We start from the raw sequence: 57671 nt of genomic DNA, 5'->3' as shown, positions 1-57671 counted from the left end.
ATGGGGCCCACAAACACGTTCTTTCCCACCAGATTTTATTGGTGGACTTATCGATTTTGGTATGTTCAAAATCTCTATGGTTCAAATCATTGGTCTTGGCGTATCTATTGTGTTAATGTTGATTTTAAATGTACTCATTAAAAAAACTAAAATCGGTAAAGCCATTCGTGCTGTATCCTTGAGTACGGAAACTGCATCTCTATTGGGTATTAACCCTACTTTGGTTATTTCTGTAACAGTGATGCTCGCTTCTGCGTTAGGTTCTGCAGCTGGTGTATTAGTTGGCTTATCTTTCGATGCCGTAGAGCCTATGATGGGTGTTGTCATCGGATTTAAAGGATTAGCTGTATTAATCTTGGGTGGTCTTGGAAATATTACCGGTGCCATGGTAGGTGGATTCATCTTAGGTGTATCTGAAGTATTCTCTGTTGCTTATGGAGCATCTTCTTACCGTGATGCTGTAGCCTTTGGGTTAATCATTCTCTTATTGTTCTGGAGACCACAAGGTTTATTCGGATCCAAAGATAAGGGGGGACGACCATGAGTGAAATTTTAAATCCATATTATCTACAAATTGTAATGTTCTTCATTATCAATGCCATTATGGGTATTTCCATTTTCTTCACCCTTTCTACAGGGCAGTTGACATTGGGTGCGGCTGGTTTCATGAGCGTAGGTGCCTACGTGGGCGCTTTGCTTACTCTGAAAGCTGAGCTACCGATTCCGATTGCCATCTTCATTGGTGGTATCGTAGCGGCCTTAGTAGCTATTGTGATTGGTTTACCTACGACACGTTTGAAAGGCTTATACTTGGCGATTGCAACGTTAGGCTTTGGTGAAGTAGTGCGTGTTATCTTCTTGAACTTAGAAGTGACACATGGTGCACTAGGACTTTCGGGGATTCCAGCTATTGCGCAAGAATTGACAAATTATGTGTATGAATTTGATATGGACGGTTTGTTAGATATCGATGCATTAACATGGGGTAACTTGTTGACCATCATCATTTTGCTAGTTATTTTAGCATTGATTATTCTGTTCTGCTTACGCATCCACAATAGTCGTGTAGGTCGTGCATTCCAAGCGATTAAAGCAGATGACCATGCAGCAGAATTAATGGGAATCAATGTAGTGTATTACAAAATGTTAGCCTTTGTCATCGGTGCTTTTATTGCCGGTGTTGGCGGTGGTTTGTATGCGCATATTACAAACTTTATTAACCCTACAGATTTTAGCTATCACAAAGTAGTACAAATTTTATTGTTCCCAGTCTTTGGTGGTTCCAATGTAGTATGGGGATCTGTACTAGGCTCTTTTATTTTGACATTGCTACCAGAAGTATTACGTTTCTTAGCAGACTATCGTGATATTATTTATGGTGCTTTGTTGGTGATCTTGATGGCTGTTCGCCCAGATGGTATTTTGACAGAAGAATTAATGGACAAAATCTATCGTAAATTAGGTGTAAACAAGAAACCATACATTCCAGAATCACAAGTATTAACAGAACGCTTTGAAGCTTATAAAACACAGAGCAAGTCTGGTCAAGAATAGGAGGTAACCATGCTATTACAATTAGATGATGTAAGTAAAAGCTTTGGCGGTGTGGCTGCCTTGACAGGGGTTACCTTCCAAGTGAATCAAGGGGAAGTCTTTGGTGTTATTGGACCTAATGGTGCTGGTAAAACTACGTTATTCAACTTAATTACTGGAGTATTCCCTGTAAGTACTGGTAATATTGTCTTTGATGGTATGAATGTAGTTGGCATAAAACCACATCGTACAGTGGAAATGGGGATTGCTAGGACGTTCCAAAATATTCGTCTCTTTGGTAATATGACGGCGTTGGAGACTGTATTGACAGGCATGCATTGTCGCACAGGTTCTGGAGTGTTGTCTAGTTTCTTCCATACAAAACGCCAACGCATTGAAGAAGAGCGTTGCCGTGGTATTGCCTATGAGTTTTTAAAATTGGTTGGGTTAGAGGAAGATGCTGAAGAAGTGGCTACATCCTTACCATATGGTAAGCAACGTCGTTTGGAAATTGCTCGTGCCTTGGCAACGCATCCACAATTGATTTTATTGGATGAGCCTGCGGCAGGTATGAACGATAGTGAGACAGAGGTGTTGCGCCAATTGATCGGAAAAATCCGTGATTTAGGTATTACCGTGGTAGTCATCGAGCATGATATGGCGTTGATGATGAATATTTGTGACCGCTTAGCAGTGTTGAACTTCGGCAAAAAGATTGCAGAAGGAACTCCACAAGAAATTCAAAACAATCCAGATGTAATCGAAGCGTACTTAGGAAAGGAGGAATAACATGTTAAAAATTGAAAATGTAGTAGCTGGTTATGGTCATATAACAGCCTTAAAGTCTATTAACTTAGAAGTTCCTCAAGGTTCTATTGTATCTTTGATTGGTGCCAATGGTGCCGGTAAATCGACAACCATGCGTTCTATCATGGGTTTAGTAAAACCTACAGAAGGTCGCATTACCTTTGAAGGTAAAGATATTACATCTATGAAAACTCATGATATTGTGAAATCTGGTATTTCCCTCGTTCCAGAAGGTCGCCAAATATTACAAGATATGAGTGTTTACGAAAATCTAGAAATGGGAGCCTATATTCGTAAGGATGCTGAAATCAACGATGATATTAAAAAAGTGTTCAAACGATTCCCTATTCTTGACGAACGTAGTTACCAATTAGGTGGTACTTTATCTGGTGGACAACAGCAGATGCTTGCCATTGGTCGTGCTTTAATGGCTCGTCCGAAACTGTTGTTACTAGATGAACCATCCATGGGTTTGGCGCCTTTGGTAGTGAATGAAATCTTTGAAGTTATCAAAGAGATTAGCGCCGAAGGAACGACAGTATTGTTAGTAGAGCAAAATGTACGTCAAGCTTTGAAAATCGCTGACTATGCATATGTATTAGAAACAGGTAAAATCGTTCTTTCAGGACCAGCCGAAGAAATTCGTCACGACCCTAGAGTGATGGAAGCATACTTAGGCGGTAAAGTAGAATAGAATACTCTAAAATAATTAGCAGATATACAATCCATTATGGTTGTGTATCTGCTTTTTAGTGTAAGTATTTTGAATTTGTGGTTGTTGCCGATAGAAATGGAGTATATGTATACTATCATAAGAGTGTGCAGAATCTATTCTTTACAATATAAAGAAAATTGAATGGTGATAAAAACTATTGTGTATACATGAGCTACATGTCTTGTAGGAGAATGATTTTTCTTGTAAACTAGTATTATAAATATAAAATATATAACTAATATAGGAAGGTGTTTACTATGAGTATGGCAGCAAAACAAGCGCGTGGGAAAAAAGCAAATGATGTTATCTTTGCGACAAATTCACAAGCTCAAGAGGCAGCGAAACAATATGGCAAAGAAAATGTATTAATTGGAACTGTCGGATCTATCCTAGATGAAAATGGCGATATTGTTTTCTTGAAGGTGGTAGAAGATGAGTTTCGTAATTTGCCACGTAATGAATATGTTGCATATGCACCGATTGAAGGGTTAAAAGAGTTTGTGGAAGCATGTAAACAAGAATGTTTTGGACAATCTCGGCCAGATGCCTATATTGAAGGGATAGCCACAGCGGGTGGTACAGGTGGTATTCATCACTTGGTTCACAATTATACAGAACTAGGTGATAAGGTAATTACCGCTGATTGGTACTGGGGGGCATACAAGCAAATATGCCAAGATAATGGACGAGAATTAGTTACATACCCATTATTTGATGAGAACTATAAGTTCAATTTTGAAGCTTTGCAATCTTTAGTGCTAGATATTGCTGAGAAACAAGAAAATGTGGTAGTTATTTTTAACACACCTGGCAATAATCCAACAGGGTTTTCCTTGTGCGACAGCGATTGGGATAATGTATTAGACTTAGTGAAAGGTATAGTGAATACAGGTAAAAATAAAGTTATTATTGGTGTAGATGCTGCGTATATTGATTTCTCCGGACCTAAAGAAGATGTACGTCGATTCTTTAAAAAGTTTGAGCATTTGTCAAAAGATATTTTAACAGTTGTATGCTATAGTATTTCAAAAGGATTCACCATGTATGGTCAACGTGTTGGTTGTATGTTAGGTATTACTTCTGATAAAGAAGTGGCACAGGAGTTTTTTGATGTTAACCAAATGACATCTCGTGGTACTTGGTCTAACATTAATAGACCTGCTATGCGTACGGTTGCTAATATCGTGCTTGATCCTGAAAAATTAAAACGTTATGAAGAGGAACGTAATTGCTACTCTCGTCTCGTAGAAGAACGGGCAGGTATCTTGGAATGTGAAGGAAAAGCGATTGGCTTACCAATGTTGCCATACATGGGTGGTTTCTTTGCAACAATTCCAAGCGATAATCCAAAGGCCTTGGCAGATGAATTGAAAAAAGAAAATATATTTTTAATTCCTGTAGCTGGTGGTGTTCGCATTGCTGTATGTTCCATTCCTAAAAGACAAATTACTGGATTGGCACAACGAATTTATGATGCTATGAAACGAGTGGGGCAATTATAAACTAAGAGAAAAAATAGAGACAATAGAATAGTTACTATAGAAGTGATAAAAAGATAGTTGAATCAATGATTCGGCTATCTTTTTTGTTTTAAAATTAGTAAGTATAAGGATTAGGGATGCACTGTTTAATTGGATATCATTTTATATAAATATCGGCAAAATATGTAAAATTACTCCCACTTTTTACCACCTTTTTTAAATAATAAAATGTTCGATATTAAAGTGAAATATACGAACATATTAATAAATATTAGCAATAATGTTCGGTAGTAATGAGTATGAGAAAATAATATGTATAAATATCTATTAAATTAGTATTTGTTTGTTGTTAAAAGTGGGGAATTGTGGTAAAATTTACCATATAGTGGTAATAAGGGCGAGAAGGTGTAGGAAAAGGAGGTGTCCTTGCTATGTTTAAAGGTGAATTTTCACATACAATTGATAGTAAAGGACGTATGATAGTTCCTGCCAAAATGCGTGAACAACTAGGTGATACCTGTGTTGTTACTAGATATTTTGATAACACCTTAGCCATTTACACACAAGAAAAGTTTGATGAAATTGCAAAAAAATTAAGTTCTCAAAGCTCTAATAAAGCCAACCAACGTGGATTAGTGCGTTTTTTTGTAGGTGGGGCTGCTGACCTTGAGTTTGATAAACAAGGTCGTGTACTAATACCTAGCAATCTTCGTGCTCATGGGGAGTTAAAAAAAGATGTAGTTGTAGTTGGTAATGGCGAACGCATCGAGATTTGGAGTAAAACTCGTTGGGAAGCTTATAACAACGAAATTTATGGTAATATTGAGGCGATGGCAGAAGAACTTGATTTGGATGATATTGGATTTTAAGTGAGGCATTATGGACTTTCATCATGTGAGTGTATTACTCAGTGAAACGCTAGACGGATTGGCAATTAAACCAGATGGAACCTATGTGGATTGTACATTAGGTGGTGGGGGACATTCCCATGCCATTGGAGAACGGTTATCCTCAAAAGGTATGATTGTTGGTTTAGATCAAGACGTAGCGGCATTAGAGGCAGCCTCTCAGAGATTATCTGATTTGTCTTGTCAGGTGAAAGTGATTCAAACAAACTTTTCTAACTTAAAACAAGCTTTACAAGAGTCAGGCATTTATAAAGTAGATGGATTTGTATTTGATTTAGGGGTTTCTAGCCATCAATTAGATACAGCGGATCGAGGGTTTTCTTATATGCAAGATGGACCTTTGGATATGCGTATGAATCAAAGTGGATCCTTAACGGCAGAAAGAATAGTGAATACCTATTCGAGTGATGACTTGTATCGCATTATCTGGGACTATGGGGAAGAGCGTTGGGCGAAACGAATTGTTCAATTTATTGTGGAAGCTAGAGAAGAATCGCCTATAGTGACTACATTTCAGCTGGTGGATATCATCAAACGTGCCATACCTGTAAAGGCTAGACAAGATGGTCCGCATCCAGCAAAACGAACCTTTCAAGCACTTCGTATCGAAGTGAATCAGGAACTTCAAATTTTGCATGATGCTTTTGTAGATGCTACATCCATGCTAAAGCCTGATGGAAGAATAGCTGTGATTACATTCCACTCCCTAGAGGATAGAATCACCAAACAAACTTTTAAAGAATTATCTCAAGGTTGCACATGTCCACCTAATTTACCAGTCTGTGTATGTCATCATGTGCCAACAGTGAAAGCTAAGAATAAGGCTGTAGAGCCAAGCAAAGAAGAAGTAGGAGTAAATCCACGGTCCCGTAGTGCCAAGTTAAGGGTAGCCGTAAAATTATAGTTAGGAGGAATATTTATGTTAGTGCGAAAGGCCGCGTATTGGGAACAATCAGCGCCCTATGTTGAACCAGTCAGAAGAAAGAAATCCAATGCCCCTGACTTTATTATGGATCTTACGCCAGATATGCGACACTGTTTGGCTACAGTTCTTATGGGAATTGTATTCGGTATGATTTGTTTGCTATTAACTGGTGTCACAGAAAATACAAGAAAAGAAACTGTCAATCTACAAGATCAAATAGTTTTAGAAAATCGCACTAATTATGAGTATAATCTAGTATTAGCAGAGTTAAAATCTCCTACACGCATTCAAAAGATTGCACAACAAAAACTTGGCATGGTATTACCAGATAATTTCGTTTACACTAGCAAGAATACAGTGGAAGAACGTAATGTTACGATGAAAAAGGATATTAGAGAATAATGAAGGCAGTCCTTTTGGGCTGCTTTCACTTTGATTGGAGGAATGCAGATGAAGCGCGTGGAAGAAATAGTAAAAATTGTATCTCCTAAGAAGGTAGAAGGACCTGTAACATCTGTAGTAAGTCATATTACTGCGGATTCCAGAACAGTGCAAGAAGGAAGTTTATTTATATGTTTAGTAGGTGCTACTGTCGATGGTCATAGCTTTGTGAATAAGGCTATAGAGGATGGGGCTGTGGCGATTATTGCATCAAAACCAGTCATAGTACCAGATAATGTAACCGTTCTATACGTAGACGATACGCGTCAAGCTTTGCAAGATGCTGTTCCATTCTTCTATGATTATCCAGCTTCTAAAATGCGAATGATTGGTGTAACCGGAACGAATGGTAAAACTACAACTACACATATTATTGGACATATGCTACGATCCCAAGGTTATACAGTGGGGATTATTGGTACAGTTCATATTTTGATTGATGATCAATCCTATCCAATTCATAATACAACTCCAGATGTAGCGGATTTACAGCAAATTTTACAGCAAATGGTGGATGCTGGTGTGACACATTGTATTATGGAAGTATCTTCTCATGCGCTAGCATTAGGTCGTACGGCGGGGGTAGAGTACGATACAGCTGTATTTACTAATTTAACTCAAGATCATTTGGATTTTCATAAGACATTCGATAATTATTTAGCAGCAAAATCTAAGCTATTTAAACAAGTAAGTGCATCCTATCAGATGAAAGAAGGTAAAGGTGCTGTTATAAACGTAGATGATGATTATGGTCAAGCTATTGTAGATGTGACTACAGCACCTATGATTACGTATAGTACAGAAGGTAAAGGTACTATGAATGCCTCTGAGTTAGCTATTACTGCTAAATCTTCTAAGTTCAACTTGTCCTATGATGGAAAAAACTATTCAATTTCCACGAAAATTGCGGGTATGTTCAATGTGTATAATACCTTGGCTGCCGTAGGAGCGGCTTTATATGAAGGATTGACGATGGAGGAGATTGTAAGTGCTTTAACTACTTTTACAGCGGTGCCAGGACGTTTTGAGCTCATTGAAGAAGGACAAGATTTTGCAGTGGTTGTTGATTATGCACATACACCAGATGGACTAGAAAACATTTTACAAACAGCGAAGAAAATTGTTGATAACCGTATTTTAGTTGTTTTTGGTTGCGGTGGTGATCGAGATGCTACGAAACGTCCAATCATGGGGCGTATTGCAGCACAGTTTGGAGATCGAGTGTTTGTGACTTCCGATAACCCACGTACAGAAGATCCTATACAAATTGTAAAAGATGTAGAAGTAGGGGTGAAAGAAGGATTACATGATGCTGTGACTTATGAAGTGATTGTAGACCGCCGTGAAGCTATTCATAAAGCAATCGGAGAGGCGACTACTGGAGATGTAGTTATTATTGCTGGTAAAGGTCACGAAGATTATCAAATTTTAAAAGATGAAACGATTCATTTTGATGATCGTGAAGTGGCAAGAGAAGCCTTGAAGGAGAAATAATATGGCACAATTTACAGTGCAAGAAGTTCTAGAGGCAACACAAGGGTTCTATGCAGGAACAAGTACTTGTTCCTTTGCTGATGTATCAACTGATACCCGTACAATTGAAAAAAATGGATTATTTGTTGCTTTGGAAGGAATGACGTTTGATGGTCATGACTTCTTAACAGTTGCCAAAGAACGTGGTGCTACAGGTGCTGTAGTAAAACGAGGAAAAACGATAGAGGGCTTAGTCTGTATTGAAGTAGAAGATACACTACAGGCGTATCAGCAGTTAGCAACCTATCATCGTAGACGCTTTCCTATCCCTATTATTGGAATCACTGGTTCCTCTGGGAAAACAACAACAAAAGAAATGATTAGTGCTGTATTGGAAAAAGCTTTTACAGTATTAAAAACAGAGAAAAATTATAATAATGAAATTGGTGTTCCAAAGATGTTATTGCAATTGACGGAAGATCATGATGTATGCGTTCTTGAAATGGGGATGCGTGGGCTTGGTCAAATTGCTGAATTAGCGGAGATTGCAGAACCTACAATAGGAGTTATTACTAATGTAGGTACTAGCCATATTGAACTATTAGGGTCTCAAGAAAATATTGGAAAAGCTAAGCAAGAATTGATAGAAGCATTACCGAGTACGGGGGCGGCTGTGTTGAATCATGATGATTCTTTTGTATTGCCTATGGAACAGGTAACGGATGCAAAGGTTATGACCTATGGTATGCAAGAGGGTTCTCACGTACAAGGGACTCAATTAGAATATACATCAAAAGGCATTAATTTTACTGTTCGTGATACTTCTGGTGAATGGAAAGTATTTTTGCCAATGATTGGTATTCACAATGTATATGATGCTTTATCCGCTATTGCAGTTGGCACGATTTTGGGTGTACCAAAAGCTGAAATTGTGGAAGCTTTTAAAGAATTTCCAGGAATTCCAATGCGTCAAGAAATTGTAGCATTTCCAACCTTTACAGTTCTGAATGATGCGTATAATGCGAACCCAAATAGTATGGCAGAATCCATTCGTGCCATGAGTCAATTACAAGGAGCTCGTAAAATAGCTATGCTAGGAGATATGTTAGAATTGGGAGATCATTCTAAACTAGCTCATGAAGAGATTGGTAAACTTCTTGGAGAAGAGCACTATGATATGGTATTTACTTTTGGTGATATGATGAAAACTACTGCTTCTATAGCTAAACAAGTGGGTGTTCCTTATGTGTATGTAGGGAAAAGTCATCTTGATATTGCCAATGCCTATTATGATGTAAAACGAGATGGCGATGTGATTCTAGTGAAAGGATCTCGTGGTCTTAAAATGGAACGTATTATAGAAGATTTTAAAGAACGACATGAATAAGTAAGGAGACATGTGACATGAATATGGACTATGCATTAGCCTTTGGCTTAGCCCTAGTAAGTACATTAGTATTCGGTAAAATAGGGATTCCTCTATTGCAGCGATTGAAAGCACAACAGTCGATTCGTGAAGATGGACCTCAGGCACATTTAGCTAAAGCTGGGACACCAACAATGGGCGGATTATTTATGATACTAGCTTTAGTCATTACAGTTTGCATAGTACCACCCTATTCTGTAACATTGTGGATGCTATTATTTTTAACCTTAGGCCATGGTGCATTAGGATTTAGTGATGATTTTATCAAAGCTGTCAAACGTCGTAACTTAGGATTAACGGCAAAACAAAAATTACTAGGTCAAGCGATATTGGCTGTCATATTTTGTTATATCTCAATCGCCTATGCAGCCTTACCAACTACTTTGTGGATTCCTTTAGTGGATATCACTGTAGATCTTGGTTATGCTTATTATGCGCTAGCTTTTATTATTATATTGGGAACCACTAATGCTGTTAATTTAACAGATGGTTTAGATGGATTAGCAACTGGTGTTTCTGCTATTGCAGGGGCTGCCTTTGCAGTGGTAGGATTATTAGTAGGTTCTTTAAGTGTTACCTTCTTTGGTATTGTCGTAAGTGCAGTTTGCTTAGGATTCTTATATTTCAATGCGAATCCAGCTAAAGTGTTTATGGGTGATACAGGCTCCTTAGCATTAGGTGGTGCTTTTGCAGGGATGGCTATTGCTACAAAAACAGAACTTCTATTAATTGTGATAGGCTTTGTATTTGTAGTAGAAGCATTATCTGTTATTTTACAGGTAGCATCTTTTAAAACTAGAGGGGTTCGTATTTTCCGTATGAGTCCAATTCACCATCACTTTGAATTAGGTGGTTGGAGTGAGCGAAAAGTAGTATATGTATTCTGGGCTGTTTCTTTGGTAATGGCTTTCTTAGGTATAGTACTGTTAAGCATGAAATAATATAGATTACGGCTCTACTAGTAAGGGCCGTTATTCTTGCATATAGGGTTAGGTGGTTAGAATGGATTATTCAGGTTCTCATGTATTGGTATTAGGTGCTGGACTTAGTGGTATTGGTGTAGCCCATACATTGGCTAAATTAGGCGCTACTGTAACGCTTAATGATTATAAAAAAATTGATTTTGATCCTATTGAAAGTCAGCGTTTGGCAGAGAGTCATATAGAAGTGATTACAGGACAACAAGATTTTGTGTTGCTTGATACAGCTACAAGAGTGGTTGTATCACCTGGTATTTCTTTGGAGATACCTATTATTCAAGAGGCGAAAAAAAGAAATATTCCCGTAGTAGGGGAAGTAGAAATTGCCTATGAAGTATCAAAAGCTCCAATTTTAGGCGTCACAGGTACGAATGGTAAAACTACAACGACGTCTTTGTTGGCAGAAGTATTGAAAGAAGCAAAATGGGATGTGTATGTAGGCGGTAATATTGGTTACTCTCTGAGTGAACAAGCCTTGGCAGTACCTGAAACGGGTGTATTAGTGGCAGAACTTTCATCTTACCAATTAGAGAGTATAGATAAGTTTCGCACTAAAGGGGCTATATTACTAAATGTGACACCAGACCATTTGTTGCGCCATAAAACTATGGAACGATACCAAGAGGCAAAAGAAAATATTTTCCGCAACCAAGAATTAGGAGACTGGACAGTATTAAACTTTGATTCTCCGATTGTGGCAGATATGGCAAAACGAGTAAAAGGACATGTGTTAGGAATTAGCCAAGAAAGACCTGTCACAGATGGAGCGTATTTTGAAAATAATACATGTTATGCAGTGATGCAAGGGAAAGCAGTCCCAATTATCACTACAAAAGATATTCATATCCCAGGATCTCATAATATTGAAAATATTCTGAGTGTTATTGCCTTAACATATGCATTGGGTGTAGATGTAGAAGATATCCATCAGGCTATTGCAAAATTTCATGGTGTAGCACATCGTTTGGAACGCATTCGTACCTTGCATGGAGTTACCTATTATAACGATTCTAAAGCAACTAATACGGACTCCACTATTAAAGCCTTAGAATCTTTTACATCACCTCTTGTGTTGATTGCAGGTGGTAAAGATAAAATGACAGATCTGGAAGAAATGATGGAGTTAGTGAAAACCAATGTAAAAGAGTTAATTCTTATTGGTGAAGCAGCACAACGTTTTGCAGAAGCTGCTGTCAAAGTGGGAGTGCCACACATTCATCGTTGTGAATCCATGGAAGAGGCAGTATCCTTAAGTGCTCGTATAGCGGAAGATGGGGATGTAGTATTATTATCTCCAGCTTGTGCAAGCTTTGATTGGTATGCACGATTTGAAGATAGAGGAGATCACTTCCGAAGATTGGTAGAACGATTGTAAGGGGATATACATGAATATCATGATTTCAGGTGGCGGTACTGGAGGACACATTTATCCAGCCCTCACGATTTATAAAACATTAGAAACAATGGTAGATGCTAACTTTCTCTATGTAGGAACTGAAAGAGGCCTTGAGTCCCGCATTGTTCCTAAAGAAGGAATTCCATTTACCACATTGCCGGTGCAAGGTTTACAGCGTACATTATCTTTAGATACATTGGTTACTGCAGGGAAAACGATATCGTCTTTATGGAAAGCGAATCGATTAATTTCTAAGTTTCAACCAGATATTGTGATTGGTACTGGTGGCTATGTATGTGGTCCTCTATTATTAGCAGCTGCTTTGCGTGGAATTCCTACATTAATTCAAGAACAAAATGTAGTGCCAGGTATAACAAATAAAATTTTAAGTCGCTTTGTAGATGTGGTAGCGGTAGGATATGAAGAAGCGACTCCACATTTTCCGAATGCAAAGCAAGTAGTGTATACAGGGAACCCTGTGCGCCCCAATGTGGTAACTGCGAATCGAGAAGAAGCTAGGGCGTATTTTGGCTTACAAGAAACACAAACAGCTATTTTAGTAGCTGGTGGATCCCGTGGTGCACGGAGTATTAATAAGGCTATGCTAGCTGTCCATGAACATTATAAAGGTAGAGAGGATATTAAAATTATTCATGCTACAGGAACTGATGAATACAGTCGTGTTTGTGAAAGCTTAGGTATACAAGAGGGAGAAGTTTACAACCCAACATCACATATTGTCCCTTACTTAGACAATATGGATATGGCCATGGCTGCATCAGATATGGCTATTTTCCGGTCAGGAGCAATTGGCTTGGCAGAATTGGCTGTACGTGGTATACCATCTATTTTAATTCCTTATCCTTATGCAGCTGCTGACCATCAAACTTTCAATGCAAAAGCATTTGTAGAGGCAGGTGCTTCTACGATGATAGTGGATAAAGAATTAGATGGTACAAGATTATTACAATCGGTAGATGCTATGCTAGAGGATCAAGAATGTCGCCAACGCATGGCCCAAGCTACATTACAGTTAGGAAAGCCTCAGGCAGCTATAGAAATTGCTACATTGGCTCTATCTATTAAGAAATCATAGGAGGGAGTATCTCTATGTTAGATACCTATCAACGTATACATTTAATCGGCATCGCCGGTTCTGGCATGCGTGCCATTGCGCATGTATTGATTGAAAAAGGATTTATTGTATCTGGTTCCGATATTCAAGAATCTGCGATTACAGAAAAGTTTAGACAAGCAGGGGCTACTATTTTTATGGGGCATGATGCTGCACATGTAGAAGGAGTAGATGTGGTCATCCGCTCTACTGCTATCAATGATGATAATCCTGAAATTCTAGGGGCTAGAGAACGAAATATTCCAATTTTACACCGTTCTGATGTGGTGAAAGCAGTGTTAGATGAAACCTATGGCATTGCTGTTGCTGGTGCGCATGGTAAGACTACAACTACGTCTATGATTGGGCAAATTTTTATGGAAGCAAACCAAGATCCAACCATCATCATTGGTGGAGAAGTTGATTATTTAAATGGTAGTAGCCATGTAGGTACAGGTAAATATAGTATCGCTGAAGCTGATGAAAGTGATGGGTCTTTCTTGCATTTAAATCCTAAACGCATTGTAATCACGAACATTGAAAATGACCATATGGACCATTATCGAACGGTAGAAAACTTATTGCGAGCTTTCACAGAGTTTTCTATGAAGTTACCAGAAGATGGTATTGCTGTGGTATGTGGTGATAATCCTTCGATTCGACGGATTATGCCAGATATTAAACGTCAATGTATTACTTATGGTTTAGGAGCAGGCAACGATTATCGCATTGACAACTTACGTATTGAACAAGGAATTACTACCTTCGAAGTAGTCCATAAAGATGCCGTACTAGGCACGTTACGATTAGCGGTACCAGGTCAACATAATGCGTTGAATGCACTAGGAGCACTTGTAGTAGCTTTGGGAGAAGGAATCTCCTTTGAAGTAGCTGCTCAAGCATTGCGTAAATTTATTGGAGCTAAGCGTCGCTTTGAGACAAAAGGGCATGTAAAAGATGTTTGGGTTGTAGATGATTACGCACATCATCCTACAGAAATTGCAGCCACAATTAAAGCAGCAAAATCTTTGGAAGATCATCGTGTTGTGATTTTATTCCAACCGCATCGGTATAGTCGTACAAAGCTGTTGCTGCGTGAATTTGGGACCGCCTTTAAAGAAGCTGACTTAGTTTTCATTACAGATATTTATAGTGCTGGTGAAAAACCTGAGGCGGGGATTGATGGTATGTCCATTCCATTGATGATTAAAGAATTGACAGGTAAAGAGATTTATTATGTGGCAGATGTAAATGACTTGCCACAAACTGTGTTAGAGTATGTTCAACCCAATGATTTAGTCATCACTATGGGGGCAGGTAATATTAATCAATTTGGACCTAAATTATTAGCTTTATTGGAGGAAAAATAAAGTGAAGGATAAATGTATTATTGTCCTCATGGGAGGACCATCAAAAGAAGCTGATGTATCTAGAAGGACGGCTACGGCTATTGCAGAAGCATTACAAAGCAAAGGGTATGCAGCTACAACATTAGAATGCAATCCTAGTACAGTAGTACAAGATTTACAAAATTTAAATTGTGATGTTGTATTTAATGCGATTCATGGCAAATATGGTGAAGATGGAGCCTTGCAAGGGGCCCTTGAAATGGCAGGTATTCCTTATACAGGCTCCGGTGTTATGGCTCATGCTGTAGGTATGAATAAAAAAATGAGCAAGCATGTATTTTTGGGGGCTCAGATTCCCACAGCAAATTCAAAATCCTATGATAATCAATTAGAATCTGTGGATACAATTCTAGAAGATATTCACGCTAACTTTAAAGTACCATTTGTGGTCAAAGCAGCTAGTCAAGGTTCTAGTATTGGTGTAGCGATTATTAAGGATGAAGCCACTGTTGATGCAGAAGTAAAACAAGTATTAGACATAGACCATGTCATCGTAGTAGAAGAATTTGTAGATGGTAGAGAATTTACTGTATCTGTATTAGATGGTAAAGCTTTACCAGTGATTGAAATTCGACCACATTCTGGTGAATATGATTATGCTTCTAAATACACAACTGGTGCTACTGACTATTTAGTGCCAGCACCAATTACAAAAGAACAAGCTGCTACTATGCAACGCATTGGCGAAGCTGTATATCAACAAATGCAATGCGCCGGTGTTATTCGTGTGGATATTATGATGAACAGCACAGATGACATGTTTGTATTGGAATATAATACAGTACCGGGTATGACGGCTACATCTTTAGTACCTAAAGCAGCAAAAGCTATAGGAATTGAATTTCCTGAATTGTGCGAACAAATTCTTCATTCAGCTGGATTGCATAAATTTTAGGAGTAGCTATGAATGTAAATGGATTTCAAGAACAGAGGGGACAAAGAGTGCCTCCATATAGGGAACATCCAACTAGTGAAAGACCAATCCATCCTATAGAAGAGGAAGATAATCCTTGGGAAGTTGTCACTATAGATACACCTGAAGGGCCTAAACGTGTACGACGTAGACGAAAACAAAAACCGACACGAAGATCCAAACCAGCAATTTGGAAAATTGTAGTAGGAGCATTCATTTTAATTGGTATTTTTACATTACCATTACCTATTGGGCAAATTCAGGTTAATGGAACAGAACAATTAACTTCGGAAGATGTGGTAGCTATTGGTGATTTAGGATATCCAGTCAATATTTTGCGCGTACGAACAGGTGCGTTAGAAGAACGATTGCAAAAAGATATGCGGGTAGATACTGCGCATGTGTCCTATGCCTTACCGTTGACATTGCAAGTCGATATAAAAGCTCGTAAAGCTGTAGTTGTAGTGCCATCACAATTTGGATTTGTAGCGTTGGATAGACAGGGGATGGTTATTGCTAGTAGCCCTACTATTCCAGATACCACAGTTCCTATTATTTCAGGCGTTCGTTTAGGAAATGCATTATTAGGTGATACTATAGAAGCAGAGGGTATTCGAGTAGCTATTGCATATATGGAAGCATTCACTGAGGATAAGCGCAAACAAATTGGTGAAATTAATGTAGGTGATGCTGAAAAAATCATTGCCTATACAGTTGATGGGTTGCCAATTCATATTGGTGATCAAAACAATTTAGAAGAAAAAGCAAAAATAACGACAGATATGCTAGTAGATATTGCGCAGCGCCATGTCAATGCTGAATATATTGATGTTAATATTAAAACCCCTTTTATTAAAACACAATAAAGGAGTATAAAGTTGAAACAAGGGCGAATAGCCATAGCTGCAGTGAGCATGATTGTAGGAGTTATGCTTGTTACGCAGTACAAAATGACACAAACCATTGCGGAAGGCAATGTAAACTTGCAAAGAAGTGGAGAATTAGCTTTAAAGATTAATTCTCTTCAAGAAGAACGAGCAGGTCTAAGAAAGCAAATTGCTACTATGAAAGAAGAAGGAAGTTTAGAGGGAATTAAAGAAGAAAATAGAGTATTATCTCTTAGGGCTTCCTTAGTCGATGTAGAAGGACCCGGAGTTGTCTTAACAATAACGGATAGTAAGACTCCCGTAAAAGATGGAGAAAACCCAAATTTATATTTAATTCATGATGAAGATATGTTGCGTATTGTAAATGAACTAAGAGCAGCTGGTGCAGAGGCAATCTCTATTAATGATCAACGGCTAATAGGAACATCAGAAATACGTTGTTCTGGTCCTACGATTACCGTGAATGGAAAGATTTTTGCTCCTCCTTTTATTATAAAAGCTATTGGTGATACTAAAACATTACACTCCTCTTTGACCATGCGCGGTGGAGTGGTGGAGTCTCTCAAATATTGGGGGATTGAAGTAAAAATTCAAGATGAAGCTCATGTAACAGTCCCTGCTTATGATGGAACAATGAAACAAAATTACATCAAAGTGAAGGGAGGACAATGATGGTATATGTATGGATTCTAGGGGGCTTAGTCTTAGGGGTTGCTATTGGAATCATAAGCCCTTTTGATGTGCCTGTATCGTATGCAAAATATACTTCTGTCGCCCTATTAGCAGCATTAGACTCTGTTTTTGGCGGCACTAGAGCAGCTATTGAAAGAACTTTTCAATTATCTATTTTTATTACGGGGTTCTTTTCTAATTCCTTACTAGCTGCGGTCTTAGTATTCTTAGGAAATGCAGTGGGTATAGACTTATACTATGTAGCATTGATTTCATTTGGGTTGCGACTGTTTCAAAATACGGCAGCTATACGTAGATTATTATTAACAAAACGACTACATACATAGAAAAAAATAAAGTCATTTCTTGACTTTCATTGAAAAAATATAAAATATATTGTAAAATAAAAGCAAATTATAATGATAAGATAGACTAGTAATATAATGTCATAGTAACAATATATGAAATATATCTCTAGTAAAGAGGAGGATCATTCGATGTCAGAGTTCGCAAAAATTAAAGTAATTGGTGTTGGTGGCGGCGGTGGAAATGCCGTATCTCGCATGATCGGTAGCGACTTGGAAAATGTTGATTTCTTAGTAGCTAATACTGAAACACAAGCCTTAGATGGTACAAATGTACCTGTTCGCATTCAAATTGGTGAAAAAGCTACTAAAGGTCTTGGTGCGGGCGCTAACCCAGAAGTAGGCCGTGAAGCTGCAGAAGAAAGTCGTGAAGATATTTTAAAAGCATTGCAAGGTGCTGATATGGTATTCGTAACTGCTGGTATGGGTGGTGGCACTGGTACTGGTGCAGCTCCAGTAGTAGCAGAATGTGCACGTGAAGCTGGCGCATTGACAGTAGGTGTTGTAACAAAACCATTTGGCTTTGAAGGTAAAAAACGTAAAGAACAAGCTGAACGTGGTATTGAAGCATTAACTGGTAAAGTTGATACAATTATTACAATTCCAAATGACCGTTTATTGGGTATTATTGACCGTAAAACTTCCTTAAAAGATGCTTTCTTAACAGCTGATGAAGTATTGCGTCAAGGTATCAAAGGTATTTCTGACTTAATTACAAAGCCAGGTTTAATCAACCTTGACTTTGCTGACGTAAAAACTATCATGACAAACCAAGGTGAAGCATTGATGGGTATCGGTGTAGGTGAAGGTGAAAACCGTGCTGTAGATGCTGCTAAACAAGCAATCAATAGCCCATTATTGGAAACTTCCATTGACGGTGCAAAAGGAATCTTGTTAAATATTACTGGTAGTGAAGAGTTAAGCTTATTTGAAATCAATGAAGCAGCAGAAATTATTTCTGAAGCAGCGGACCCAGAAGCAAATATTATCTTCGGTTCTGTTATTGATGAAAACGTAGGGGACAAAGTGTTTATCACTGTTGTTGCTACAGGTTTTGGTGACCAAGGTTCTACTAATGGATTTGCTCGTAAAAGCCCATTTGGAGCTACAGGTAACTCTCCAGAAGTACCAGCTTTCATGAAACGATAAAATTCTCATATAAGGAGGATATTATGAAAAAAGTTTTAGTAGCCACAGCGGTATTAGCCGCATTTAGTGCCTCTACATTTGCAGCTGCTGTGCCTGTAACTAATATTAATGTAGGCGAAACAAAAGTAGCCGCAGAGTATTCTTTGTCTAAAAAAACAGCACAAGATACAAAACGTAAAGATGGTTTTGGTGTGTCAGCACAACAAGGGCTATCTGATACATTAGCTGCACAATATTCTTTTAATAAAGTTCGTCGTACAGGTGCAGATATCAAAGATCATCAATTAGCAGGGGCCTATGCAGTACATCCTAATGTAAATATCTACGGTGCTGGTACATACGTAGATATGGGACCTAAACAAAGTGGTTTTGGATACCAAGCAGGTGTGATTGGGCATACTCAATTAGCTGATAAAATTGAAGGTTTTGCTAAAATCGGTTTCGGAAATGATATTAAAGGAACCTATCAATTAGGCGCTTCTTATGGGTTGCGTCCAGATGTTGATTTAAATGTATATTATCAATATGATAAATACAGTATGAATCAAAACAAAACAGATGTAAAAGGCTTGCATGCAGGTGTAGGTTATTCTTTCTAATTTGAAAAGAGTGATATCTGTTGAAAGATAATAGATAATATATTAGGACTGTAATACATGGTAGCTTACTTTGTATTGCAGTCCTTTTGATTTATTTATGTGATAAATATGAACAGTTAATCAGCATATGTTAACAAATAATTTGAAAAATAGGTTGACTATATTGAACTTGATTAATTATAATAAAGGTGTAACAGAATGTAAGAATCATGTAAGCTTGTAAGATCCAGTATACCCATATCATGGGGAGGAGGCACTATGCATACACTATGTAAGGGCTTGACAAGTGTAAGGGAAATTCCTAATACCGTGATTGTACGTAATGTACAATATAAACGAACTACAAGATCACCACAGTTACAAATTAACTATACCCCAAGAAAGCAAGAACATATAGTGACTGTTTGTAATTCAAAAGGCACTTTAGTGTCCACGATGTTAGAACGGTTTGACTCCGAAAGGAGCCACCATGATGAAGTTTCATTGGGGGAAATGCCAAAGGTTTGGACAGGTGAATTAAAAGATAGAACAAGAACAAAATTCGTGTTTACACCTGAATCTATACTTGAGTTTGTTGAGGCTATTCAAGATGATAATTCTATCTATCGGGAAGAGGTACCAGTAGTACCTGAATTAATGGTTTTATCACATATGGCACATCATGTGTTAGATGAAGCAATGTTACTTCAATTAGATATTACGTTTTCTGCACCATTTTATGGTGGAGATGTTATTTCTGTAGAAAAGCTTATAATCCATTCAGAGAAGCATACGCAAATTGGTGAGTGCGAATTAGTTGGAACTCATGGTGGGCGTGCACACTGTAAATGGATTTATGAAGAGGAGTTAATGAATGTTACAGACTAGAGATTTGACAAAAATGGCTTTGTTAGTGGCATTAGCCTGTGTAATGGCACAATTATCGGTTCCGAACCCCATGGGTGTGGGAATGATTTCCTTAATTACCATTGCATTATGTTTGATTGGTTTGATATTGCCACCAAAGCAGGCATTTTTGACTTTATTAGTCTATGTATTATTAGGAGCAGTTGGATTACCTGTATTTACTGGATTTACTGGTGGTATGGGAAAAATACTAGGTCCTACAGGTGGGTTTATTTTGATTTGGCCTATTGCCTATACTGCGGTTAGTTGCTTAAAGGGAACAGAAAAAAGTTTTCTTAGATATGCTGTAGTAGCTACAGTAGTAAGTATTGTGATTACTTATGTAGCGGCAGTGCCGTACTTCATGTCTGTTGCAAATATACCATTCACTGCTGATGGATTACAAAAAGCCTTAGGAATTTTGTTCTATCCATTTATCATTGGTGATATTGTAAAAGCAATTCTATCTGCCTGGATTGCTACAAAAATTAAATTCTAGTTATCTAAGTAGAATAGCGATCAAATCCTTTTGGATTTGGTCGCTTTTGTTGTGTAAGGATGTCAACTGACCTCCCATATCAATTACTCATTATTTAAAAGTCTTTTACCTAGGCAATTCAGGTAAGAAAATATGAATATAAATGTGTAAAAGTAGAGGATTCTCCTATTTTTACAAGTTTACTATATCTAATTGGTATACATGATATAGTGGTTTTTGTTGAAATAAACTACAATATGTTGTAAACTGAATCTAGTGATATCCATAAAGGGTACAAAATAGTGGTAATCTACAAAGTTATATATTTGATTGTTAGACAGGTTACTAAGCATTTGAAAAAAAGATTAATTGTTTCAGTGTTTATGAAATGACTAGACACTAAAAAAACAGTACTAATTTTCTACATGTGTAGATACAGAATGGATAGAGCAGAAATTGCTCTTTTTATATGTCCATATTTTGACTTAAATGTGCACCGCATATGTTAATTTTTTTGCTTATGCATTGTTTGTATGATTCATACTAAATCTAATACACCGTATAGTTTGTTATGTGCGGTGTAATTAGTATATAGGAGGCTGTATTATGATACATGTGATAAAAAGAGATGGTACTATTGCTGATTTTGATAAAGAAAAAATTATCATTGCTATAGAAAAAGCTATGCACAGTAGTACAGGTGTATATACGCCTGGATTGGCTTTGCAAATTGCTAATGAAATTGAGTCTTATGCAGAAAAAATGGGACGCAATATTACAATCTATGCTATTGAAGATCAAGTGTATTATAAACTCCTGGAAAATAATAATCCTGCAACGGCTCGAGCTTATGAAAATTATAAAGCAGTACAAGCTTTCAAGCGTGTAGAGAATACCACAGATAAAGATGTATTTGGTTTATTGAATAAATCAAATGTAGCAGTTCTTGATGAAAATTCCAATAAAGATGCTTCTATTGTATCCACACAACGTGATTTAATTGCTGGAGAAGTGAGTAAAGACATTGCTCGCAGAAAATTGATTCCTACGGATATTGTGCAAGCTCATGACAGTGGTGCCATCCATTTCCATGATATGGACTATATCATTCAACCTATGTTTAATTGCTGTTTAGTAAATTTAGAAGATATGTTGACAAATGGCACAGTTATCAATGGAAAACGCATTGATACGCCTAAATCCTTTCAGGTAGCATGTACGGTAACTACACAAATTATTGCACAGGTTGCATCTGGCCAATATGGAGGTCAAAGCATTAATGGGATTGATCGTATTTTGGCGCCTTATGTAAGAAAATCCTATGATAAATATTTAGAGTTAACATTACAAGAGCAGGTCGAAGTGTATGGTATGGCTCCAGATGTAGCAAAGGCAGAGGAAATTGCTTGGCAACGGACGAAAAAAGAGGTAAAAGATGGGATTCAAACTATCCAATATCAAATTAATACCTTAATGACTACAAATGGACAGGCGCCTTTTGTAACATTGTTTATGCACTTCGATCCGAACAGTGAACTAGCAAAAGAAGCTGCTTTAATTGATGAAGAAATTCTAAAACAACGTATACAAGGCATCAAAAATGAGGCGGATGTATATATTACACCAGCCTTCCCTAAGTTGATTTATGTATTGGATGAACATAATGTACATCCTAATAGTGAATATTATTATTTGACGGAACTGGCTGCTCAATGCACGGCGAAACGCATGTATCCTGACTATATTTCTGCGAAAAAGATGAAAGAAATCTATGAAGGTAACGTATTTGCTCCTATGGGATGTCGTTCCTTCTTATCTCCTTGGAAAAATGAGCAAGGTAAGTATGTATTTAATGGTCGTTTTAATATAGGTGTGGTAAGTCTTAACTTACCTCAAATTGGTATTTTAGCACAAGGTAAGGAAGATGCTTTTTTTGAGATTTTGGAAAAACGCTTAGAATTAGCTGAAAAAGCATTGTTGTTCCGCTATGAACTATTGAAAGATGTGACCAGTGATGTATCTCCTATTCACTGGCAATATGGAGCCATTGCACGCCTTCCTAAAGGGGCTCCGATTCGACCATTATTAGAAGGTGGATATGCGACGATTTCTTTGGGATATATCGGTTTATATGAGGCGACCAAGCTAATTGTAGGAGATTCCAATACATCGGAAAAGGGCCATGAGTTTGCTAGAAAAGTGATGGAACGTTTGCACAATGCTACAGAAACATGGCGCAGTAAACACAACATCGGGTTTGCCCTCTATGGCACACCAGCTGAAAGTTTAACCAACCGATTCTCCTCCATTGATAGAGCTCGGTTTGGTGAGATTCCGGATATTACAGATAAAGGATACTACACCAATAGTTATCATGTGAATGTACGTGAAGAAATCAATGTGTTTGATAAATTTGCCTTTGAGTCAGAGTTTCAACGGTTATCTACTGGGGGATGCATTTCCTATGCAGAAATTCCTAATATGAATAATAATATACCAGCTTTGTTGACGATGATGCAGTATATTTACGACACTATTTCCTATGCGGAATTTAATACAAAATCAGATTATTGCCATGAATGTGGCTTTGACGGTGAGATTATCGTTAATGATCAAGTGCAATGGGAATGTCCTCGTTGTCACAATACGAATCGTGATACTTTGACGGTAATTCGTAGAACTTGCGGTTATTTAGGGGAAAATTTCTGGAATGAAGGCCGTACGAAGGAAATTAAAGATCGAGTAATGCATATTTAATAGGATGATGAAAGAGGGATGTACAATGCGCTATGGACAGCTTAGACAATATGATATTGCTAATGGTGAAGGTATTCGTACATCCTTATTCGTTACTGGCTGCACTCATGGTTGTTATAATTGCTTTAACGAAGAGTATCAAGACTTTTCTGCTGGTGAGGTGTGGACAGAATCAGATACAGAAAGATTAATTTCCTATGTCAGTGCGCCTGCTTGTAGTGGATTAACCTTACTAGGTGGAGAGCCCTTTCAAAATGTAGATGGATTACTACCTCTTGTTGATAGAGTATTGGCAGTAGTGCCTCAAAAGTTAATTTGGGTCTATTCTGGATATACTTATGAAGAAATATTGGCTTGCCCTAATAAACGACAATTGCTAGAGCGGTGCCATATCCTAGTGGATGGGAAATTCGTGGATGGTTTACGAGATCCAGCATTAGCATTTAGGGGTAGTAGTAATCAACGGATTATTGATATACAAAAGTCTTTGCAATGTGGAGAAGTAGTTTTGTATATGGAATAACATGAGCTAGCTAAATTAATATTATAAAATAGCGGATATTTGAACTGTAATGTCAAATATCCGCTTTACATTGACTGAGATTCACATTAAATATGTATGAGAGTCAAATAATTAGAATAGATTTTTTAGAAAAGATAAGGATATGTCGAGCAACTTATTTTCTACTATAAGACAATAGGTATGCACGATTACAAGATAATAGGATATAAATTATAAATTAAAAAAGAGCTGTATAGCAATTGCCATAGAGCTCTTTTTAGCATTTAATTATATATTTAGACGATAGTTTGGCTAGGATCCCACACTTCACCATCAGCATCTGGTAAAAATCCATATTCTTTAGTCCACAGTGTTTTGTATTTCACAGCTTGGTTATGGATTTTTTCAATCATTTTTTCATCTGTACGGATGACTTTGGCAGGGCTACCTACAACTAGGGAGTAGGGTGGAATTTCTGTGCCTTCTAGCACGAGAGCACCTGCACCGATGATGGAGCCACGGCCGATATGACAACGGCTAAGAACGATAGCCCCCATACCCACTAATACGTGGTCCTCTAGGGTAGAGGCGTGGATGATAGCACTATGACCAATGGTTACAAAGTCACCAAGAATACAAGCGTGGTCATCGTCTACGTGAAGTACAGAATTGTCTTGTACATTGGAGTAGCGGCCTACTATAATTTTATTGACATCTCCGCGAGCAGATACATTTTGCCATACAGAGGCATATTCTTTTAGTTCTACATCGCCAGCAAGCTCAGCACCTGGCATAGCGTGACTTTTTGGATCTAATTTTGGATATTTTCCTTTAAATGGTAACATAGAAACCTCCTATATTATTTTGTATACGATAGTGTTATTTAATGAATCCCCTTGGGTTAAGGTACTAAGCCAAGGGGATGTAAATGGTATAAATGATACTAGTAGAAGATATATGTATGGTTTAGATAAACTGTTGTGCTTTTTTAATCGCTTCTTTGGCTTCTGCTACAACGGATTCTACGATGGTTTTGGCAGGCTCTACTTGTGTTAAACGGTTTAAGCCTTGGCCTACTTGCACAACACCGTTGACAGTATCTCCTTCCACGGCAGCCTTTTTATTTGTACCGATAGCCATAGCTGTCAATTCACTTTTAGGGGCACAACTGTATTCAGCTTCTAAATAACGAGCTGTAAATTCACTTTTAAGACCACGTACTCCGTGATTGAAAGTAAGACCTGTCACAGTGGAGTCAGTATCTGTAGCGTTGATAATAGCTTCTTTACAGTTTTGATGCATTTTACATTCTTCCGCTAAGATGAAACGAGAGCCCATTTGAACGCCAGCTGCACCCATAGTAAGACCAGCAGCGAGTCCACGACCATCTACAATACCGCCAGCGATAATTACAGGGATATCAACCTCTGGCACAACGTTTTCTAGTAAGGCCATCGTTGTTTGTGTACCAATATGACCGCCTGCCTCTTGACCTTCGATGATGATGGCATCGGCCCCTGCAACTGCCACACGTTTAGCAAGTTTTACATTCGGAACTACGGGAATTACTTTGATACCTGCTGCGTGTAATGGTTCGATGAAAGGAACAGGATTACCCGCGCCTAAGGTAACAAAAGCAGGTTTCTCTTCTACGATAACGGCTAAGATATCATCTAAGTTAGATGCCATTAACATTAAGTTTACACCGAATGGTTTGTCAGTTAAGGATTTGCATTGACGGATTTCTTGGCGAACCCATTCTGTGTCACGACCGCCTGTAGCGATAACACCAGTAGCACCAGCGTTGGCTACTGCGGCCGCAAGGGTGTGCTCAGATGTCCAAGCCATAGCACCTTGGATAATAGGATATTGAATGCCTAATAATTCTGTTAAACTAGTTTTCATAATTCCTCCTATATAGAATAGTGATTCTTTTATTTAAATCACTGGAGCTTTCAACATGCTTTCATTATAGCTTAATGGAATGAAAAAATATAGTTGCTGTAAAAGATGATAAAAACAATGTATAATATAACTAAGCTTATCACTAAGAGATATGTGGTACATGGTGCATATATGATATTAAAATGATCCCAATACATATGTGTATTTTAATGAACGTAAAATAGTGATATGCTTGTATATGAGTTTATTAGGCTTAAAAAAGTTATCTATAAAGCTCATGTATATTATGGCAAATTAGGTATATAAGAATTATAGTGTAAAGGAGGACTTATGAAAAAGTCATGGTTAATTGGTTTAGGTATTGTAGGTGTACTTCTGATTTGGATATTTAGTTCCTACAATGGATTAGTACAAACGGAAGAACAAGTCAATGGGCAATGGGCACAAGTGCAAACGCAGTTGCAACGTCGATCTGATTTAATTCCGAATTTAGTGAATACTGTAAAAGGTTATGCGACCCATGAGAAAGAAACAATTCAAGCAGTGGCAGATGCACGGGCAAAATTAGGTGGTGCCAAAACAGTAGAAGAAACGGCGAAAGCGAACCAAGAATTAAGTAGTGCCCTAAGTCGTTTGTTAGTGGTAGTAGAAAACTATCCGAACTTAAAAGCAGATGCTAATTTCAGAGCTTTACAAGATGAATTAGCAGGTACAGAAAATCGTATTGCAGTAGCACGTAAGGATTATAATGGCAGTGTACAAGCCTATAATATGAAGATTCGTACCTTACCTACATCCATCATCGCTAGTCCTATGGGCTTTCAGGTGAAACCATATTTTGAAGCAGACCAAGGGGCGCAAAGTGCACCGAAAGTGCAATTTTAATCCTTTTAACATATATACTTACAATGACTATGTATCGTTGCAAGGAATTGAGCTATAGTGCGATATAAAAGGGTATTTTCATGAGGGGGTAGGATGAGAAATAAATATACATGGACTACTATTCTCAGTGTTTTATTTGTAACAATAGCCTTATTTCTGGGTAACCTATCTGCTTTTGCCCTAGATATACCGAGTCCACCAAAAAATGGGTATATTTTGGATCAAACACGGACCTTGACTAAAGAAGATGTTCAGAAGATGAACCGTATGGGATTTGAGTTACAGCAAAAGACAAAGGCTCAAATCGCGGTTCTGATCATCTCTACTTTAGATGGTGAGGATGTAACAGAGTATGCAAATAAGGTGTTTCGTTCTTGGGGCGTCGGTGAAAAGGATAAAAATAATGGTATTCTTTTCTTGATTGCCCTTAAAGATAAACAAATGCGTATTGAAGTTGGCTATGGTTTAGAAGGTGCAATCAATGATGCCAAAGCGGGCCAAATTTTAGATGACTATGCCATACCGTATTTTAAACAAGGTCAAATAGGTAAAGGAGTAGCAAATACCTATGCGACCTTAGTAGGTGAAGCGGCTAAAGAGTACGGTATCACCATTGACGGAAGTCGTACTTATGAAACACAAAATGTAGAGGGATTAACGCCTTTTCAAATGTTGCTTATAGGTGGAGGTATTCTCTTGTTACTCATTTTGGACTTCACTGTATTTGGTGGCGCTATTACACAATCTTTATTATGGGTATTAGCTTCTAGTCGAGGTGGTGGCTCCGGCCGTTCAGGTGGTGGGGGTTTCGGTGGATTCGGCGGTGGATCTTCTGGTGGTGGCGGTGCGAGCCGTCGATGGTAATAGATGTAGATTTGCTAAATGTAGATATCATGATGCAATATGTTCCTATTATGCGTAGTTTGCAAATAGGTATCTAAAAATAACATAGAAAATGATTGAGAATAGATTGAAAGTTTTCGATTGTAGTGGTATACTGATTATAGATAAAGTATCTGAGACAAATCTTATAGTACGAAAGGTGGTGCACACAATGGATAAAAAATACGTATGCGTAGTATGCGGTTGGGTTTATGACGAAGCTGTTGAAGGCGTTAAATTCGAAGATCAACCAGCTGATTACCTTTGCCCAGTTTGTGGGGTTGGTAAAGACCAATTCGAAGAAATGTAATTAATTTTTCGATAAATTAATCCACATACATAAGGGCTCTCCTATAGGAGAGCTCTTTTTCACATGAGAGTTAATTGCTAAGTCTTGTATGAGTTTTCTGAAAACTCAACAACATATAGGGCTAGTATTTGACAAAGATAGTATAGGTAGCTATAATAGTATAGTCGAGGTAAAATTATGAAACTGCAAGTAGAGCAAGCAAAAGAACAGATTGGACGGGTAGTCCCTTTTCTATGTACGACATCAGGTGATGATCTTGGTGACGTATCTGCTTTTCCTTGGAGCCGTCATGATATAACCATTAGTGGTGAGCTTCGTTATGATGGTCAACATTATGTGGTGAATGGTACCATAACAACAAATGGACAATATGAGTGCTCAAGATGCTTAACCGATACTAATTATACCCATACTGTTCCATTTGAAGAGACTTTTGGTGTTACACATTCCAACAGTGGAGACGGTGATGTGATTTCTTTCGATGGGGAAGAAATCGATCTAACGGAGACCATTCGGGAAATATTAATCATCAATGAGCCCTCTCAAGTGTTATGTCAGGATGATTGCAAAGGATTGTGTGTTCAGTGTGGAGCTAATCAAAATGTTTCACCATGCTCTTGTGAATCCTTTGTGGTAGATCCTCGATTAGCAGTGCTAAGAACATTGCTGAAGGAAGAAAATGATGATTAATACCTAGTGATTATGTTAAGGAGGTGCAGATAATGGCAGTACCAAAGCGTAGACTTTCCAAATGCCGTCGAGATCGTCGTCGTGCTAACTGGAAATTAGAAGTACCTGGTTATGTAGCTTGTCCACAATGTCACGAACCAATGATGCCGCATCGCGTTTGCCCAACATGTGGTTCTTACAAAGGAGAACAAGTAGTTTCTAAAAATGCGTAATAGAAACGAATGAGAAGGCCTTGTAAACTATTGTTTACGAGGTCTTTTTTGTATGCATTTTATACCTAATTATGGTATAATAAAGAAACATTAATAAATAACTCAAGTGGTGATTATAAGAGGTGACATTATGTTAAGAGATACAATTTTAGTAACAGGACATAAGAGTCCAGATACAGATTCTATTTGTTCTGCTATTTCCTATGCAAATTTAAAAAATCAAATGGGCTTTCCAGCACAACCAATTTGTGCGGGTCAAGCTAATAAAGAAACATCTTTTGCGTTAAAGTATTTTGGCTTTGAACATCCAGAAATTGTAACTTCTTTTGCTGTAACAGTAGAAGATGTAGTAGAATCCATTCCAGCTGTAGACGCAAAAGCTTCTTTGCAAGAAGTATTAGCATGGCGTAAACAATATGAAATGAATCGTATTCCAGTGGTAGAAAATGGTACTACTTATGTAGGCACGATTACAGCGCAACGCTTAATTGATGCTTTAGAAGGCGCTATCAGTGGCAATGCAAATGTAACAGCTGGTGAGATTTGTACAAAAACTTCTTGCCAAGTGATTAGCAAAGAGACGAAATTACGTGACTTCAAAGCTAATTCCCACATCGGTGGATATCCTGTAGTAGACAATGGTACATACTTAGGTATCATTCGTTCTAATGTAGAAGCTCCAAAGCAAAAAACAAAAGTTGTTCTTGTGGACCACAATGAAAAAGTACAAATTATTGACGATATCGAAGAAGCAGAATTAATCGAAAATATCGATCATCATCGTATTGGTGGGTTGGTCACAGACAATCCTATTTTCATTCATTATGAAACTGTAGGATGTACTTGTACAATTCTTGCTAATTTATACTGGCAATATGGCCAAGAGATTCCTAAAAATATTGCTGGCTTAATGCTATCTGCCATTATTTCTGACACAGTATTATTCCGTTCTCCTACTTGCACTGAAAAAGATAAAGAAACGGCTAAAAAATTAGCAACTATTGCTGGTGTTAACTTAGAAGAATATGGTATGGAATTATTGAAAGCTGGTTCTGATGTATCTGATTATTCCGATGAAAAAATCGTGCGTACAGATTTAAAAGAATTTGAAGCAAATGGCAAAATCATCAGTATTGGCCAAATTCAAGTAATGGATACTACAGATATTTTGGGTCGTAAAGCATGCTTGTTAAAAGCTATGGAAGAATTACGTAGTGCCAATAATTACAGCGCTTCTTACTTGATGATTACAAATATCTTAACAGAAGCAACAAACTTAATCTTTGTTGGAGATGCGAATGATGTGGTAGCAGCCGCATTTAATGCACAACCTGTGGACAATGAAGTATATTTAGAACATACATTATCCCGTAAAAAACAAGTAGTACCACCAATTGTGGGTGCTATGAAAGGCTAATCTATAATAGGGGGTGCGTTGTAGTGAAACACAGCGCACCCTTGTTATATGCAAGAGAGGTATTATGATATTTGACGGTTTAAATAAAGAGCAACAAGAGGCAGTATACGCAACTGAAGGGCCTCTTCTTATATTGGCTGGTGCTGGATCAGGTAAAACACGAGTGTTAACATATCGTATCGCCTATTTGTTGACACAAGGGGTAAGCCCCTATGAAATTTTAGCCATCACATTTACCAATAAAGCAGCAAAAGAAATGAAAGAACGTGTGGAGACCTTAGTAGGGGATACAGCACACCGTATTTGGCTTAGTACATTCCATTCTTTTTGTGCTAAATTTTTGCGCTTTGAACTAGATTCTTTCATGGGATATAGTAAAAACTTTTCCATCTACGATTCTAGTGATTCTCAAGCAGTTATTAAACAAGCAATTAAAGCACTAAATTTAGATGATAAATATTACCCTGTAGGGGCTATCCAATCACAGATTAGCGATGCAAAAAATAGAATGAAATTAGCTAAGGATTTTCGCAGTGAAGCTCGTGATTTTTATTCACAACAAGTGTCTAAGGTGTACGATTATTATGAAGCAGAATTGCGAAAAAATAATGCTTTAGACTTTGATGATTTATTGCTAGTAGCTGTTAAATTATTACAAGAAAATCCAGCCGTACTAGAAAAGTACAGTCATCGTTTCCGTTATATTATGATTGATGAGTATCAAGATACAAACCATGCACAGTATACATTAGCATCTTTATTAGCATCTAAATGGAATAATTTATGCGTTGTAGGTGATGTGGATCAAAGTATCTATGCTTGGCGTGGTGCTGATATTCAAAATATCTTGGACTTTGAAAAAGATTATCCTAAGGCAAAGCTTATTAAATTAGAGCAAAACTACCGGTCTACGAAAATAATTTTAGAGGCGGCTAATGCGGTCATTGATTACAATGAGGGGCGCCCTGAAAAAGTGTTGTGGACAGATAAAGGAGAAGGTGCCAAAATTCGTCATTTTGAAGCTCAATCCGAACAAGAAGAAGGAGCTTTCATAGGAGATACCATCAAAAAACAAAAAGAAATTCATGATCGTAGTTATGGAGAGATGGCTATTTTATATCGCACGAATGCCCAATCGCGTGTACTTGAGGAATCTATGATCAAACGCGGTATTCCTTACACTATGGTGGGGGGGACTAAGTTCTACGATCGTAAAGAAATCAAAGATATTTTGGCGTACTTGCGTATTTTAATCAATCCATTTGATGATATCTGCTTACAACGTATTATTAATGTGCCAAAACGTAGTATTGGATTAACTACAGTCGGTAAATTACAGGATTTTGCAAGAGAAACGAATAACTCTCTATTTATGACATTGAGTCAATTGGACCAAATTCCTACTATAAAAGGTAAAACGAAAGAAAAGCTAGAAGATTTTATGGGTTTAATTTTTACCTTAGTCAACGAGGCTACAGAGCTTTCCGTACAAGGTATTATTGAGGCCGTATTAGATCGGACTGGATATGTAGTGGAACTAGAGAATAGTACAGACCCACAAGACCAAGCTCGGTTAGAAAATATTGGTGAGTTGGTATCGGTAGCCAAAGAGTTTATGGATACAAATCCAGAAGGTACTTTACAAGACTTTCTTGAGCAAGTAGCATTGGTGAATGATGTAGATTCCTTTGAACAAGAAGAGTCCAAAGTGACGTTAATGACTTTGCATGCTGCAAAGGGACTAGAGTTCCCCGTGGTATTCTTAGCTGGTTTAGAAGAAGGATTATTTCCGCATAGTCGTACCTTGATGAATCCTGAGGAAGTAGAAGAAGAACGTCGTATTGCCTACGTAGGGATTACGAGAGCCGAAGAAGAGCTATATGTATCCAATGCCACTACACGGACTGTATTTGGTAAAACTACAGGGTATTTACCATCTCGTTTTTTGAAAGAAATTCCTAGCGAACTCATGGAAGAAGTACGGACAAAACGAACTATGAAGGAAGAATTACAACGAAATGTACCATTTCATCAATCTGTAGCCAATCGACCTGTTACAAAACCTATGATTCGAAATCCACAAGTAGTAGATTGGACTGTGGGAGATACTGCTATCCATGCTAAATGGGGTGAAGGAACTGTAGTGGATGTAGTTGGTGAAGGGGCCAATGTAAAATTAAAAATTGAGTTCCCTACACAGGGATTGCGACAAATTATGGCTAAGTTCGCTCCTATACGAAAAAAATAAGGAAATCATACAATGAGTATTCAAGAAGACATTCAACAATTACAAAAAGAATTAGCCCATCATGCGTATTTATATTATGTGAAAGATGCTCCCATTATTTCTGACTATGAATATGATGTATTATATCGAAAATTAGTAGAGTTAGAAACAGCACATCCCGAGTATATTGTGCCGACCTCTCCTACACAACGTGTGGGAGCCAAGGTGGAAGGTAGCTTTGAAAAAGTAGTACATGGACAACGAATGCTAAGCTTAAGTAATGTATTTAATGATGCTGAAGTGGAACAATTTGGGGTGCGTTGTGAAAAAGAGTTGGGCCATGCGCCGCAATATGTAGTGGAATTGAAGATTGATGGCTTAGCGGTTAACCTACATTATGAAAATGGTCTCTTTGTACGTGCGGTCACACGTGGTGACGGTCGTGTAGGGGAAGATGTAACAGCTAATGTAAAAACCATTCAGTCTATTCCACTAATCATTGACAATGCGCCTCCCTTCATTGAAATTCGTGGAGAAGCCTATATGCCGCATAAGGAGTTCAAACGAATCAATGAAGAACGAGAGGAGGCTGGCTTACAAACTTTTGTAAATCCACGTAATGCGGCAGCAGGATCATTACGCCAACAAGACCCAGCTATTACGGCAAGCCGAAATTTAGATTTTTTTGCCTATGCGATTGGTTCATCAGAAGGATCTAACATACATACACAACAGGAATTATTAGAGCAACTCGAAGCTTTTAAATTTCATGTCAATCCTCACTATAAAGTGTGTCAATCCATAGCAGAGGTTGTGGAGCATATTCATTACTGGGATGTCGAACGTCACAATTTGCCTTATGATACAGATGGTATGGTGATAAAAGTAAATGACTTTGAAGACCAAGAGACATTGGGAACCACAGCGAAGGATCCCAAATGGGCGACGGCCTTCAAGTACCCACCAGAAGAAGTGGAGACCATCGTCAAAGATATTACAATCAATGTAGGGCGTACAGGGGTGTTGACGCCGACTGCAGAATTAGAATCTGTGTTTGTGTCCGGAACGAATGTATCACGGGCAACTTTACACAATGAAGACTTTATTAAAGAAAAAGATATTCGTATTGGTGATACGGTACGTATTCATAAAGCTGCAGAAATCATTCCAGAGGTAATTTCTGTGGTAGTAGATAAACGAAAATCGGATTCTGTGCCTTATGAAATGCCCAATGCTTGCCCGGTGTGTGAATCTCCTACGGTGCGCCGTGAAGGAGAAGTGGCTATTTATTGTAGTAATGAACATTGCCCAGCGGTAGAGAAGGAAGGTATCATTCACTTTGCATCCCGTGATGCCATGAACATTGATGGATTAGGTCCTAGTATTGTAGAAGCGCTAGTGACAAATCATCGTATTGAAACAGTAGTGGACTTGTATCATTTGAAGGAAGAGGATATTACATCCTTAGAGCGAATGGGCAAAAAGTCGGCCCAAAACTTACTAAAAGCGATTGACGATTCTAAAGAACGCGGCTTAGGTCGAGTGTTATTTGGACTGGGTATACGTTTAATTGGTGCTAAAGCAGGGCAAACCATTGCGAAATACTTTACTTCCATTGATAGCTTAATGAATGCCACCATAGATGAGTTGACTAATATTGATGAAATAGGACCTACCATGGCGAAAAGTTTGGTAGAATATTTTGGAAATGAACGAAATCGCCAATTGATTGAAGGGTTACGTCATGCGGGAGTACGGTTAGAAGAAGAAGTGCAAGAAGCCGCGGGCAATGAACTGGAAGGACAGATCATTGTATTGACTGGTAAGCTTACTTCCATGGGACGTTCTGAAGCAGGGGCAATTTTAGAAGCGCATGGAGCGAAGGTAACAGGTTCTGTTAGTAAAAAAACAACTTTGGTCATTGCCGGTGACGATGCAGGTAGTAAATTAACAAAAGCAGAACAATTGGGGATCCCTGTGATGGATGAACAAGGATTATTAGATTTAATCAAGGATTTCTAAGCCTATCTATTGATAATGAGGTGGTTTTTCCTCTATAATAAAATGATAAGCTTAGAAAGGTTAGCTATATGGAACATAGAACATTATTAGAATACTTTCAAGAGCATACAAGTTTACATCCTTTTGAGGTGCTACATCATGTGACACTTAAGAATGTGTCACCAGGACATGTGGAACTAGATTTTCACAGTGAAGAACAATTGCACAGTAATCCGCGAGGCGATGTGTATGGTGGGGTACATTTGAGTTTATCAGATTATCTAATGGGATTGGCTTGTATTACACTAGGAAAGCAAGTGACAACGGCGCAAATTAATGGTAATTTTGTGAAATCATTGCTGAAAAATGCAAGAATCCGCGGTGTATCTAATGTGGAACACAAAGGTCAAAGTACAATGGTTACATCCTGTCGTTTGTATAATGATATGGGAGAACTTGTCTATATGGGAAGTGGAACGTTTATGGTTCTTGACGATTTGGTATTACCAGAATTGCCATGGTCGTTGTTAGATGAAGAATAGTTGGAGGATAGGAATCAATGAAAGAACAATTGCAAGCATTGCAAGAGAAAGCAATCGCCCAAATTCAAGGGGCAGCGAACTTGCAGGAATTACAAGATATTCGTGTTACCTATTTAGGTAAAAAGGGAGAAGTTACCTCCTTATTAAAAGGATTGGGTAAACTATCTCCAGAAGAGCGTCCTGCTATGGGTGCCTTGGTAAATACAGTGCGTGTAGCGTTGGAAGAAGCTTTAGATGAAGTACAACAACAAATGGAAGCTGCTGTATTGGCAGCTAAATTAGAACAAGAAACTATTGATATTACATTACCAGGTCGTCCTGTTCGTAAAGGCCATTTGCATCCATTAACAAAAATCAACGAAGAAATTGAACAATTTTTTGTGTCTATGGGCTATGCTGTAGAAGAAGGTCCTGAAATTGAGTCAGACTATTTTAACTTTGAATGCTTGAATTTAGCTGCAGATCATCCAGCTCGTGATATGCAAGATTCTTTCTATATTACCGATTCCGTATTACTTCGTACCCATACATCTCCAGTGCAAGCGAGGACATTGCAAGGTAGCGAAAAAAATGCACCTATCCGCATGATTGCACCGGGAAAAGTATATCGTTGGGACTATGATGCCACACATTCTCCAGTATTCCATCAAGTGGAAGGTCTTGTTATCGATAAGAATATTACCTTCTCTGACTTGAAAGGAACCTTGGAGTTGTTCTTGAAACACATGTTTGGTGAAGATACAGCTGTACGTTTCCGTACAAGTTTCTTCCCTTTCACAGAACCAAGTGCAGAAGTAGATATTTCTTGTTGCATGTGCCACGGTGAAGGATGCCGTGTATGCTCTCATACAGGGTGGTTAGAAATTCTTGGTTGCGGTATGGTACATCCTAATGTATTGAAATTGAATGGTTATGATCCAAATGAAGTACAAGGCTTTGCCTTCGGCATGGGCGTAGAACGTATTGCAATGTTGAAATATGGTATTAATGATTTACGTTTATTCTATGAAAATGATAAACGTTTCTTAACGCAATTTTAGGAGGTTACTGTGAAAGCTAGTTTACAATGGATGAAAGACTATGTATCTGTGAATCTTGGCGAGAACCCTCAAGAATTTGCAGATGCCTTAACACAAGCTGGGATTCCAGTAGAAGAAGTGATCAACTGTGATACAGGTATTAAAAAAATCTATACAGGAAAAATTGTAGAAATTACAAAACATCCTGATGCAGATAAATTACAAGTGTGCCAAGTAGAATGCTTAACAGAAGAAGGTGAGCCGGTTACGAAACAAATCGTAACAGCAGCTACTAATGTGGCAGTGGGACAAATCGTTCCTGTAGCGTACCATAAATCTCGTTTAGCAGATGGTACAGAAATTAAAAAAGGCAAACTTCGTGGACAAACATCAGAAGGCATGTTCTGTTCTGTAGCAGAATTTGGCTTATCGACAGATGTAGTGTTACCAGAAGAAGCGACTGGTATTTATATCTTCCCTGAAGGTACAGCTATTGGACAAGATGTAAAAGAAGTACTAGGTCTTAATGATGTAGTCTATGAATTTGAGTTGACGCCAAACCGTGCGGATTGTTTTTCCATGGTTGGTTTAAGCCGTGAATTTGCCGTATTAGATAAAACAGAAGCTACATTCCCAGAGGTAACAGTGCAAGAAGAGGGACCATCCATTGAAGGTCGTTTGAATATTTCTATTGCTGATACAGAGTTATGCTCTCGTTTCATGGGACGTTTGATTGAAAATGTAAAAGTTCAAAAATCTCCATTATGGTTACAAAATCGTTTGCGTAATTGCGGTATTCGTCCTATTAATAATGTAGTGGACGTAACGAACTATGTAATGTTGGAATTAGGTCAACCAATGCATGCTTACGACTATGATCATCTATATGGACATAGTTTAGTAGCGCGTAAAGCTACAGAGGGAGAAGTGATTCAAACCTTGGATAGCAATGATCGTACATTAGCAAACACTATGCTAGTTATCGCTGATACTGACCGTCCTGTAGGGGTGGCTGGTGTCATGGGTGGTGCTGATAGTGAAGTATCCAATGAAACAACAACGGTTGTATTGGAAGCTGCTGTATTTAATGGAGCTTCTATTCGTCGTACCTCTCGTGCATTAGGCTTGCGCTCTGAAGCATCTGGTCGTTTTGAACGTGGTGTGAATAGCGAAGTTACACCACTAGCTTTAGATCGGGCAGCACAATTGTTATTGGATATTACACCAGGTGCTGTAGTAGCAAAAGGTGTGGTTGATGTATATGCAGCACCAAAAGAAGTGCGTACAGTGTCTTTCACGAGTGAAGCTGTGAATTCGTATTTAGGTACTAATATTGCAGAAGAAGAGATGATCACTATCCTAACAACTTTATCCTTCGACGTGAAAGTTGATGGTGAGGCCTTAGTGGCTACTATTCCATCTTGGCGTGATGATGTAACAGGCATGCCAGATATTGCAGAAGAAGTAGCACGCATTCACAACTATGATAATATTGCACCTACTACGCCATTGGCACGAATCCAAACGGGAACAGTATCTCCTATGCATGCGTTAGTACATGATGTAAAACATGCTTTGGCTGAAGCTGGTTTAGATGAAATTATTACTTTTAGTTTCATGCATAAAGATAGTTTGCAAGATTTGTTAATTCCTGAAACAGATAGCAGACATCAAGCGATTCCTATTCTAAACCCAATTTCCGAAGAGTTTCCGGTGATGCGTACTACTTTAGTACCTAGCGTCTTAGAAACAGCAAAACGCAATGTAGCTCAAAAGAATTTAGATTTAGCCGTTTTTGAAGTGGCTGCTGTGTACGAACCTAAGGCATTGCCGCTTACAGAATTACCAAACGAACGCATGATGGCAGCAGGGGTTATCCTAGGCAAATGGGATCGCCAAGAATGGAATGTACCGGCTAGAAATGTAGACTTCTATGATCTAAAAGGTATCATTGAATCTGTACTCGCTAATCTTGGTATTGAAAATTATGCAATTAGTAGAAGTAAAGAGTATTATTTACATCCAGGTGTAAGTGCTAGTATCTCCGTAGAGGGTGTTGAAATAGTACGCTTTGGTGAATTACATCCACAAGTAGCAAGTCATTATGACATTAGTGGTAAAGCATATTTATTTGAAATGGATTTAGAAGCATTGTTACAAGTGAACCGCAAAGGAATTTCTTTCACAGCAATTTCTAAATTCCCTGGTACTAGTCGTGACTTAGCGATTGTAGCACCAAAAGATGTGCAAGCTATTGATGTGTTAGAAGTGATGAAACAAGAAGGCGGCGAATATCTTGAGAGTGTTCGTATCTTTGACGTATACGAAGGGGAACATATCCAAGAAGGATATCGTAGCTTGGCGTATACCTTGTCGTTCCGTTCTCATGAAGGTACATTAGTAGATGCTGATATTGAAGATAGAATCCAAGCGATGTTAGCAAAATTAGCAGACAAAGGTTGCACTTTACGATAATACGTAAATCCTACGGGATGTAACAATCGGTCATCTCTCTTATGGGATGACCGATTTATTATAAGGAGTTGTGATGGAATTATTAGCCCCAGCAGGGACAATGGAAAACTTTATGGCCGCCCTTGAAGCAGGGGCTGATGCCATTTATTTAGGCGGTAAGGTCTTTAATGCGCGATCTCATGCGGGAAATTTTGACTATGATGAGTTGCGAGAGGCTTTGCGATTAGCTCATATATTACAGGTGGGTATCTATGTAACGGTGAATATCTTGGTAGGTGACCGTGAAAGTAAAGCCTTAGCAGAGCATCTACGGGAACTAGAACGCATTGGTGTAGACGGCATTATTGTGCAAGATCTTGGTGTTGCAAGAATAGCGCGTCAAGTAGCGCCTACCTTAGAGCTACATGGTAGTACACAAATGACGGCTACTAATTTGGAGACTGTACAATTTCTAGAACGCTTAGGATTTACACGAGTGGTTCTATCTAGGGAGCTGAGCCTAGATGAAATTCGCCATATCTGTGAACATGCGAAGGCTGAAATTGAAGTGTTTATTCATGGAGCGCTTTGTATCTCCTACTCTGGACAATGTTTGATGAGTAGTTTCATTGGTGGACGTAGTGGCAACCGTGGGTCTTGTGCCCAACCATGTCGCTTGCCATACCAATTGGTTACTTTAGATGGTGAACAAATTACTCATGATAAAGAGACCTATATCATGAGCCCTAAGGACTTAAACTATAGTGCGTATATGAAAGAGCTCATCGAAGCAGGCGTAGCTTCATTCAAAGTAGAAGGACGCATGAAAAAGGTATCCTATGTGCATGAAGTTATCGGTACCTATCGGACTATCATCGATAGATCTGGACAAGCCACAGAGGCAGATTTTACTCGCTTAGAAGAAGGGTTTAATCGTGGGTTCTCTACGGCTTATTTAGAAAATAATGGTTCCAAGTCTATGATGACCATCAGTGCGCCTAATCATTTAGGAAAATACTTGGGAGAAGGTCAGGTAAAAGGCCGTATGCTGGTCTTGCGCACTAAGGAGGCTGTAGCAGAAGGCGACTTACTGAAAGTTATCGCCCATACGGGAGATGTGCACTACATTACGGTGACGGCGGATATGACTTTTGATCGTAATATATATCGCATTCCACTTGCAGAAACTATTAGTGCAGGCAAGGTCTATCGTGCCAGCCAAGGTGGATACACCAAACAACGGGGGTTAAAAGATTTTACTCGTAAATACAAATCCTATATGTTCTTACATGGTGAAGAAGGTAGTACTGTGTCATTGACGATGATGTTAGATTCTGGTCAAACGGTAACCGTCACTGATGAATATGTATTACAAATGGCTAATCATAAACCTACTTCTGTGGAGAAAATTACGGAACAATTAGGTCGTTTAGGAAATACTCTATTTGACTTAGATCATGTGACGGTTCCAGAAGGTTCTTTTATGTGGCCTAGCAGTGTCTTAAATAGTCTTCGTAGACATGCTGTGGAGGCTATGGAAGAATTTCTAATAGAACAATACGTGGCATCATGGGAAGCACGTAAAGCGAACTTGCCCACAGGGATGGAATTATTAGGAGATATGACAAAAACTGTGGGACAGGTCTTAGGATTTACACAGGCGCATGCCCTAGAATCTAATACAAAACAATTAGAAATCTTAGTGGATTCCTTAGAAGGCCTGCAGCAGGCAGTCATGACACCAGTAGACCGTATTGTGTTTGGCGATCCATTACACAGAATTCCAGTAGCATATCCTGTATATGAAGAAGTTGTACAGATTTGTCGCGAGGCTAACAAAGAAATTATATTTAGTACCCCAAGGGTGATTAAGGATAATGAAAGTACAACCTTTAGGGATATGGTAAATCATATGGTAGAAGCCAATCCAGATGGGATTCGAGTGCATTTCTTGGGGGCTTTGGAAGTATTACATCAACTGGGATATACAGGTGTGGTGGAAGGTGATACAGGATTGCAAACCTTTAATTCTCACACCTTAGGTATACTGAATGACTTAGGATTTAGTACTGTCAATGTGTCCTTAGAGGCTACCTTGCATCAAATGAATACGATGGCAAGTAAAAATATTATGCCTATTGGAGCTATTGTGCAAGGCCGTGTAGAATTGATGATTTCTGAGTATTGTCCTATCAGCAGTTTTGCCGGTACAGGTTATAAACGAGGTTGTCCTTTGGTGTGTACGAAACAAGACTATGCTTTGCAGGATAGAAAGGGTGAACTATTTCCAATTTATACAGATCCATTCTGTCGTACCCATATTATGAATAGCCGTGAGTTAGATATGAAAAGCTATATCGATGACTTACGACGTTCTGGGTTACAACGATTGGTTATTGATGGAAGACAACGAAGTCCTAAATGGATTGCTAACGAGGTGAGTATGTATCATCAATTACTAGAGGGGACTGTGAAAGCACCGAGCAAAGAAGGAGCTACTCATATCACAAGGGGACACTTTTTTAAAGGAATATTAGGGGAATCATAATGAATAGTGAACAAGTCTTAGACTTTCAACATATACGGCAAAAGCTGGCAGATGTGTGTTCCTCTGCCATAGCTAAAGAATATGCACTGAATTTGCAACCTATGCACAACCGTCAAAAAATTGAAGATGCCCTAGATGAAACCGTGGAAGCTATGCGCTCCTTAGAGCAAGAAGTGGAGCAACCCATCAGTGGTACGAAAGATATTCGTACAACTTGTACGAAAAGTCGTAAAGAAATTATTTTGACTCGTGAAGAGCTTTGGGACTTGCATACCACTATCTTGGCATATAATCGGATGCATCGTTTTTTTAAAGAAAAGTATTTGCTCTACCCATTATTATCTTTGTGGGTACAGGATTTGCCAAGTCATGATAAGCTGACCAAGCGCTTTGAACGAACTTTTGATGCCTATGGTGTATTACTGGATGGCGCTACACCTAAACTACAACAGTTGCGAATGACCATGAGTCGCACAAAGAATGCTATTAAAAATGATCTACAGCGAATATTACAGGATAAGGATAATCAAAAATACTTTCAGGAAGCTATCGTTACTATGCGTAATAATCGTTACGTGATTCCTGTAAAACAAGAATATCGAGGAGCATTTCCTGGTCTTATCCATGATAGATCTGCTACAGGTGCCACTTTATATATTGAGCCTATGCGATTGGTAGACTTAAATAATGAATTACAAGAAGCTACCTTGGCAGAAGAACAAGAAGTACTTCGTATTTACAAAGAATTAACAGAGTTGGTACGAGCTCATGCAGACACATTATTAGATGCATGTAAACGTGTATCTCATGTAGAATTTGTCTATGGAAAAGCAGAATTAGCCATACGGATGAAAGCCGTCCGTGCCATCATCAGTCAAGGTCGAGAAGTGAATTTACTACAAGCGCGTCATCCTATGCTAGCTCCGAATGTGGTAGTTCCTACTACCATCACTTTAGGGACGAAGTATCGTATTTTGTTAATTACAGGTTCCAATACAGGTGGTAAAACAGTGTCTCTAAAAACATTGGGATTGTTGGCGTTAATGAACCAAAGTGGCTTATGTATTCCAGCTGACAGCGGATCTGCTTTACCAATCTTTCACCATATCTATGCAGATATTGGAGATGAACAAAGCATTGAAGCCAGTTTGAGTACATTCTCTGCCCATATGTCGCAGGTAATTCGGATACTGAAAAAGGTAGGACCAAATGATTTAGTATTACTAGATGAATTGGGGTCTGGTACGGATCCAGAAGAAGGAAGTGCTTTAGGAATTGCAATCATTGAATACTTCCGTAAAAAAGGAGCGCTCATGATGGTGAGCACGCATTATAATGAGTTGAAAACCTATGCGTATCAAACGGAAGGTGTCGAAAATGGTCATGTGGAGTTTGATGAAAGAACCTTACGCCCAACGTACCGTTTACATATTGGTGTAGCAGGTAGTTCACATGCACTTAGCATTGCAGCACGCTTAGGATTACCGCAAGATGTGGTGGACTTAGCTCGCAAACAATGGGAACTGAATGGACGTAGTGCTATGGAAGATATGCTTCGTGACTTAAATCAAGAGCTTAGAAAAACGCAAGAACGGGAACGAGCTTTGAAAAAAGAACAAGAAGAAGTGCGCCGTATGCGTACCCAAGTGATGCGTGATAAAAAAGCATTACAAGATAAGAAAAAGGTCATCTTAGAAAAAGCTCGAGAAGAAGCGCAAAATATGAAACGATCTGTTCGTATTGAAAGTGAACAAATCATTAAAGAGTTAAAAGGTTCTTTTAATGAAACGGACAAGCAAAAACGTCAGGATGCTATATCTAAAGCTAGAAAAGGCGTATCCAATGTAGCTGTTCCAACAGGGACTATTGAAAAACGAGATCCTTTAGATGTGACTAAGGTAAAAGTGGGCGATGTTGTGTTCCTAGATAACTTACAATCCTTAGGCACTATATTGGCTATTCAAGGAAAACGGATTCAAGTTGACATGAATGGACTGACAGTGACTGTGAAAGAAAAGGATTTATTAGCAGCCACTCGTGAGGAAGCCAGTGCCTTATTACGTAAAGAAAATCCTGTACCTATGTCCAATCGTCAGCGGAAACGATCTGGTATGGCGGTCATTCGTCAACAACAAGCCTCTACTGAGTTAAATATTATTGGTAGAACTGTGGATGAAGCTATTGTAGAAGTAGGAAGATTCATTGACCAAGCTATACTAGCTGGATTAAATTCGGTGCGTATTGTTCATGGTAAAGGAACGGGAGCTTTACGGTCTGGAGTTCATGATTATTTAAGGACCTTGCCAGGTATTAAAAGTTATGACCTAGCTAGTTTAGATGAAGGTGGTGCAGGAGCGACGACTGTAATCCTATAAATGAATCCTTTATGGAATTCTAATTTGTGCAAAAATCTGCAATAGAGTATAATTAAGGGAGTTCTATAGGAAATAATGAGCTTTAGAGAGGTGACATATGAATCCTAGTTCATCAAGACCCATTCCTCCTAGGAGACGGGTAGTGCAAAAGAAACTGATAAAGAAAAAATCATCTTGGAAACGTTCTTTTTGGATTTTCTTTATCTTATTTATATTGATTGTAGCAGGTGCAGGTTGTGGATTTTTAGGTGCCACTATGTCTTCTTTACCGGACGTGGCTAATGTAAAACCAGCAGCATCTTCACAAATATATGATGCGAATGGTGATTTAATTACTACTGTCCATTCAGAAGAAAATCGATTACCTGTGAAGTTGTCAGAAATTCCAAAAAACCTTCAGAATGCTTTTATTGCTACAGAAGATAATCGTTTCTATAGCCATCATGGTATCGATCCTATTGGTATCTTACGCGCTGTATGGGTAAATATTATTCATGACGGTGTTGCAGAAGGTGGATCTACGATTACACAACAGTTAGCACGAAATGCTTTCTTAACACAGGATCGTACCTTTAAACGTAAGATTATGGAAGCTTTATTGGCATTGCGTATTGAACAACACTATACAAAACAAGAAATTTTAGAAATGTACATGAACCAAATTTATTTTGGTCAAGGTGCATATGGCGTACAAACAGCGTCTCATGTATACTTTGATAAAGATGTGCAGGACCTGTCATTAGCGCAGATGGCAATTTTAGCGGGCTTACCGCAAAGTCCAAATTATTATTCTCCATTTAATAATCTAAAAGCAGCTAAAGCGCGTCAGGCTGTTGTATTGGGACAGATGGTGAAATATGATTATCTATCAGCTGATCAAGCAGAAGAAGCCAAAAATGCGGACTTACACTTGCTAGATAAACCAAAATCTTCCAATGGATATGGCAGAATGAGTTACTTTGTAGATTATGTTATTAATGAAGTATCGGAACGATATGGTGATAATGCAATTTATAAAGAAGGTATGAAAATTTATACTACCATTGATATGAAGGCACAAAGGGCTGCTGAACAGGCTATGGAAAACTTACCAAATTATTATACGGATGAAAATGGCTTACAGCAGCCACAAGGGGCATTGATTTCTATTAATCCTCATAATGGTCATATCGTAGCTATGGTGGGTGGACGTGGTACAGATTCCTTTAATCGTACAACTATGGCGGTACGTCAACCTGGCTCAGCCTTTAAGCCATTTGTATATTTGGCAGCTTTGAAAAATGGAGATACTCCAGGTACAGTATATGTAGATAAACCATCTGAATTTAATGGCTGGAAGCCTCAAAACTATTCTCGTAGACATTCAGGCGCTATGACAATGCGTAATGCAGTAGCTCACTCTAATAACGTAGTAGCTGTATTAGCAGCAGATAAGGTGGGTATGTCAAATGTGTTGGACCTAGCTGAGAAAATGGGGATTTCTACATTAGATAAACATGGTGATGATAACTTAGCTGTTGCATTAGGTGGTTTGACAAAAGGTGTGACACCTATGGATATGGCGGTAGCCTACGGGGTGCTTGCCAATAACGGTGTGAAAGTTAAGCCTGTAGCTATTACGAAAATTATAGATCGTAATGGTAATATTGTAGAGGAAGGTTCTGTTGAGGAAACTCGTGTTGTAGAGCCAAAATATGCATATATGATGACAAATATGCTTGAATCTGTAATTAAATTTGGTACAGGTGGTAATGCTTATTTTGGTCGTCCAGTAGCAGGTAAAACTGGTACTACCGATGAAGAAAAAGATGCTTGGTTTGCAGGTTATACGCCTGATTTAGTGACAGTGGTTTGGATGGGTGATGATAGTGGATCTGAAACTTTACATGGTACCACAGGTGGTCAAACACCAGCTATCATCTGGAGACAATACATGCAAGCAGCTTTAGCAGATACTCCAGCATCTAACTTTACAGTGCCAGAGGGGGTAGGTCCTGAGGCTTATGCAGGCAATACAAACCCAGCTACAGACAAGAAAAAAGATGAGAAAGACAAAAAAGATAAAAAAGATGGAGATGTAGAGGATGATACTAGTACAACATCCAATGATGAAAGTCCATCTAAATCTAAAGGTAATAAAGGGAAGGAGCCAGTTGTTGCTCCTAGATCATCTAAAAATTCACAGTAACATAGGAGATAATCATGATTAGTGCAGCAGAACAGTTTCGCCTCATTTCCCATGGGGTAGCTGATCTTTTACCAGAAGATGAATTTAAAAAGAAATTAGAAAAATCCGTGGCAACAAATACGCCATTGATTGTCAAATTAGGATTAGATCCAACAGCTCCAGATATTCATTTGGGCCATACTGTTGTTTTGCGTAAGCTTAAATTATTCCAAGATTTTGGACATAAAGTTATCATTTTAATTGGTGACTTTACAGCTCGTATTGGTGATCCAACTGGCAAAAGCGTAACTCGTCCACCGTTGACAGAAGAACAAGTGATTACTAATGCGAAAACATACCAGGAACAAATTTTTAAAGTCTTAGACCCTGAAAAAACAGAAGTTCGTTTCAATAGTGAATGGTTAAGCAAATTGGATTTTGCGGATGTATTGAAGTTAGCCTCCAAATATACAGTAGCTCGTATGTTGGAGCGAGATGATTTCCACAAACGATATACAGAAGGTCGTCCTATTAGTATTCATGAGTTCATGTATCCATTGATGCAAGGTTACGATTCTATCGCTTTGAAAGCTGATGTGGAATTTGGTGGTACTGACCAAACATTTAACCTGTTAATGGGACGCCATTTACAAGGTGAAGAGGGGATGCCCGAGCAAACCATTATTACAATGCCAATTTTAGAAGGCCTTGATGGGGTTCAAAAAATGAGTAAGTCTCTTGGCAACTACATTGGTATTAGTGAAGCTCCATCTGAAATGTATGGTAAAGCGATGTCTATTCCAGATGAATTGATGATGCGTTACTTTATGTTGGTAACAGACATGAGTATTGAAGAACAAGAACAACTTAGTAAGGATTTAGAGTCTGGTGCAGCCCATCCTAGAGATGTAAAAATGAAATTGGCTCATACTATCGTTCGTCTATATCATGGAGAAGAAGCTGCTAATTTTGGACAAGATGAGTTTGTGCGTGTGTTCCAAAAACATGCGATGCCAACAGATATTCCAGAATATAAAGTGGCAATCACAGAAGAACCTGTGTTTGTACCACAGTTATTATCTGATGCAGGCTTAACAGCAAGTAATGGAGAAGCAAGACGATCTATTAAAGCTGGAGCCTTTAAAATTGATGGTGAAAAGTGTAATGAAGAACATATTCTATTGAAAGACGGTATGGTATTGCAAGTTGGAAAACGGAAATTCATTAAAATCGTCTCTTGTTAGTCTATGTAGGCTGTGGCGTTTTTAACTAAATAAGATAAAGGGAAGACCGTAACACACCCCTTCTCAAACTATACAGTGGTTATGTTTGTTCAGGGGTATGTTACGGTCTTCTTGTGTTTGAGTGATTTAGGTAGTAAGAGACGCCACAAGGCTACTACGTCTAACTGCGTTCCTCTGGTGTTCTTATTGTATTTTGGGTGTGAATCATCTCTTCCTATTATGGGAGGAGGTGGTACTATGAAAAAATTTAGAAATATGTATAGATTATTTTTAATCTTAAAATTAATAGTACATCTCATTGATTTATTTAAATAATTAATGAAAAGCCTAACGTATAAGATAAGTACCGCTAATACTTATACACGTTAGGCTATCCATTTTGAAAGTTTTAAGATGAGCCTAACGCCAGCTACACGTTGATGGCTCTTCTTTTGTTATCTTAATTATAGCACAGTTAGTAGGTGTATTACAAATATCACTTGTTTCCCTATGTAGCCTGTGGTGTTTGTAACTGAATAGGGCAAATGGAAGAGCATCCTATAAGGGTGCTTTTTTATTTAAAATTACATTATTATGATGTATCTTTTATTAAAATGGGGCTTAATTTACAACTTACTTTTGATTCTAATCCTAATAATGCTTGACTATTTATTATATGTGTTGTACTATATACTTAAATTATGAATACTATTTGTGATGGAGGGATAATCATGAGTCGTGATACTGCATATGTTCTTTGGTTTGATGAATTGCATCGTGAGGATGTGGATATTGTTGGTGGTAAGTCTTCTTCTTTAGGAGAAATGACTTCTTCTACGAATGTACCTGTTCCTTATGGATATGCTACAACAGCCCATGGCTATCGTTATTTCATGGAAGAAACTGGTTTAGTAGATCGAATTAAAGCTAAATTGGAAGAATTGCATGATGTGGAAAACTCTGCGTTGTTACGTAAGGTGACTGCAGAAGTACGTCAAATGATTATGGATGAGGAAATGCCAGCTCCATTAGCTGAGGCTATTCGTGAAGGCTATGAAGAGTTAGCACGTAAAGTAGGGGAAGAGAACCCATTTGTAGCGGTAAGATCTAGTGCCACTGCGGAAGACTTGCCAGATGCTAGTTTTGCAGGTCAACAAGATACATACTTAAATGTTCGTGGCGCAGATATGATCATTGCGAAAGTTAAAGAATGCTATGCATCTACTTTCACTGACCGTGCTACCTACTATCGTGTAAAACAAGGTTTCGATCATATGACAGTAGCTTTGTCTGCAGCCATCCAAATGATGGTATACTCCAAAGCTGCAGGCGTTATGTTCTCTGTGAATATTATGAATGGTGATGACAAATCCATTATTATCGAAGGATCTTGGGGTCTTGGTGAGTATGTAGTACAAGGTACAGTGACACCAGATAATTTCACTGTAGATAAAGGGACGATGCAAATTACAGATCGTATGATTAACGATAAAAATCTTGCATTAGTACGTAAACCAGAAGGGGATTGTGTTGAAATTCAAATTCCTGAAGACCAAGCTCGTCAACAAGTTATCACAGACGAACAAGTTATCGAATTAGCAACTTACGCAAAAGCGATTGAAAAACATTATGGTTGCTATATGGATATGGAATGGGGCATCGATGAGCGCGATGGAAAAGTATGGATTTTACAGGCCCGTCCAGAAACTGTATTCTCTCAAAAGAAAGAAAAAGAAGAAACTGTAGTGGAAGCGACTACAACAGAACGTAAGATTGTTGTAAAAGGTCTTCCTGCGAGCCCTGGTAAAGCAGCAGGTCGTGCCCATGTGATCGAAAATCCAGAAGATATCGATGATTTCAAAGAAGGAGAAATCCTTGTTACTACTATGACTGCTCCTGACTGGGTACCGGCGATGAAAAAAGCTAAAGCTATTGTCACAGATGCAGGTGGTATGACTTGTCATGCGTCTATTGTAAGTCGTGAGTTGGGGATTCCTTGTATTGTAGGTACAAAATCTCGCAGTGAAGAGGCGACGAAAACGATTTCTGACGGTCAAATGATTACTGTAGATGCTACAAATGGTATTGTCTATGATGGAATTTTAGAAGAGGCTACCAAAAAAGTAGAACCGGCAGCAGAAGCTCGCTATGTAGAGCCAACACCGATTACAGCTACTAAAATCTACATGAACTTAGGCGATCCAGACTTGGCTGAAAAATATGGTGTATTACCTTGTGATGGTATTGGTTTGATGCGTGAGGAATTCATTTGGACTACATTTATTCATGAACACCCAATGCATTTAATCGAAACAGGTCGTCGTGATTTTGCCATCGACACCTTAGCCGAAGGTATGCGCAAAGTATGTGCAGCCTTAGCCCCTCGACAAGTTGTATTGCGTTTGAGTGACTTCAAATCTAGCGAATACCGTGATTTAAATGGTGGTGATAAATACGAACCAGAAGAATCTAGCGCGTTACTTGGATTCCGTGGCGCTTCTCGCTACTATGATGAACGCTATGCACCAGCTTTCTTATTAGAATTAGAAGCCATTAAAAAAGTACGTAATGAATTCGGTTTTAAAAATTTGCAAGTCATGATTCCATTCTGTCGTACTGTGAAAGAAGCAGCAGAAATAACTCGTATTATGGCAGAACACGGCTTACAACGTAATGCAGACTTCAAAGTATGGTTGATGGCTGAAATCCCTGCGAACATTATCTTGGCGGATCAATTCAATCAATATGTAGATGGTTACTCTATCGGTTCCAATGACTTAACGATGCTTGTATTAGGCTGTGATCGTGATAATGAAACTGTACAACATATTTATGATGAAAGAAACTTGGCTGTAAAACGTGCTATTAAACATTTAATTGAAACAGCACACAAAGATGGCAAAACAGTATCCATCTGTGGACAAGCACCAAGTGTGTATCCAGAGTTCTGTGAGTTCTTAGTAAAACATGGTATTGATTCTATTTCTGTAAATCCAGATGCTGTGGTGTCTACGAAAAAAATGGTGGCACAATTAGAACAACGCATTATGTTAGATGCTTTGACAGGCAAAGGTCGTCAAAATACAGAAGCTTTAGATTGGTAATAGATGAGGAGGCTCTGGAAGGAGCCTCCTTTTTCATAGAAAGGTAACAATATGAATCTTTCAAAACGACAAGAATCGATTGTACAAATTGTACAACAAGAAGGGCCTATCACTGGTAAAGCGATCGCTACAAAATTGGACTTAACGAGGTCTGCGTTGCGATCAGATTTAACGGTACTGACAATGATGGGTATTTTAGATGCACGGCCAAAGGTCGGGTATTACTATGTTGGTAAAGTGGCAAATAATCCCTTAGCGGCTGAGATTAATAGTTTTACTGTGGCACAAGTTATGTCCAGTGTGGTAGCAGTCAGTTCCACAGCATCTGTGTATGACACAATTGTTACCATGTTCACAGAAGATGTAGGAACTATCTTAATCTGCGATGATGGTATATTAAAAGGAGTGGTTTCGCGTAAAGATTTATTGCGCGCCTCTCTTGGTGGGTCTGATTTAAATACTATGCCTATTTCCATGATCATGACACCTACTAGTAAAGTCGTAGTGGCATATCCCGATATGCCTGTTGTGGAAGCAGTAGAACGGATGATTGATTTTGAAATCGATTGCGTACCGGTAGTAGATAAGGTATTATTAGAGACAAGTAAAGAATATCGTGTAGTAGGTCGTATTTCTAAAACCACAGTGACCCGTTTATTTTGGGACTGTGGAAAACGATAGGAGTAATTATGGCTAAAATTATTTATGCAATTTCTGACTCCCTAGGAGAAACAGCTGAATCAGTGGCACGTGCTACGGCAAGTCAATATGATAAGGAAACGATTGATATCGTTCGTGTGCCCTATATTAATGATGAATTACAAATAAATGAAGTGGTAAAAGAAGCCGCTACCGGCGGACATGTGATCTGTCATACCATTGTATCACCAGCATTGCGGTCTTATTTAGATACAGCTTGTAAAGCTCAGGGTGTGCAAGCCGTAGATATTATGGGTCCTGTTATGGATGCAGTAGGAACTATGACAGATACAGAGCCTAGATTGGCACCTGGTATGATTCATAAACTAGACCAAGAATATTTCAAAAAGGTAGAGGCTATTGAATTTGCCGTGAAATACGACGATGGTAAAAATCCAAAAGGCTTTGAAAAAGCAGATATTGTCATTATTGGTATTTCTCGTACTAGTAAGACACCATTATCTATGTTCTTAGCCTATAAAAAAATAAAAGCAGCCAATTTACCATTGGTACCAGAAGTACCGTTACCAGAAGAATTGTTCCAAATTCCAGGGCGCAAGATTGTGGGGTTAATTATTGATCCTTTCAAATTGAACAATATTCGTGAAGAACGTCTTCGTACCATGGGACTACATGCGGACGCTAATTATGCGAATGTAAGCCGTATTGAAGAAGAGTTAAATTATGCAAAAACTGTGATGAGACGGTTGCATTGTCCAGTACTTGATGTAACTAATAAATCTATCGAAGAAACAGCTGGTATGGTGATGCAAATCATTCAAAAAAATCGTGTCATGGATACACGCTAAGCTAGGAGGTGTCATATGAGTATTCGTGAAATGCTAGAAGAACGAGAATATACTATGTTAAGTCCTTATGCGGCTAAAAGTAGAGAATCTGTAAGAGATCGTAAGGAAGAGCCTGATCCATATCGGACGGATTTTCAACGAGATCGAGATCGTATTTTACATAGCAAATGTTTCCGTCGATTAAAACATAAAACACAAGTATATATTGCTCCAGGGGACCATTATCGGACTCGTATGACACATACCTTAGAAGTGGGACAGATTGGACGTACCATTGCACGGGCGTTGCGGTTGAATGAAGATTTGACGGAGGCTATCGCTATGGGGCATGATGTGGGACATACACCATTTGGACATGTGGGGGAATACGCCCTTCGTGATATGGTAGGTCATTTCAATCATAATGAGCAAAGCTTGCGCATGGTGGAAAGTATAGAAAAGGATGGACAAGGTCTTAACCTAACAACTGCTGTTCGTGATGGTATTTTAGGGCATACAGGCTCTCATATGCCTCTTACCTTGGAAGGGCAGATTATACGCACTGCTGATCGTATCGCCTATTTGTGTCATGATTTTGATGATGCGTTGCGAGCACATATGCTCAGGGTGAATGATTTACCGAAAGAAGTGGTACAGGTCTTCGGAGATACCCATTCCAAAATGATTACTGCCATGGTCACAGATATGGTGACATCCTCTATGGATCAACCGGTGATTTCTATGTCAGAACGTGGTGTGGAAACTATGAATATTTTCCGTCGTTTTATGTTTGAACGTGTCTATCGGGCACCGTCGTTAATTCCAGATCGGAATAAAGGTGACTATGTGGTAAAACACTTATTTATGTACTATAAAGAACATCCCGAGGCGATTCGCCATGAAATCCATCATGACAATCCCATTACAGACCAAGATATTGTGGACTATGTGGCGGGTCTGACAGATAACTATGCGATAAAACTATTTACTGAGTATTATATCCCTAAAGTATGGGATAACTAATCTGCTTTCAAAGAAATGCTGCGCTAAGGCGTGGCATTTTTTGCTTGCAAATTTAGGTTATTCATACCCTAAACTCTTTAAAAATAAAAGTTTGGGGTATTCATGCCCTAAACTTTCTAAAAATGAAAGTTTGGGGTATATAGACATCATCGAATTGATGGGTTTCATAGTTTGACATTTGTTCTTATTTTAAGTAAACTAAAGAGTAGTACTGAGTAGTATACTTTGAGTTTTAATAGATATAAAAGAGAGTATGAAAGGAGGGCTATATTGGTTACCGTTAAGGAGAAAATTTTAGCAGCGGCGGCCATAATGATTGAAGAGCAAGGCATATCATTCCGCATGGATGATTTAGCAAAAGCATTGACTATTAGTAAACGTACGTTGTATGAACAATTTCGTTCTAAACATGAAATTGTAGAAACCATTTTAGTCCATGGGGCAGAAGACTTTTACAGACAGCATGAGAATATTGTGAACAATAAAAGTCTTACTGTAGAAGAAGTATTAAATAGGTATTTTAGAGTACGATCAAATTTGTATGCGGCTTTCAGTGGAGAATCTTTCATATAAATCTTCTTATATATACCGCAACTACAAGAAACGTTGAAAACTTTGTTCAAGAAAGATTGGGACTTACTTAAACACTATTTACTACACCAACAAGAGCAAGGAACTATTGCTCGCTATGTGGATGTTGATATTATCATTATGATGTTGCAAGGTGCTGTACGACGCATTGTGTTTGAAAGCTCCAATCATCATGAGGATATTTATAAATATATGCCAAAGGTTATTTCAGTTATATTACAGGGTATTACAAATAAGGGTGAAATGAATGAAAAAACAAGCGTATAATGGTTTAGTGGCAGCTAGCTTGGCAGCCCTTGTACTTGTATCTGGTTGTGGTGGACAAGCTCCGGGGCAAGGTCCAACGGAGGTTAACTCCTATAAAATCACAGCTACTGATACAAATGTACAAGAATCTTTCAATGGTACTGTATTGGCACAAAATTCTATTGTGATTCGAGCGAATGTATCCGGTCGAGTTGTTGAAAAATATGTAAAAGGGGGCGACACGGTAAAAGCCGGTCAAGCATTGTATCGTCTCGATGGACGTCAATACGAAGCGAACCTAGCTAGTGCACAAGCCAATGCAGCACGATCTAGCGCAGCGTACCAAAACTCTCAAGTCGATTTACAGCGCTATCAAACATTAGCAAATGAAGATGCCATTGCCCGCCAAACACTGGATACACAAGCTAGTGTGGCTGCACAAAATCGCGCAGCCTTAGAAGCTATGGAAGCACAAATCCGCTTAGCGGAAAATAATTTACAAGATACGGTTGTATATGCGCCATTTGATGGTACATTGGAAATGGATGATGTAGATTTAGGTACATTCGTTACAGCTGGACAAACAGCACTTGTCACATTGAACTCTACCGATCCAGTATATGTACAATTTAGTATGAGTGAAGCAGAGTACTTAGAATATAAAAAAGCACATCGTTCTGTAGATGGCGAAGTAGAATTGAAATTGTCCAATGGTGAAATCTATGGTACCTATGATGATAATCACAAAATTGTAAGCACAATTAAAGGTCGCATTGTGGAAGCTGCCAAAAACTTAGATAGCGGTACAGGTCAGCTGATTTTAAAAGCAGCATTCCCAAATCCAAATCATATGCTGTTACCAAATATGTATGCTTCCGTTATTACTAGCGGTGAAACGATTCAAGGTGCAATCTTAGTTCCATCTCGTGCTTTATTACAAGTATTAGATAAAACATTCGTTATGGTCATCCGTGATGGCAAAGTAGAACAAGTGCCAGTTATGACTAGCGGTACAAGTGGTAAGTATACCATCATTCGTCCTTCCAAAGATGGAAAAGGTCTAACAGTGGGAGATGAAATAGTTGTAGATGGCTTAACAAAAGCGAAAAATGGAGCAGAAGTGAAAGCAACTTTATTAAGCAAGGAAGATATTGAGAAAGGTAATTAGGGTGATATTGTGTCAAAATTCTTTATTAATCGCCCTATCTTTGCCATCGTAATCTCTATTATCATTACATTGCTAGGGTTGATTTCCTTATCAAAACTGCCGATCGACAGATATCCACAGATTTCTCCACCGCAAGTACAGGTACGTACTGCCTACATGGGGGCCAATGCTGAGGTTGTAAGCGAATCGGTAGCGGCAGTCATCGAAAAACAAATCGTTGGCGTCCAAAATATGGATTATATGCAATCCACGAGTACAGGGGATGGTTCCTATAACTTGACAGTTCAATTTGAGCAAGGAACTGATGCCGATATGGATACGGTAAACGTACAAAACCGTGTAGCCCGTGCCTTGGCATCCTTGCCATCCGAAGTACAAACGGTGGGCGTGACCACTACGAAATCATCTGGGGATATGGCTATGGTATTCTACTTGGTATCTCCAAATGGTAGTTATGATAGAACTTTCTTAAAAAACTATGCTACGAACTATATGATGGATGCTATCCAATCTGTGAATGGTGTTGGTACGGTGCAGGAGTTCGGTGCTGACTATGCCATGCGTATTTGGCTAGATCCTACGAAAATGTCTAAGTATGGCGTTACGATAACGGATGTAAGCAATGCGATTCGCAGTCAAAACAAACAGGCTGCAGCAGGTGCATTAGGTTCCGATCCAATTGACAAAGATCAAGCTTTCAACACATCTGTGAAAGTACAAGGTCGTTTGGCTGAAATTTCAGAATTTGAAAATATCGTAATTAAAAAAGATAAAAAGAATAATTTATTGCATTTAAAAGATGTAGCTCGTGTTGAATTAGGGGCACAAAGTTATTCTGTAGAGCCTACAAGCTTTTCAAAAGAAACGGGCAATGATAAACCAGTAGCTGCATTTGCTGTTTCTTTAACGAATGATGCGAATGCATTAGAAACAATCAATGCTGTAAAAGAGGTTATTCACCAACAAGAAGAAGCATTCCCACCGGATATGCAAGCGAAGATTATTGTAGATAATACAAAATTCGTAAAAGCTTCTATGAAAGAAGTAGTAAAAACCTTTGCAGAAGCCTTGATTCTCGTAGCGATAATTGTGTACTTGTTCTTGCAAACATGGCAGTCTACAGTGATTCCAATGATTGCAGTGCCAGTATCTTTGATTGGTACTTTTGCGGCGTTCCAAGTAATGGGCTTTACTGTTAATACATTGACTTTGCTAGCCATGGTGTTAGCGATTGGCCTCGTCGTGGATGATGCCATCGTCGTAATCGAAGCTGTAGAATATGAAATGCGCTACAATGGGTTGAAACCAAAAGCGGCTACTGTGGCAGCCATGGAAAAAGTACAAGGCCCTGTTATTGGTATTGCCTTTGTATTGATTTCCGTATTCGTTCCAGTGGCCTTCATGGGTGGTTTAACGGGGGTATTGTATAAACAATTCGCTTTAACAGTAGCTATTTCTGTTATTAATTCTGCCTTTGTAGCATTGACATTGACGCCTGCATTGTGTGGTATTATGTTAAAACCACATAAGCCAAAAGAGACTACTAATATAGTGGGTCGTTTCTTGGAGTGGTTTAATGGATTCTTGGATCGAAGAATCGATCAGTATGGTATTCTTTTAGCTCGTTGGTCCAATCGTCTATGGGCCACATGGTTGGCATTGGCTATCTTCTTAGGTGCAGCTTTTGGTATGATGCGTATGGTGCCAAGTGGATTCGTACCTGCTGAAGATAGTGGCTATTTTCTGGTTGCGGTATCCTTGCCGCCAGGGGCTACTTCTAGCCGTACAAAAGATGTGTTAACTGATTTAGGTCACTTCTTGAATGAAGATAAAGATATGGATGGTACGATCACAGTGCCAGGTTTTGATGTCTTGTCAGGAACGGCACAAACTAGTGGTGGTGCCATCTTTACATCCTTAATTGATTGGGATGAAAGAACGCAACCAGATCAACAGCTTGGTTCGAAGATTAGAAATACTTTCATCCATGGTTCTAAGGACCCACGAGGAACGATTATTCCGTTGAATCCACCATCCCTCCCAGGTCTTGGTAAGACGGGTGGTTTCTCCATGTACCTCATCAATAAAGCGGGTCATAGTACAGAACAAATGAATGCGGTAGTGCAACAGTTCTTAGGAGAAGCTCAAAAACGTCCTGAGTTCCTTAGTATTTATACGACTTTCAATACGGCCACACCATCCTATAATTTTGATGTGAATCGTGATAGAGCGGCTCGTGATGGTGTAGCTGTGACAGATATTTATACAGCCTTACAAGGATATTATGGTGGTATGCAGTTAAATGACTTTACTAAGTTTGGTAAAAACTACAAAGTTATGTTACAAGCGGACAATCAGTTCCGTACCGATCCTAGTATGAATCATCTATTGACTGTTCGTAATGCAGCAGGTCAAATGGTGCCAGTTGATACGTATATTACACCGCAAAAAACGACATCTGCCTTTGTGGTAACACGATATAACAACTTCCCAGCAGTGAGCATTGGTGGTAATACTAAGCAAGGTGTTAGCTCTGGTGATGCTATCAAAGCCTTAGAAGAAGTGGCGAAAAATACATTGCCACAAGGATATACCTATGATTGGGGTGGACAAACTCGTGAGGAAATCAAAGCGGGATCCCAAGTGTTGATTATCTTTGGATTCGGTATTGTCTTTGTATTCCTTGTGTTGGCTGCCTTGTATGAATCTTGGAAAGTACCATTTGCAGTACTATTATCTGTTCCAACAGGTATCTTTGGTGCTGTACTTGGTCCATGGTTATTCAATATGATTGGTGCCATGATGAAATCTACACATTTCTTTGCCTTGGATATTTATTTCCAAATTGGCTTGCTTACCTTGGTGGGCTTAGCAGCGAAGAATGCGATCTTGATTATCGAATATGCTAAAATTCGTGTTGATGAAAGAGGTATGAACTATGTAGATGCAGCCATTGAGGCAGCGAAGATTCGTTTACGTCCTATCTTGATGACGTCCTTTGCATTCATCATTGGATGCTCGCCATTGATGTTGGCAAGTGGCGCTGGTGCTGGTGCCCGTGCATCCTTGGGTGTGACCGTAGTATTTGGTATGATTACAGCCACATTCTTTGGAGTGGCAATCATCCCTATGCTGTTCATCATTATAGAAAAACTAGGCTTTAAACGTCACTAATTAGGCTATGCAGCCTCGTTGGTCGTTGCTTGTAAGGCTATGCAGCCTTGTGGCGGTCTTAATTGAATATGATAAAAAGGGAAGAGCACGGCATACTCCTCACAAACGGTATTTCATAATGTTTGTTCGGAGCACGCCGTGCTCTTCCTATGTTTGTGTAATTTTGTCAGTAAAGACCGCCACGAAGGCTGCTACACCTAACTGCG

General features: G+C 38.6%; 49 protein-coding genes (1 of these 49 only partly in view). 47 read left to right on the top strand and 2 right to left on the bottom strand.

Translation table 11 applies throughout. From position 1 onward, the window contains the following. The 24 genes from HMPREF3032_RS06015 to nrdG form a co-directional block, all read left to right on the top strand. Positions 1–544, top strand: the 3' portion of a protein-coding gene (locus tag HMPREF3032_RS06015; protein ID WP_009353024.1) for a branched-chain amino acid ABC transporter permease. Its footprint begins 338 nt before the window's first position; the window shows 544 of its 882 coding nt (coding positions 339–882); the start codon falls outside the window, past its left edge; it ends in the stop codon at positions 542–544. Continuing rightward, positions 541–1554 carry a branched-chain amino acid ABC transporter permease gene (locus HMPREF3032_RS06010; protein WP_062403032.1) on the top strand — a complete coding sequence of 338 codons (1014 nt, stop codon included), beginning with the start codon at positions 541–543 and terminating at the stop codon, positions 1552–1554. Before HMPREF3032_RS06015 ends, HMPREF3032_RS06010 begins: the two co-directional genes overlap by 4 nt. Before the next feature lie 9 nt (positions 1555–1563). Next, the gene (locus HMPREF3032_RS06005) at positions 1564–2322 is read left to right on the top strand and encodes an ABC transporter ATP-binding protein (protein ID WP_009353016.1); all 759 of its coding nucleotides are present in this window, start codon (positions 1564–1566) and stop codon (positions 2320–2322) included. 1 nt (position 2323) lies between these two features. Next, positions 2324–3034 (top strand): ABC transporter ATP-binding protein, encoded by a 711-nt coding sequence (locus HMPREF3032_RS06000; protein WP_009353026.1) that lies wholly within the window; start codon positions 2324–2326, stop codon positions 3032–3034. A gap of 278 nt (positions 3035–3312) precedes the next feature. Further along, entirely contained in the window at positions 3313–4557 is a 1245-nt protein-coding gene (locus tag HMPREF3032_RS05995; protein ID WP_062403029.1) for an aminotransferase class I/II-fold pyridoxal phosphate-dependent enzyme, read from the top strand. A 410-nt stretch (positions 4558–4967) separates the two neighbouring features. Continuing rightward, positions 4968–5405 carry a division/cell wall cluster transcriptional repressor MraZ gene (gene mraZ, locus HMPREF3032_RS05990; protein ID WP_009353022.1) on the top strand — a complete coding sequence of 146 codons (438 nt, stop codon included), beginning with the start codon at positions 4968–4970 and terminating at the stop codon, positions 5403–5405. Between the two features lie 10 nt (positions 5406–5415). Then, on the top strand, positions 5416–6348 hold the full coding sequence (gene rsmH / locus HMPREF3032_RS05985) for a 16S rRNA (cytosine(1402)-N(4))-methyltransferase RsmH (RefSeq protein WP_062403028.1): 933 nt from the start codon (positions 5416–5418) through the stop codon (positions 6346–6348). 15 nt (positions 6349–6363) lie between these two features. After that, positions 6364–6771 carry a cell division protein FtsL gene (locus HMPREF3032_RS05980; RefSeq protein WP_009354187.1) on the top strand — a complete coding sequence of 136 codons (408 nt, stop codon included), beginning with the start codon at positions 6364–6366 and terminating at the stop codon, positions 6769–6771. 48 nt (positions 6772–6819) lie between these two features. Further along, positions 6820–8304 (top strand): UDP-N-acetylmuramoyl-L-alanyl-D-glutamate--2,6-diaminopimelate ligase, encoded by a 1485-nt coding sequence (locus tag HMPREF3032_RS05975; protein ID WP_062403025.1) that lies wholly within the window; start codon positions 6820–6822, stop codon positions 8302–8304. Between the two features lies 1 nt (position 8305). After that, positions 8306–9670, top strand: coding sequence for a UDP-N-acetylmuramoyl-tripeptide--D-alanyl-D-alanine ligase (murF, locus tag HMPREF3032_RS05970; protein ID WP_062403022.1), 1365 nt, complete (start codon positions 8306–8308; stop codon positions 9668–9670). A 17-nt stretch (positions 9671–9687) separates the two neighbouring features. Next, positions 9688–10650, top strand: coding sequence for a phospho-N-acetylmuramoyl-pentapeptide-transferase (gene mraY, locus HMPREF3032_RS05965; RefSeq protein ID WP_062403019.1), 963 nt, complete (start codon positions 9688–9690; stop codon positions 10648–10650). Positions 10651–10711: 61 nt separating this feature from the next. Continuing rightward, positions 10712–12064 carry a UDP-N-acetylmuramoyl-L-alanine--D-glutamate ligase gene (gene murD, locus HMPREF3032_RS05960; protein ID WP_062403016.1) on the top strand — a complete coding sequence of 451 codons (1353 nt, stop codon included), beginning with the start codon at positions 10712–10714 and terminating at the stop codon, positions 12062–12064. A 10-nt stretch (positions 12065–12074) separates the two neighbouring features. After that, positions 12075–13181, top strand: coding sequence for an undecaprenyldiphospho-muramoylpentapeptide beta-N-acetylglucosaminyltransferase (murG, locus tag HMPREF3032_RS05955; protein WP_062403013.1), 1107 nt, complete (start codon positions 12075–12077; stop codon positions 13179–13181). 14 nt (positions 13182–13195) lie between these two features. Further along, a complete protein-coding gene (gene murC, locus HMPREF3032_RS05950; protein ID WP_062403010.1) occupies positions 13196–14569 on the top strand; it encodes a UDP-N-acetylmuramate--L-alanine ligase in 1374 nt (457 codons plus the stop codon). A gap of 1 nt (position 14570) precedes the next feature. Continuing rightward, positions 14571–15503, top strand: coding sequence for a D-alanine--D-alanine ligase family protein (locus HMPREF3032_RS05945; protein ID WP_062403007.1), 933 nt, complete (start codon positions 14571–14573; stop codon positions 15501–15503). 8 nt (positions 15504–15511) lie between these two features. Further along, positions 15512–16387, top strand: a complete 876-nt coding sequence (locus HMPREF3032_RS05940; protein WP_062403005.1) for a cell division protein FtsQ/DivIB — start codon at positions 15512–15514, stop codon at positions 16385–16387. A 12-nt stretch (positions 16388–16399) separates the two neighbouring features. Then, a complete protein-coding gene (locus tag HMPREF3032_RS05935; protein ID WP_082717803.1) occupies positions 16400–17080 on the top strand; it encodes a DUF881 domain-containing protein in 681 nt (226 codons plus the stop codon). Next, complete coding sequence (locus HMPREF3032_RS05930) at positions 17077–17427, top strand: small basic family protein (RefSeq protein WP_062403002.1); 351 nt, start codon at positions 17077–17079, stop codon at positions 17425–17427. Before HMPREF3032_RS05935 ends, HMPREF3032_RS05930 begins: the two co-directional genes overlap by 4 nt. A gap of 150 nt (positions 17428–17577) precedes the next feature. Beyond that, a complete protein-coding gene (ftsZ, locus tag HMPREF3032_RS05925) occupies positions 17578–18594 on the top strand; it encodes a cell division protein FtsZ (protein ID WP_062402999.1) in 1017 nt (338 codons plus the stop codon). Positions 18595–18617: 23 nt separating this feature from the next. After that, positions 18618–19193 (top strand): outer membrane beta-barrel protein, encoded by a 576-nt coding sequence (locus HMPREF3032_RS05920; RefSeq protein ID WP_062402996.1) that lies wholly within the window; start codon positions 18618–18620, stop codon positions 19191–19193. A gap of 258 nt (positions 19194–19451) precedes the next feature. After that, positions 19452–20060 carry a hypothetical protein gene (locus tag HMPREF3032_RS05915; protein ID WP_062402993.1) on the top strand — a complete coding sequence of 203 codons (609 nt, stop codon included), beginning with the start codon at positions 19452–19454 and terminating at the stop codon, positions 20058–20060. Further along, positions 20047–20577, top strand: coding sequence for a biotin transporter BioY (locus HMPREF3032_RS05910; RefSeq protein ID WP_009354182.1), 531 nt, complete (start codon positions 20047–20049; stop codon positions 20575–20577). The genes HMPREF3032_RS05915 and HMPREF3032_RS05910 overlap by 14 nt, the downstream gene beginning before the upstream one ends. 585 nt (positions 20578–21162) lie before the next feature. Continuing rightward, positions 21163–23313 carry an anaerobic ribonucleoside-triphosphate reductase gene (gene nrdD, locus HMPREF3032_RS05905; RefSeq protein ID WP_062402990.1) on the top strand — a complete coding sequence of 717 codons (2151 nt, stop codon included), beginning with the start codon at positions 21163–21165 and terminating at the stop codon, positions 23311–23313. Between the two features lie 25 nt (positions 23314–23338). Then, positions 23339–23836, top strand: a complete 498-nt coding sequence (nrdG, locus tag HMPREF3032_RS05900) for an anaerobic ribonucleoside-triphosphate reductase activating protein (RefSeq protein ID WP_062402987.1) — start codon at positions 23339–23341, stop codon at positions 23834–23836. Between the two features lie 275 nt (positions 23837–24111). Here nrdG and HMPREF3032_RS05895 read toward each other — a convergent pair whose 3' ends face one another. After that, a complete protein-coding gene (locus tag HMPREF3032_RS05895) occupies positions 24112–24660 on the bottom strand; it encodes a gamma carbonic anhydrase family protein (RefSeq protein ID WP_062402984.1) in 549 nt (182 codons plus the stop codon). A gap of 121 nt (positions 24661–24781) precedes the next feature. Next, entirely contained in the window at positions 24782–25720 is a 939-nt protein-coding gene (locus HMPREF3032_RS05890) for a nitronate monooxygenase (protein ID WP_062402981.1), read from the bottom strand. Between the two features lie 330 nt (positions 25721–26050). On the opposite strand from HMPREF3032_RS05890, the gene HMPREF3032_RS05885 reads away from it, so the two are divergent. The 23 genes from HMPREF3032_RS05885 (at position 26051) to HMPREF3032_RS05775 (ending at position 57465) form a co-directional block, all read left to right on the top strand. Beyond that, positions 26051–26605: a LemA family protein gene (locus tag HMPREF3032_RS05885; protein WP_009354181.1), complete on the top strand. Its 555-nt coding sequence runs from the start codon at positions 26051–26053 to the stop codon at positions 26603–26605. A 93-nt stretch (positions 26606–26698) separates the two neighbouring features. Beyond that, a complete protein-coding gene (locus HMPREF3032_RS05880) occupies positions 26699–27469 on the top strand; it encodes a TPM domain-containing protein (protein ID WP_062402978.1) in 771 nt (256 codons plus the stop codon). Between the two features lie 190 nt (positions 27470–27659). Then, the gene (locus HMPREF3032_RS05875) at positions 27660–27797 is read left to right on the top strand and encodes a rubredoxin (protein ID WP_009354175.1); all 138 of its coding nucleotides are present in this window, start codon (positions 27660–27662) and stop codon (positions 27795–27797) included. A gap of 177 nt (positions 27798–27974) precedes the next feature. Next, positions 27975–28487, top strand: coding sequence for a YceD family protein (locus tag HMPREF3032_RS05870; RefSeq protein WP_062402975.1), 513 nt, complete (start codon positions 27975–27977; stop codon positions 28485–28487). 32 nt (positions 28488–28519) lie between these two features. Further along, positions 28520–28699: a 50S ribosomal protein L32 gene (gene rpmF, locus HMPREF3032_RS05865; RefSeq protein ID WP_009354192.1), complete on the top strand. Its 180-nt coding sequence runs from the start codon at positions 28520–28522 to the stop codon at positions 28697–28699. A gap of 130 nt (positions 28700–28829) precedes the next feature. After that, positions 28830–30116, top strand: a complete 1287-nt coding sequence (locus tag HMPREF3032_RS05860; protein ID WP_062402972.1) for a manganese-dependent inorganic pyrophosphatase — start codon at positions 28830–28832, stop codon at positions 30114–30116. Between the two features lie 64 nt (positions 30117–30180). Next, complete coding sequence (gene pcrA / locus HMPREF3032_RS05855; protein ID WP_062402970.1) at positions 30181–32364, top strand: DNA helicase PcrA; 2184 nt, start codon at positions 30181–30183, stop codon at positions 32362–32364. A 12-nt stretch (positions 32365–32376) separates the two neighbouring features. Continuing rightward, the gene (ligA, locus tag HMPREF3032_RS05850; protein WP_062402967.1) at positions 32377–34365 is read left to right on the top strand and encodes an NAD-dependent DNA ligase LigA; all 1989 of its coding nucleotides are present in this window, start codon (positions 32377–32379) and stop codon (positions 34363–34365) included. A 68-nt stretch (positions 34366–34433) separates the two neighbouring features. After that, on the top strand, positions 34434–34886 hold the full coding sequence (locus HMPREF3032_RS05845) for a PaaI family thioesterase (protein WP_062402965.1): 453 nt from the start codon (positions 34434–34436) through the stop codon (positions 34884–34886). A 17-nt stretch (positions 34887–34903) separates the two neighbouring features. Next, entirely contained in the window at positions 34904–35926 is a 1023-nt protein-coding gene (gene pheS / locus HMPREF3032_RS05840; RefSeq protein WP_062402962.1) for a phenylalanine--tRNA ligase subunit alpha, read from the top strand. A 9-nt stretch (positions 35927–35935) separates the two neighbouring features. Continuing rightward, a complete protein-coding gene (gene pheT / locus HMPREF3032_RS05835) occupies positions 35936–38380 on the top strand; it encodes a phenylalanine--tRNA ligase subunit beta (protein WP_062402959.1) in 2445 nt (814 codons plus the stop codon). A 73-nt stretch (positions 38381–38453) separates the two neighbouring features. Beyond that, the gene (locus HMPREF3032_RS05830) at positions 38454–40907 is read left to right on the top strand and encodes a U32 family peptidase (protein WP_062402955.1); all 2454 of its coding nucleotides are present in this window, start codon (positions 38454–38456) and stop codon (positions 40905–40907) included. Beyond that, positions 40907–43282, top strand: a complete 2376-nt coding sequence (locus HMPREF3032_RS05825) for an endonuclease MutS2 (protein WP_062402952.1) — start codon at positions 40907–40909, stop codon at positions 43280–43282. The genes HMPREF3032_RS05830 and HMPREF3032_RS05825 overlap by 1 nt, the downstream gene beginning before the upstream one ends. A gap of 97 nt (positions 43283–43379) precedes the next feature. Further along, positions 43380–45470, top strand: coding sequence for a transglycosylase domain-containing protein (locus tag HMPREF3032_RS05820; protein WP_062402949.1), 2091 nt, complete (start codon positions 43380–43382; stop codon positions 45468–45470). A 14-nt stretch (positions 45471–45484) separates the two neighbouring features. Then, complete coding sequence (gene tyrS / locus HMPREF3032_RS05815) at positions 45485–46693, top strand: tyrosine--tRNA ligase (RefSeq protein ID WP_062402945.1); 1209 nt, start codon at positions 45485–45487, stop codon at positions 46691–46693. Between the two features lie 710 nt (positions 46694–47403). Beyond that, positions 47404–49776, top strand: coding sequence for a phosphoenolpyruvate synthase (ppsA, locus tag HMPREF3032_RS05810; RefSeq protein ID WP_062402941.1), 2373 nt, complete (start codon positions 47404–47406; stop codon positions 49774–49776). Between the two features lie 51 nt (positions 49777–49827). Next, positions 49828–50457: a CBS domain-containing protein gene (locus HMPREF3032_RS05805; protein ID WP_009354020.1), complete on the top strand. Its 630-nt coding sequence runs from the start codon at positions 49828–49830 to the stop codon at positions 50455–50457. Positions 50458–50465: 8 nt separating this feature from the next. Continuing rightward, complete coding sequence (locus tag HMPREF3032_RS05800; protein ID WP_062402939.1) at positions 50466–51284, top strand: pyruvate, water dikinase regulatory protein; 819 nt, start codon at positions 50466–50468, stop codon at positions 51282–51284. A 15-nt stretch (positions 51285–51299) separates the two neighbouring features. Next, a complete protein-coding gene (locus HMPREF3032_RS05795) occupies positions 51300–52286 on the top strand; it encodes a deoxyguanosinetriphosphate triphosphohydrolase (protein ID WP_062402936.1) in 987 nt (328 codons plus the stop codon). 270 nt (positions 52287–52556) lie between these two features. Continuing rightward, positions 52557–52859: a TetR/AcrR family transcriptional regulator gene (locus HMPREF3032_RS05790; protein WP_062402934.1), complete on the top strand. Its 303-nt coding sequence runs from the start codon at positions 52557–52559 to the stop codon at positions 52857–52859. Between the two features lie 33 nt (positions 52860–52892). Continuing rightward, the gene (locus tag HMPREF3032_RS05785; RefSeq protein WP_062402931.1) at positions 52893–53144 is read left to right on the top strand and encodes a hypothetical protein; all 252 of its coding nucleotides are present in this window, start codon (positions 52893–52895) and stop codon (positions 53142–53144) included. Beyond that, positions 53125–54291: an efflux RND transporter periplasmic adaptor subunit gene (locus HMPREF3032_RS05780; RefSeq protein ID WP_062402929.1), complete on the top strand. Its 1167-nt coding sequence runs from the start codon at positions 53125–53127 to the stop codon at positions 54289–54291. The genes HMPREF3032_RS05785 and HMPREF3032_RS05780 overlap by 20 nt, the downstream gene beginning before the upstream one ends. A 9-nt stretch (positions 54292–54300) precedes the next feature. Next, positions 54301–57465, top strand: coding sequence for an efflux RND transporter permease subunit (locus HMPREF3032_RS05775; RefSeq protein ID WP_062402926.1), 3165 nt, complete (start codon positions 54301–54303; stop codon positions 57463–57465). Positions 57466–57671: the final 206 nt, after the last annotated feature.

Origin of the sequence: Veillonella sp. DNF00869, assembly GCF_001553345.1 — a bacterium.
Lineage (GTDB): Bacteria > Bacillota > Negativicutes > Veillonellales > Veillonellaceae > F0422.
This window is presented reverse-complemented; position numbering and strand designations above follow the sequence as displayed.

What these genes read in the sequence shown, in the direction of transcription:
- HMPREF3032_RS06010 (WP_062403032.1), top strand. Translation starts at nt 541, where the DNA reads ATGAGTGAAATTTTAAATCCATATTATCTACAAATTGTAATGTTCTTC.
- HMPREF3032_RS06005 (WP_009353016.1), top strand. Translation starts at nt 1,564, where the DNA reads ATGCTATTACAATTAGATGATGTAAGTAAAAGCTTTGGCGGTGTGGCT.
- HMPREF3032_RS06000 (WP_009353026.1), top strand. Translation starts at nt 2,324, where the DNA reads ATGTTAAAAATTGAAAATGTAGTAGCTGGTTATGGTCATATAACAGCC.
- HMPREF3032_RS05995 (WP_062403029.1), top strand. Translation starts at nt 3,313, where the DNA reads ATGAGTATGGCAGCAAAACAAGCGCGTGGGAAAAAAGCAAATGATGTT.
- mraZ (WP_009353022.1), top strand. Translation starts at nt 4,968, where the DNA reads ATGTTTAAAGGTGAATTTTCACATACAATTGATAGTAAAGGACGTATG.
- rsmH (WP_062403028.1), top strand. Translation starts at nt 5,416, where the DNA reads ATGGACTTTCATCATGTGAGTGTATTACTCAGTGAAACGCTAGACGGA.
- HMPREF3032_RS05980 (WP_009354187.1), top strand. Translation starts at nt 6,364, where the DNA reads ATGTTAGTGCGAAAGGCCGCGTATTGGGAACAATCAGCGCCCTATGTT.
- HMPREF3032_RS05975 (WP_062403025.1), top strand. Translation starts at nt 6,820, where the DNA reads ATGAAGCGCGTGGAAGAAATAGTAAAAATTGTATCTCCTAAGAAGGTA.
- murF (WP_062403022.1), top strand. Translation starts at nt 8,306, where the DNA reads ATGGCACAATTTACAGTGCAAGAAGTTCTAGAGGCAACACAAGGGTTC.
- mraY (WP_062403019.1), top strand. Translation starts at nt 9,688, where the DNA reads ATGAATATGGACTATGCATTAGCCTTTGGCTTAGCCCTAGTAAGTACA.
- murD (WP_062403016.1), top strand. Translation starts at nt 10,712, where the DNA reads ATGGATTATTCAGGTTCTCATGTATTGGTATTAGGTGCTGGACTTAGT.
- murG (WP_062403013.1), top strand. Translation starts at nt 12,075, where the DNA reads ATGAATATCATGATTTCAGGTGGCGGTACTGGAGGACACATTTATCCA.
- murC (WP_062403010.1), top strand. Translation starts at nt 13,196, where the DNA reads ATGTTAGATACCTATCAACGTATACATTTAATCGGCATCGCCGGTTCT.
- HMPREF3032_RS05940 (WP_062403005.1), top strand. Translation starts at nt 15,512, where the DNA reads ATGAATGTAAATGGATTTCAAGAACAGAGGGGACAAAGAGTGCCTCCA.
- HMPREF3032_RS05930 (WP_062403002.1), top strand. Translation starts at nt 17,077, where the DNA reads ATGATGGTATATGTATGGATTCTAGGGGGCTTAGTCTTAGGGGTTGCT.
- ftsZ (WP_062402999.1), top strand. Translation starts at nt 17,578, where the DNA reads ATGTCAGAGTTCGCAAAAATTAAAGTAATTGGTGTTGGTGGCGGCGGT.
- HMPREF3032_RS05920 (WP_062402996.1), top strand. Translation starts at nt 18,618, where the DNA reads ATGAAAAAAGTTTTAGTAGCCACAGCGGTATTAGCCGCATTTAGTGCC.
- HMPREF3032_RS05915 (WP_062402993.1), top strand. Translation starts at nt 19,452, where the DNA reads ATGCATACACTATGTAAGGGCTTGACAAGTGTAAGGGAAATTCCTAAT.
- HMPREF3032_RS05910 (WP_009354182.1), top strand. Translation starts at nt 20,047, where the DNA reads ATGTTACAGACTAGAGATTTGACAAAAATGGCTTTGTTAGTGGCATTA.
- nrdD (WP_062402990.1), top strand. Translation starts at nt 21,163, where the DNA reads ATGATACATGTGATAAAAAGAGATGGTACTATTGCTGATTTTGATAAA.
- nrdG (WP_062402987.1), top strand. Translation starts at nt 23,339, where the DNA reads ATGCGCTATGGACAGCTTAGACAATATGATATTGCTAATGGTGAAGGT.
- HMPREF3032_RS05895 (WP_062402984.1), bottom strand. Translation starts at nt 24,660, where the DNA reads ATGTTACCATTTAAAGGAAAATATCCAAAATTAGATCCAAAAAGTCAC.
- HMPREF3032_RS05890 (WP_062402981.1), bottom strand. Translation starts at nt 25,720, where the DNA reads ATGAAAACTAGTTTAACAGAATTATTAGGCATTCAATATCCTATTATC.
- HMPREF3032_RS05885 (WP_009354181.1), top strand. Translation starts at nt 26,051, where the DNA reads ATGAAAAAGTCATGGTTAATTGGTTTAGGTATTGTAGGTGTACTTCTG.
- HMPREF3032_RS05880 (WP_062402978.1), top strand. Translation starts at nt 26,699, where the DNA reads ATGAGAAATAAATATACATGGACTACTATTCTCAGTGTTTTATTTGTA.
- HMPREF3032_RS05875 (WP_009354175.1), top strand. Translation starts at nt 27,660, where the DNA reads ATGGATAAAAAATACGTATGCGTAGTATGCGGTTGGGTTTATGACGAA.
- HMPREF3032_RS05870 (WP_062402975.1), top strand. Translation starts at nt 27,975, where the DNA reads ATGAAACTGCAAGTAGAGCAAGCAAAAGAACAGATTGGACGGGTAGTC.
- rpmF (WP_009354192.1), top strand. Translation starts at nt 28,520, where the DNA reads ATGGCAGTACCAAAGCGTAGACTTTCCAAATGCCGTCGAGATCGTCGT.
- HMPREF3032_RS05860 (WP_062402972.1), top strand. Translation starts at nt 28,830, where the DNA reads ATGTTAAGAGATACAATTTTAGTAACAGGACATAAGAGTCCAGATACA.
- pcrA (WP_062402970.1), top strand. Translation starts at nt 30,181, where the DNA reads ATGATATTTGACGGTTTAAATAAAGAGCAACAAGAGGCAGTATACGCA.
- ligA (WP_062402967.1), top strand. Translation starts at nt 32,377, where the DNA reads ATGAGTATTCAAGAAGACATTCAACAATTACAAAAAGAATTAGCCCAT.
- HMPREF3032_RS05845 (WP_062402965.1), top strand. Translation starts at nt 34,434, where the DNA reads ATGGAACATAGAACATTATTAGAATACTTTCAAGAGCATACAAGTTTA.
- pheS (WP_062402962.1), top strand. Translation starts at nt 34,904, where the DNA reads ATGAAAGAACAATTGCAAGCATTGCAAGAGAAAGCAATCGCCCAAATT.
- HMPREF3032_RS05830 (WP_062402955.1), top strand. Translation starts at nt 38,454, where the DNA reads ATGGAATTATTAGCCCCAGCAGGGACAATGGAAAACTTTATGGCCGCC.
- HMPREF3032_RS05825 (WP_062402952.1), top strand. Translation starts at nt 40,907, where the DNA reads ATGAATAGTGAACAAGTCTTAGACTTTCAACATATACGGCAAAAGCTG.
- HMPREF3032_RS05820 (WP_062402949.1), top strand. Translation starts at nt 43,380, where the DNA reads ATGAATCCTAGTTCATCAAGACCCATTCCTCCTAGGAGACGGGTAGTG.
- tyrS (WP_062402945.1), top strand. Translation starts at nt 45,485, where the DNA reads ATGATTAGTGCAGCAGAACAGTTTCGCCTCATTTCCCATGGGGTAGCT.
- ppsA (WP_062402941.1), top strand. Translation starts at nt 47,404, where the DNA reads ATGAGTCGTGATACTGCATATGTTCTTTGGTTTGATGAATTGCATCGT.
- HMPREF3032_RS05805 (WP_009354020.1), top strand. Translation starts at nt 49,828, where the DNA reads ATGAATCTTTCAAAACGACAAGAATCGATTGTACAAATTGTACAACAA.
- HMPREF3032_RS05800 (WP_062402939.1), top strand. Translation starts at nt 50,466, where the DNA reads ATGGCTAAAATTATTTATGCAATTTCTGACTCCCTAGGAGAAACAGCT.
- HMPREF3032_RS05795 (WP_062402936.1), top strand. Translation starts at nt 51,300, where the DNA reads ATGAGTATTCGTGAAATGCTAGAAGAACGAGAATATACTATGTTAAGT.
- HMPREF3032_RS05780 (WP_062402929.1), top strand. Translation starts at nt 53,125, where the DNA reads ATGAAAAAACAAGCGTATAATGGTTTAGTGGCAGCTAGCTTGGCAGCC.